This window comes from Streptomyces sp. NRRL F-6676, assembly GCF_000725625.1.
In the GTDB taxonomy this organism is placed as follows: Bacteria; Actinomycetota; Actinomycetes; order Streptomycetales; family Streptomycetaceae; genus Streptomyces.
On sequence record NZ_JOHS01000023.1, the window covers coordinates 1 to 57671 of the forward strand.

51 protein-coding genes, 1 tRNA gene and 1 riboswitch (1 of these 53 running past the window's edge) are annotated in these 57671 nt (G+C 73.5%); of the genes, 22 read left to right on the top strand and 30 right to left on the bottom strand.

Annotation, left to right across the window (positions count from 1 at the left end):
* The 5 genes from IO29_RS16380 to IO29_RS16400 all read left to right on the top strand — a co-directional run.
* A partial coding sequence (locus IO29_RS16380; protein ID WP_234316389.1) for a cysteine protease StiP domain-containing protein occupies positions 1–1988 on the top strand: 1988 nt, incomplete at its 5' end.
* 20 nt (positions 1989–2008) lie between these two features.
* Positions 2009–2818, top strand: coding sequence for an HAD family hydrolase (locus IO29_RS16385; protein WP_030379588.1), 810 nt, complete (start codon positions 2009–2011; stop codon positions 2816–2818).
* Between the two features lie 715 nt (positions 2819–3533).
* Positions 3534–5753 carry a transglycosylase domain-containing protein gene (locus tag IO29_RS16390; protein ID WP_030379589.1) on the top strand — a complete coding sequence of 740 codons (2220 nt, stop codon included), beginning with the start codon at positions 3534–3536 and terminating at the stop codon, positions 5751–5753.
* A 48-nt stretch (positions 5754–5801) separates the two neighbouring features.
* Positions 5802–7079 carry a polysaccharide deacetylase family protein gene (locus tag IO29_RS16395; RefSeq protein WP_030379590.1) on the top strand — a complete coding sequence of 426 codons (1278 nt, stop codon included), beginning with the start codon at positions 5802–5804 and terminating at the stop codon, positions 7077–7079.
* 197 nt (positions 7080–7276) lie between these two features.
* Positions 7277–8458 carry an amidase domain-containing protein gene (locus IO29_RS16400; protein ID WP_030379591.1) on the top strand — a complete coding sequence of 394 codons (1182 nt, stop codon included), beginning with the start codon at positions 7277–7279 and terminating at the stop codon, positions 8456–8458.
* A 137-nt stretch (positions 8459–8595) separates the two neighbouring features.
* Here the strand turns inward: IO29_RS16400 and IO29_RS16405 are convergent, their stop codons facing one another.
* Positions 8596–9996 carry a coiled-coil domain-containing protein gene (locus tag IO29_RS16405; RefSeq protein ID WP_030379592.1) on the bottom strand — a complete coding sequence of 467 codons (1401 nt, stop codon included), beginning with the start codon at positions 9994–9996 and terminating at the stop codon, positions 8596–8598.
* A 94-nt stretch (positions 9997–10090) separates the two neighbouring features.
* Positions 10091–10861: a DUF4097 family beta strand repeat-containing protein gene (locus IO29_RS16410; RefSeq protein ID WP_030379593.1), complete on the bottom strand. Its 771-nt coding sequence runs from the start codon at positions 10859–10861 to the stop codon at positions 10091–10093.
* Positions 10862–11043: 182 nt separating this feature from the next.
* Between IO29_RS16410 and IO29_RS16415 the strand changes: the two genes are divergently transcribed.
* Positions 11044–11118: transfer RNA gene (locus IO29_RS16415), tRNA-Val, on the top strand.
* A gap of 63 nt (positions 11119–11181) precedes the next feature.
* Here IO29_RS16415 and IO29_RS16420 read toward each other — a convergent pair.
* The gene (locus tag IO29_RS16420) at positions 11182–11673 is read right to left on the bottom strand and encodes a GNAT family N-acetyltransferase (protein WP_030379594.1); all 492 of its coding nucleotides are present in this window, start codon (positions 11671–11673) and stop codon (positions 11182–11184) included.
* A gap of 266 nt (positions 11674–11939) precedes the next feature.
* Between IO29_RS16420 and IO29_RS16425 the strand changes: the two genes are divergently transcribed.
* Positions 11940–12587, top strand: a complete 648-nt coding sequence (locus tag IO29_RS16425) for a DedA family protein (RefSeq protein WP_030379595.1) — start codon at positions 11940–11942, stop codon at positions 12585–12587.
* A gap of 1 nt (position 12588) precedes the next feature.
* Here IO29_RS16425 and IO29_RS16430 read toward each other — a convergent pair whose 3' ends face one another.
* The 4 genes from IO29_RS16430 to IO29_RS16445 form a co-directional block, all read right to left on the bottom strand.
* Entirely contained in the window at positions 12589–12819 is a 231-nt protein-coding gene (locus tag IO29_RS16430; protein WP_030379596.1) for a DUF2277 domain-containing protein, read from the bottom strand.
* Between the two features lie 67 nt (positions 12820–12886).
* On the bottom strand, positions 12887–13471 hold the full coding sequence (locus IO29_RS16435) for a hydrolase (RefSeq protein ID WP_030379597.1): 585 nt from the start codon (positions 13469–13471) through the stop codon (positions 12887–12889).
* A gap of 86 nt (positions 13472–13557) precedes the next feature.
* Positions 13558–15096, bottom strand: coding sequence for an MFS transporter (locus IO29_RS16440; RefSeq protein WP_030379598.1), 1539 nt, complete (start codon positions 15094–15096; stop codon positions 13558–13560).
* The gene (locus tag IO29_RS16445; protein ID WP_030379599.1) at positions 15093–15545 is read right to left on the bottom strand and encodes a MarR family winged helix-turn-helix transcriptional regulator; all 453 of its coding nucleotides are present in this window, start codon (positions 15543–15545) and stop codon (positions 15093–15095) included. The genes IO29_RS16440 and IO29_RS16445 overlap by 4 nt, the downstream gene beginning before the upstream one ends.
* A gap of 113 nt (positions 15546–15658) precedes the next feature.
* On the opposite strand from IO29_RS16445, the gene IO29_RS16450 reads away from it, so the two are divergent.
* The gene (locus IO29_RS16450) at positions 15659–16003 is read left to right on the top strand and encodes a hypothetical protein (protein ID WP_030379600.1); all 345 of its coding nucleotides are present in this window, start codon (positions 15659–15661) and stop codon (positions 16001–16003) included.
* A gap of 264 nt (positions 16004–16267) precedes the next feature.
* On the opposite strand, the gene IO29_RS16455 is transcribed toward IO29_RS16450, so the two are convergent.
* The 3 genes from IO29_RS16455 to IO29_RS16465 form a co-directional block, all read right to left on the bottom strand.
* Positions 16268–16729, bottom strand: a complete 462-nt coding sequence (locus IO29_RS16455; protein WP_030379601.1) for a DoxX family protein — start codon at positions 16727–16729, stop codon at positions 16268–16270.
* A 175-nt stretch (positions 16730–16904) separates the two neighbouring features.
* Positions 16905–18593: an alkaline phosphatase D family protein gene (locus IO29_RS16460; protein WP_030379602.1), complete on the bottom strand. Its 1689-nt coding sequence runs from the start codon at positions 18591–18593 to the stop codon at positions 16905–16907.
* A gap of 91 nt (positions 18594–18684) precedes the next feature.
* On the bottom strand, positions 18685–19218 hold the full coding sequence (locus tag IO29_RS16465) for a DUF4232 domain-containing protein (protein WP_030379603.1): 534 nt from the start codon (positions 19216–19218) through the stop codon (positions 18685–18687).
* 493 nt (positions 19219–19711) lie between these two features.
* Here IO29_RS16465 and IO29_RS16470 point away from each other — a divergent pair, with 493 nt between their 5' ends.
* The gene (locus IO29_RS16470; RefSeq protein ID WP_030379604.1) at positions 19712–20293 is read left to right on the top strand and encodes a TMEM165/GDT1 family protein; all 582 of its coding nucleotides are present in this window, start codon (positions 19712–19714) and stop codon (positions 20291–20293) included.
* Between the two features lie 257 nt (positions 20294–20550).
* Complete coding sequence (locus IO29_RS16475) at positions 20551–21219, top strand: HAD-IA family hydrolase (protein ID WP_030379605.1); 669 nt, start codon at positions 20551–20553, stop codon at positions 21217–21219.
* A 19-nt stretch (positions 21220–21238) separates the two neighbouring features.
* Here IO29_RS16475 and IO29_RS16480 read toward each other — a convergent pair whose 3' ends face one another.
* Positions 21239–22369, bottom strand: a complete 1131-nt coding sequence (locus IO29_RS16480) for a peptidoglycan-binding domain-containing protein (RefSeq protein ID WP_030379606.1) — start codon at positions 22367–22369, stop codon at positions 21239–21241.
* Positions 22370–22517: 148 nt separating this feature from the next.
* Between IO29_RS16480 and IO29_RS16485 the strand changes: the two genes are divergently transcribed.
* The 3 genes from IO29_RS16485 to IO29_RS16495 all read left to right on the top strand — a co-directional run bounded on the left by IO29_RS16485 (position 22518) and on the right by IO29_RS16495 (position 26188).
* Entirely contained in the window at positions 22518–24587 is a 2070-nt protein-coding gene (locus IO29_RS16485) for an MDR family MFS transporter (protein ID WP_078618259.1), read from the top strand.
* A 212-nt stretch (positions 24588–24799) separates the two neighbouring features.
* A complete protein-coding gene (locus IO29_RS16490; RefSeq protein WP_030379608.1) occupies positions 24800–25465 on the top strand; it encodes a hypothetical protein in 666 nt (221 codons plus the stop codon).
* A 6-nt stretch (positions 25466–25471) separates the two neighbouring features.
* On the top strand, positions 25472–26188 hold the full coding sequence (locus IO29_RS16495; protein ID WP_051707663.1) for a hypothetical protein: 717 nt from the start codon (positions 25472–25474) through the stop codon (positions 26186–26188).
* A 123-nt stretch (positions 26189–26311) separates the two neighbouring features.
* On the opposite strand, the gene IO29_RS16500 is transcribed toward IO29_RS16495, so the two are convergent.
* Positions 26312–26716: a DnaJ family domain-containing protein gene (locus IO29_RS16500; RefSeq protein ID WP_030379610.1), complete on the bottom strand. Its 405-nt coding sequence runs from the start codon at positions 26714–26716 to the stop codon at positions 26312–26314.
* A gap of 135 nt (positions 26717–26851) precedes the next feature.
* Here IO29_RS16500 and IO29_RS16505 point away from each other — a divergent pair, with 135 nt between their 5' ends.
* The gene (locus IO29_RS16505; protein ID WP_030379611.1) at positions 26852–27247 is read left to right on the top strand and encodes an FHA domain-containing protein; all 396 of its coding nucleotides are present in this window, start codon (positions 26852–26854) and stop codon (positions 27245–27247) included.
* A gap of 137 nt (positions 27248–27384) precedes the next feature.
* Here the strand turns inward: IO29_RS16505 and proP are convergent, their stop codons facing one another.
* A complete protein-coding gene (proP, locus tag IO29_RS16510; RefSeq protein WP_420709708.1) occupies positions 27385–28830 on the bottom strand; it encodes a glycine betaine/L-proline transporter ProP in 1446 nt (481 codons plus the stop codon).
* A gap of 285 nt (positions 28831–29115) precedes the next feature.
* On the opposite strand from proP, the gene IO29_RS16515 reads away from it, so the two are divergent.
* Together IO29_RS16515 and IO29_RS38540 are read left to right on the top strand one after the other, a co-directional pair.
* The gene (locus IO29_RS16515; RefSeq protein WP_030379613.1) at positions 29116–31197 is read left to right on the top strand and encodes a bifunctional glycosyltransferase 87/phosphatase PAP2 family protein; all 2082 of its coding nucleotides are present in this window, start codon (positions 29116–29118) and stop codon (positions 31195–31197) included.
* A 1491-nt stretch (positions 31198–32688) separates the two neighbouring features.
* Positions 32689–33195 carry a hypothetical protein gene (locus IO29_RS38540; RefSeq protein WP_051848692.1) on the top strand — a complete coding sequence of 169 codons (507 nt, stop codon included), beginning with the start codon at positions 32689–32691 and terminating at the stop codon, positions 33193–33195.
* Positions 33196–33489: 294 nt separating this feature from the next.
* Here the strand turns inward: IO29_RS38540 and IO29_RS16525 are convergent, their stop codons facing one another.
* The 6 genes from IO29_RS16525 to IO29_RS16550 form a co-directional block, all read right to left on the bottom strand.
* Positions 33490–33897, bottom strand: coding sequence for an aggregation-promoting factor C-terminal-like domain-containing protein (locus IO29_RS16525; protein WP_030379615.1), 408 nt, complete (start codon positions 33895–33897; stop codon positions 33490–33492).
* A gap of 306 nt (positions 33898–34203) precedes the next feature.
* Positions 34204–35172: an ECF transporter S component gene (locus tag IO29_RS16530; RefSeq protein WP_051707664.1), complete on the bottom strand. Its 969-nt coding sequence runs from the start codon at positions 35170–35172 to the stop codon at positions 34204–34206.
* Positions 35169–36854 carry an ABC transporter ATP-binding protein gene (locus IO29_RS16535; RefSeq protein WP_030379617.1) on the bottom strand — a complete coding sequence of 562 codons (1686 nt, stop codon included), beginning with the start codon at positions 36852–36854 and terminating at the stop codon, positions 35169–35171. Before IO29_RS16535 ends, IO29_RS16530 begins: the two co-directional genes overlap by 4 nt.
* A complete protein-coding gene (locus IO29_RS16540; RefSeq protein WP_030379618.1) occupies positions 36851–37981 on the bottom strand; it encodes a CbiQ family ECF transporter T component in 1131 nt (376 codons plus the stop codon). The genes IO29_RS16535 and IO29_RS16540 overlap by 4 nt, the downstream gene beginning before the upstream one ends.
* Positions 37974–38612: an SCO2322 family protein gene (locus tag IO29_RS16545; RefSeq protein ID WP_030379619.1), complete on the bottom strand. Its 639-nt coding sequence runs from the start codon at positions 38610–38612 to the stop codon at positions 37974–37976. Before IO29_RS16545 ends, IO29_RS16540 begins: the two co-directional genes overlap by 8 nt.
* Positions 38609–39817 (bottom strand): SCO2321 family membrane protein, encoded by a 1209-nt coding sequence (locus IO29_RS16550; RefSeq protein WP_030379620.1) that lies wholly within the window; start codon positions 39815–39817, stop codon positions 38609–38611. The genes IO29_RS16545 and IO29_RS16550 overlap by 4 nt, the downstream gene beginning before the upstream one ends.
* A 145-nt stretch (positions 39818–39962) precedes the next feature.
* A riboswitch (cobalamin riboswitch) is annotated at positions 39963–40027 on the bottom strand.
* A 219-nt stretch (positions 40028–40246) separates the two neighbouring features.
* On the opposite strand from IO29_RS16550, the gene IO29_RS16555 reads away from it, so the two are divergent.
* Genes IO29_RS16555 through IO29_RS16565 form a run of 3 tightly spaced genes read left to right on the top strand, consistent with a single transcriptional unit; the run spans position 40247 to position 43493 of the window.
* Positions 40247–41671, top strand: a complete 1425-nt coding sequence (locus IO29_RS16555) for a glycosyltransferase family 4 protein (protein WP_030379621.1) — start codon at positions 40247–40249, stop codon at positions 41669–41671.
* The gene (locus tag IO29_RS16560; RefSeq protein ID WP_030379622.1) at positions 41665–42423 is read left to right on the top strand and encodes a class I SAM-dependent methyltransferase; all 759 of its coding nucleotides are present in this window, start codon (positions 41665–41667) and stop codon (positions 42421–42423) included. The genes IO29_RS16555 and IO29_RS16560 overlap by 7 nt, the downstream gene beginning before the upstream one ends.
* Positions 42420–43493, top strand: coding sequence for a prenyltransferase/squalene oxidase repeat-containing protein (locus IO29_RS16565; RefSeq protein ID WP_030379623.1), 1074 nt, complete (start codon positions 42420–42422; stop codon positions 43491–43493). Before IO29_RS16560 ends, IO29_RS16565 begins: the two co-directional genes overlap by 4 nt.
* Before the next feature lie 21 nt (positions 43494–43514).
* Here the strand turns inward: IO29_RS16565 and IO29_RS16570 are convergent, their stop codons facing one another.
* The 5 genes from IO29_RS16570 to IO29_RS16590 form a co-directional block, all read right to left on the bottom strand.
* Complete coding sequence (locus IO29_RS16570; RefSeq protein WP_030379624.1) at positions 43515–43808, bottom strand: hypothetical protein; 294 nt, start codon at positions 43806–43808, stop codon at positions 43515–43517.
* 188 nt (positions 43809–43996) lie between these two features.
* Positions 43997–44839, bottom strand: coding sequence for a hypothetical protein (locus IO29_RS16575; protein WP_030379625.1), 843 nt, complete (start codon positions 44837–44839; stop codon positions 43997–43999).
* A 173-nt stretch (positions 44840–45012) separates the two neighbouring features.
* Positions 45013–45966 (bottom strand): N-acetylmuramoyl-L-alanine amidase, encoded by a 954-nt coding sequence (locus tag IO29_RS16580; RefSeq protein WP_030379626.1) that lies wholly within the window; start codon positions 45964–45966, stop codon positions 45013–45015.
* Between the two features lie 10 nt (positions 45967–45976).
* Positions 45977–46678, bottom strand: coding sequence for a class I SAM-dependent methyltransferase (locus IO29_RS16585; protein WP_030379627.1), 702 nt, complete (start codon positions 46676–46678; stop codon positions 45977–45979).
* A gap of 93 nt (positions 46679–46771) precedes the next feature.
* A complete protein-coding gene (locus IO29_RS16590; RefSeq protein WP_030379628.1) occupies positions 46772–48541 on the bottom strand; it encodes an MFS transporter in 1770 nt (589 codons plus the stop codon).
* 279 nt (positions 48542–48820) lie between these two features.
* Between IO29_RS16590 and IO29_RS16595 the strand changes: the two genes are divergently transcribed.
* Entirely contained in the window at positions 48821–50245 is a 1425-nt protein-coding gene (locus IO29_RS16595; RefSeq protein WP_030379629.1) for an MFS transporter, read from the top strand.
* A 39-nt stretch (positions 50246–50284) separates the two neighbouring features.
* Here IO29_RS16595 and IO29_RS16600 read toward each other — a convergent pair whose 3' ends face one another.
* The 4 genes from IO29_RS16600 to IO29_RS16615 form a co-directional block, all read right to left on the bottom strand.
* Positions 50285–50914: a response regulator transcription factor gene (locus IO29_RS16600; RefSeq protein ID WP_030379630.1), complete on the bottom strand. Its 630-nt coding sequence runs from the start codon at positions 50912–50914 to the stop codon at positions 50285–50287.
* Between the two features lie 105 nt (positions 50915–51019).
* A complete protein-coding gene (locus IO29_RS16605) occupies positions 51020–52369 on the bottom strand; it encodes a sensor histidine kinase (RefSeq protein WP_051707665.1) in 1350 nt (449 codons plus the stop codon).
* 102 nt (positions 52370–52471) lie between these two features.
* On the bottom strand, positions 52472–53191 hold the full coding sequence (locus IO29_RS16610) for an ABC transporter permease (RefSeq protein ID WP_030379632.1): 720 nt from the start codon (positions 53189–53191) through the stop codon (positions 52472–52474).
* Positions 53191–54249, bottom strand: coding sequence for an ABC transporter ATP-binding protein (locus IO29_RS16615; protein ID WP_078618261.1), 1059 nt, complete (start codon positions 54247–54249; stop codon positions 53191–53193). Before IO29_RS16615 ends, IO29_RS16610 begins: the two co-directional genes overlap by 1 nt.
* 261 nt (positions 54250–54510) lie before the next feature.
* Here IO29_RS16615 and IO29_RS16620 point away from each other — a divergent pair, with 261 nt between their 5' ends.
* Positions 54511–55377, top strand: a complete 867-nt coding sequence (locus tag IO29_RS16620; protein ID WP_030379634.1) for a MaoC/PaaZ C-terminal domain-containing protein — start codon at positions 54511–54513, stop codon at positions 55375–55377.
* A gap of 158 nt (positions 55378–55535) precedes the next feature.
* Here the strand turns inward: IO29_RS16620 and IO29_RS38950 are convergent, their stop codons facing one another.
* Positions 55536–55694, bottom strand: a complete 159-nt coding sequence (locus IO29_RS38950) for a hypothetical protein (RefSeq protein WP_199808927.1) — start codon at positions 55692–55694, stop codon at positions 55536–55538.
* Positions 55695–55742: 48 nt separating this feature from the next.
* Positions 55743–57014 (bottom strand): hypothetical protein, encoded by a 1272-nt coding sequence (locus IO29_RS16625; RefSeq protein WP_030379635.1) that lies wholly within the window; start codon positions 57012–57014, stop codon positions 55743–55745.
* A 348-nt stretch (positions 57015–57362) separates the two neighbouring features.
* Between IO29_RS16625 and IO29_RS16630 the strand changes: the two genes are divergently transcribed.
* Positions 57363–57671 carry the 5' portion of a Nif3-like dinuclear metal center hexameric protein gene (locus IO29_RS16630; protein ID WP_033225734.1) on the top strand. It continues 552 nt past the right edge of the window, so the window shows 309 of its 861 coding nt (coding positions 1–309); the start codon lies at positions 57363–57365; its stop codon lies off the right edge, out of view.

Consider the following 57671-nt stretch of genomic DNA (forward strand, 5'->3'; position numbering starts at 1 on the left):
GCGTGGGGGGTTCCGCCCCCGGTGGTGGTCTCGGGGCCGGTGCCCCGGGCCCTCGCGGGGGCTCTGCCCCCTGCGCCCCCGAAGACGTGAGGGGCTCTGCCCCCGACGGTGGTTTGGGGGCTGGCGTCCCCGGTCCCGAGGGGGCTCTGCCCTCTGGACCCCCGGAGGGGCCCGCCAGGGGCTCCACCCCCTGCGCCCCCGAAGCCACGAGGGGCTCCGCCCCCGGCGGTGGTCTCGGGGTTGTGTCGCCGGTGTCCGGTGAGGGTACCGGGGACGGGCGCGTCGGTCGGGTGGTGTTGGGGTGGCCCTCGGGGGTGCCCGACGGGGGGCGGCACGGGTTCACCGGACGGGACGGGGAGCGGCTCGACGCCGCGTTGCCCGGGATGGTCGCGCGCGTCGCCAAGGCTCTGCCCGGCGCGGCCCGGCGCGTGCTCGTGCTCGGGTTCGAGGAGTTGATGTACGCGCCGCTGCGGCTCGCGCTCGGGCTGGAGGGGGAGCTCGGTGGCGATGTCGACGTGCGGTTCTCCACCACCACGCGGTCGCCCGTGCTCGCCGTCGATGATCCGGGGTACGCGATACGCAGCCGTCTCGTCTTTCCCGCTCATGACGATCCCGCCGACGGGGCCGGTGAGCGGTACGCCTACAACGTGGCCGGGGCCGGGTTCGACGCCGTTGTCGTCGTCGTCGACTCCGTCGGGGACACCCCCGCGCTGCACGCGCCCGACGGGTTGCTCATGCGGCTCGCCGAGCACATTCCGTATGTTCTGCTCGCGGTCGTTCCCTCGTACGTGCCCCCGCTGCCCGCTCCCGCCGTCGTCGAAAGGCCTTCCATGCTGTCCGAGCCGCTGCGCGGTCCCGGCTTCTCCTCGTACGCGCCCGACGAGGTCGGCTGGCTGCTGCGGGACCTCTCCGAGGTGACGCTGGAGGCGCCCACCGAGGAGCGCGAGGAGGCCATCCAGAGCGGCGGCGCCCACTACGCCGAGTCCCTGCCGGTGGAGTACCAGCCGAGCGAGGAGTACCAGGCCCTCTTCCACGCCGCGCTGGAGACCTCCGCCGCGCGGATCGCCCGCGCCGTCGGCGTCGTCACGGAGACGGTGCTCGCCGAGCGGTCCCCCCGGCCCGTCCTCGTCTCCCTCGCCCGCGCCGGGACGCCCGTCGGAATCCTGATGCGGCGGTGGGCCCAGTACCGGCACGGTCTCGACCTGCCGCACTACGCCGTGTCCATCGTCCGCGGGCGCGGCATCGACGCCAACGCGCTGCGCTGGCTGGCCGCCCACCACGACCCCGCCGACGTCGTCTTCGTCGACGGCTGGACCGGCAAGGGCGCCATCACCCGCGAACTGGCCGACGCCGTGCGCGAGTTCGAGGCCGCGGGCGGTGCCGCCGGCTTCGACCCGGAGATCGCCGTACTGGCCGACCCCGGCTCCTGCGTACGCACCTACGGCACCCGGGACGACTTCCTCATCCCCTCCGCCTGCCTCAACTCCACCGTCTCCGGGCTGATCTCGCGCACGGTGCTGCGCGCCGACCTCGTCGGCCCGGACGACTTCCACGGCGCGAAGTTCTACCGCGACCTCGCCGGCGCCGACCTCTCCGCCGCCTTCCTCGACGCCGTCTCCGCCCGGTTCGCCGAGGTGGCCGACGACGCCGACGCCCGCGCCAAGGACCTCCTCGCCGCCGACCGCACGCCCACCTGGGAGGGCTGGGCGGCCGTGGAGCGCATCAGCGAGGAGTACGGCATCCACGACGTCAACCTCGTCAAGCCCGGCGTCGGCGAGACCACCCGGGTACTGCTGCGCCGGGTGCCGTGGAAGATCCTCGCGCGGGCCGGCGCCGGTGCCGATCTGGACCACGTACGGCTGCTGGCCGCGCAGCGCGGGGTGCCGGTGGAGGAGGTCGGCGAGCTGCCGTACTCCTGCGTCGGGTTGATCCACCCCCGCTACACCCGGGGCGCGACCGGCGCCGACGGCAGGGCGGTGGCGCGGTGACGACGCCCGCTTCCCCTGTCGTGGTCGCCAGCGACCTCGACCGCACCCTCATCTACTCCGCCGCCGCCCTCGGCCTCACCATGCCCGACGCCCGGGCGCCCCGGCTGCTGTGCGTGGAGGTCTACCAGGGCCGTCCGCTGTCGTACGTCACGGAGACGGCGGCCGGGCTGCTCGCCGAGCTGGGCGGCGCGGCGGTCTTCGTCCCGACGACGACCCGGACACGCGAGCAGTACCTGCGCGTCAGCCTGCCGGGGCCGGCGCCGCGGTACGCCGTGTGCGCCAACGGAGGGCACCTGCTGGTGGACGGCGAGCCCGACCCGGAGTGGCACGCGGCCGTACGGGCCCGGCTGGACGAGGAGTGCGTGCCGCTGGCCGAGGTGCAGGCGCACCTGGCCGCCGCGGCGGACCCGGCGTGGCTGCGCACGCACCGGACGGCCGACGATCTCTTCGCCTACCTGGTCGTCGAACGCGAACTCCTGCCCGGCGACTGGGTGAAGGAGCTCGCGGTGTGGGCGGAGGAGCGGGGCTGGACGGTGTCGTTGCAGGGCCGCAAGGTCTACGCCGTGCCGAAGCCGCTCACCAAGAGCGCGGCGGTACGGGAGGTCGCGCGGCGGACGGGGGCGGGGCGGACGCTCGCGGCGGGCGACTCGCTCCTCGACGCGGACCTGCTGCTCGCGGCGGACGTCGCGTGGCGCCCGGGCCACGGCGAACTCGCGGAGGCCGGCTGGACGGCCCGCACGGTCACCGCGCTCCCGGAGCGGGGAGTGTCCGCGGGAGAGCGGATTCTGCGGGAGTTCCTGCGCGCGGTGGGAGAAGACCCGCGCGCCTGAGAACTCGGGGGCGGGGAAAAATCCCAGGTCAACCCTGTCGCACGAACCCGCCCCCGCCGCGTACTCTCCCTACACCGCCCGTTCTTGACCATTTCTCATTCGCCGCTGACCGAAGAGTGCGCACTGGTCACTGATAATTTATGCGTGCCGCGATGAGCCGCATGTCGTGGGAGGGGGGCTCGCAGCCGCAGAACGCGGCAGCTGCATCTACCCGCGCGCGCAACACCGAGTGCGGAGGGAGACGCAGTCGTGACCCATGCCCGGCATCGAACCGATGTCCAGCAGCCCCTGGGCCGTCCCCAATCCGGAGCCGACCATGGATAGCGGGGAGGGCGACGAGCGCCCTGGCATACCCGATCCCTCCGGCGTACCCGTGCGGCCGGATCATCCCGAACGGTCGGAAGGTTCCGAACAGCCGGAAGGTCCGGAACACTTGGAACGCTCGGAAGGTGTGCAAGGTCCGGAGCGCTCCGAACACCCGGAGCGCCCGAAGCACCCGAAGCGCCTCGATCATCCGGGCCGTCCGGAACGCACCGCGCCGCGCGAGAACGCCCGGACCGGCGACCACGCCGACGGCGACCCCGGCGCCGAGAACCCGGAGTCCTCCCACGACGCCACCGACTCCCGCCGCCCCGACGAGACCATGGCCCTGCGTGTCCCGCCGCCGCCGGAGGAGACGATGGCCCTGCGCCGTCCTCCCTCCCCGGAGGAGACGATGGCGCTGCGCGTCCCGCCGCCGCCCGACGAGACGATGGCCCTGCGCGTCGTCAGCGCCGCCGAGGCCGAGGCGGCCAGACCCGGCGCCGAACCGCGGGAGCCGGCCCCGCCACGCCGCTCCCGCCGCAAGGCGAAGCCGAAGGCCGCTGCGACGGCGCCCTCCGTCGTCGCCCGCCTCTTCGCGCCCCTCGCCGCACGCCTGGGTCCCCCGCTCACCGCGGCCGGTGCCCGACTCGCCCCGTACGCCCGGCACTTCAAGCCGGTCTACCCGCGCCCCGGCCGCACCGACTGGCGCCGCTGGCTGCCGTCCTGGCGGCAGTGGCTGGGCGCCTGGCTGATAGCCGTCGGCCTGGGGACCGGCACCCTGGCCGTCGCGTACGCGGCGACGGACATACCGGAGAACCTCAACACCTATGCCACCCAGCAGGACAACGTCTACTTCTGGGCCGACGGCACCCCGATGGCCCGCACCGGCTGGGTGCAGCGGCAGGCGATGCCGCTGAAGGACATCCCCCACGACGTTCGCTGGGCGGTGCTCGCCGCGGAGAACGAGACCTTCTACTCCGACCCCGGCATCTCCTTCAAGGGCATCAGCCGTGCCGTGTGGCGCACGTTCGGCGAGGGGGACACCGAGGGCGGCTCCACCATCACCCAGCAGTACGTCAAGAACGTCTACCTGAACCAGAATCAGACGGTCAGCCGCAAGTTCACCGAGGCGATGATCTCCCTCAAGCTCGACAACCAGATGAGCAAGGACGACATCCTCGAGGGCTACCTCAACACCAGCTGGTTCGGCCGCGGCACCTACGGCATCCAGCGCGCCGCCCAGGCCTACTACGGCAAGGACGTCAGCGAACTCGACGTGAGCGAGGCCGCGTTCCTCGCCTGTCTGCTCAAGGGCGCGGGGCTGTACGACCCGACGCTGAGCCAGGCCAACCACGCGCGGGCCGTGGACCGGTGGAGCTGGACGCTCGACCGCATGGTCAAGATCGGCAAGCTGTCCGCCGCCGAACGCGCCACCTACAAGACGTTTCCCGAGCCGCTCAAGAGCAACCCGCTCTACGACACCGGCGAGCAGAGCGACTACCTCGTCGAACTGGCCGCCCAGTACGCCAAGAAGTCCGCGCACCTGACGGACAAGGAGTTCGACCTGGGCGGCTACCAGATCTACACGACCTTCGACAAGAAGCGGGAGAAGGCGCTCACCGACACCGTCACCAAGGCCCGCAAGAAGGCGCTGGACGACGACCCGAAGGCCGCCAGGACGGCTCACTACGGGGCCTCCTCGGTCGCCTCCGACGGACGGATCATCGCCGTCTACGGCGGCCCCGACCACCGTAAACAGGGCTACAACGAGTCCAACGCGACCACCGTCCCGGCCGGCAGCGCCTTCCTGCCCTTCGTCTACGCCGCCGGGCTCGAACACGGCATCACCAAGAAGCGCGACGCCCCGCGCAGCCCCGTCACCCCCGAGTCGGTCTACGACGGCGACGACGCCGTGCCCGTGACCACGCCCGAGGGGCCTTACTGGGACCGCAGCGGCAAGAAGGTCGCCGCGCACAACGACGGGAAGAAGGACTGGGGGCGGATCAGCCTGCACGACGCGCTGGCCCACTCCGTGAACACCCCGTTCATGCAGCTCGGCATGGACACCGGCCTGGACAAGGTGCGGGACACGGCCGTGGCCGCCGGGCTGCTCTCCTCCAGCATGGGCGCGCAGGTGCCCGATCTGTCCCTGGGCAGCTCCCGGCCCAGCACCATCCGGATGGCCAGCGCCTACGCCACGTTCGACGCCGGGGGCCGGCACACCGAGCCGTACTCGGTGCGCCGCGTCACGCACAACGGCTCGACGGTGCCGATGGACAAGCCGGACGTCCGCCGCGCGGTCGGCGCCGATGTGGCCACCGAGGTCACCAAGGCGCTCACCGACGCGTTCCACCTCGCACATCCCACCGCGGCCGCCGCCTCGGCCAAGGTGTCCGGCAAGGCCGGCACCTCCGCCGTCTGGGTCAAGGCGTCCGGCAAGGCCGACACCCACCAGGACGACACCGCGTCCTGGTACGTCGGAACGGACAAGGAGGTCTCGACCGCCGTGGTCGTCTACCGCATGGACCTGGCCAAGAGCCTCGAACCACTGCCGTTGAAGGGACTCGCCGGCACCGCCGACGACAGCGTCCCCTACGGCATCTGGTCGAGCGCCATGGCCCCGCTCGGCTGACGGCCGCCACGTCAACCCGCCACCCCCCTCTCCCAGATGGTGCCCCGAATGAAACAGACCTCCGGCCACCGCCGCCGCGCCCGTCCCCGCCGGGGCCCCCGCCCCGGGTTCCTGGTCATGGCGTTCCTCCTCGTCGTGGCGTCGCTGGCCGTCGCCTTCCTGACGCTCAGCCGCTCCGACGACGCCTCTCCGGCCGCCTCCACCGGCGAGGGCACCGGGGCGGCCTCCGCCAAGGCGTCCAAGGAGCCCGAGTGGGACGGGAAGACGAAGGTGCTCGGGGACGGCTCCACCTCGTACACCGGGCCGCAGCAGGACCAGTTGAAGGTTGTACCGCTGAAGAAGGGGGAGAAGCCGCCGCAGTTCGTGGTCTTCTCCTGGGACGGCGCGCTGGAGGGCAGCGACCACCTGTTCTCGCACTACCGGGAGCTGGCCAAGGAGTACGACGCCCATATGACCTTCTTCCTCACCGGCATCTACCTGCTGCCGAAGGACAAGAAGGACCTCTACGACCCGCCGATGCACGACCGGGGCTCCGCCGCGATCAGCTACCCCACCGACGAGCACATCCGCACCACCCTGGAGCAGTTGCGCGAGGCGTACGACGAGGGCAACGAGATCGGCACCCACTTCAACGGCCACTTCTGCGGCACCAAGGGCGGCGGCGACTGGAGCGTGGCGCAGTGGAAGAGCGAGATCGACCAGTTCTACGACTTCGTCGAGAAGTGGAAGACCAACACCGGTTACAAGGACATCGATCCGCTGCCCTTCGACTTCCGGAAGGAGGTCACCGGCGGCCGTGCTCCCTGCCTGGAGGGCCAGCCCAACCTGCTCAAGGCCATGAAGGACTACGGCTGGCGCTACGATGCCAGCTCCCCGGGCGACTTCCAGATATGGCCGGTGAAGAAGAACGGCATCTGGGACTTCCCGTTGCAGATGCTCCCGTACGAGAGCGGCAAGTACCAGGGCCTGTCCATGGACTTCAACTTCCTCTACAACCAGTCCGACGGGGAGACTCAGGGCGACCCCGCCAAGTTCCCGCAGTGGCAGCAGCAGACGGTCGACTCGTACCTGGCCGGCTTCAACCGCGTCTACTACGGCAGCCGGGCACCGCTGTTCATCGGCAACCACTTCGAGGACTGGAACGGCGGCATCTACATGAAGTCCATCGACCAGGTCATCAAGAGCGTGTGCACCAAGAAGGGCGTCAAGTGCGTGTCCTTCAAGGAACTCGCCGACTGGATGGACGTGCAGAAGCCGGCCACGCTGCAACGGCTGCGCAGTCTCGACCCGGGGCAGTCGCCGGACTGGTCGACCGTGGTGCAGTGACGGCCGCCCGCGGGTAGCGGATGGTGACGGGCGATCAGGTGATCACGTGATCATTCTGCCGCTTCGGACATCTCCGGAACAGATCGGTTCTGTGAAGTTTCCCGACGTCTCTTGTGCATCCCCCTTCACAGGCGATACGAGGGTCATGGCATCATTCCAGCCCCCGGCGTCCCTGTGCCGGGCAGAGGGGAAACTCAGTGAAGTCAAGGAAATTGAGCCGCAAGCGGCGACGCGCGACCATATTCACGGCGGCGGCCGCCTCGGTCGTCGCGGGCGTGGCCATGCTGCCCAACTGGAGCGCGGGCGCATCGACGGTCGAAGACCCCACCGTGGACACCCAGACCAAGGCGACGTTCCAGCGCCTGGCCGACGCGGTCTTCACCGACCGCACGGACGCGCTGGTCGCCGGCGACAAGCAGCAGTACAAGGGCCGCAAGTCCCTGTCCAAGCGCTTCCACGGCGACGTCCGGCTGTCCAAGTCCCAGACGCGCGACGAGAAGACCGCCGTCTCCCAGCTGCGCGACCGCAAGAAGCGCCTTGCCGCGCTCGGCGAGCAGTACAGCGGCGGCAAGACCAGCGTCACGCTGAACAAGACCCACGTCGACGGCCGGCACGCCACCGCCGAGGTCACCGAGACCACGACGCTGACGTACGGCGAGGCGAAGGGCAAGGAGCCGAAGACCACCGGCTTCCAGGCCCACCACAAGCTGTCGTTCACCGCCGACCGGGACGGAAACTGGCAGCTCACCGGCGTCCGTGACACCGATGACGGCGTCGCCGTCAACCAGCCCACGACGCCGACCGTCGCCGCGCCGGACACCGCCGACGACGACAACCCGCCGGAGGCCACCCGCGCTGCCATCACGCGCAACCCGGCGGCCAACCCGAAGAACCTGACGTCGGGCACGTACGACTACAAGGCCATGGCGGACTACGCCAAGAAGTACTGGAGCAACTACAACTCGGACTACCCCGACTTCAACGGGGCGGGCGCGGGCGGTGACTGCACCAACTTCGTCAGCCAGTCCCTGAAGGCCGGCGGCTGGAAGCACGTACCCGGCTACACGTACGACTTCCACAAGTGGTTCGGTAACGCCGACATCCAGTCGGACTCGTTCGTCGGCGTCAACGAGTTCTCCTGGTTCGCCCTGTCCTCGAAGCGGGTCACGAGCCTCGCCAACGTCTACCAGCTGGACGTCGGCGACGTGTTGCAGATGGACTTCAACAAGGACGGGTCCAAGGACCACACCATGATCGTCACGTCCCGTGTCAACGGCGTGCCGTATCTGACGTACCACTCGACCAACACGTACAACCGGTCGGTGGCGAGCATCATCGCGTCGTACCCGACGGCGGCGTACTACGCGTACCGCACGTGAGGTGAGCGGGTCTCCCCGCGCCCCTTTTCCTCAGGGGCGCGGGGCTGTACCGAGGTGCGGCTCCGCCGCGCGGGCGCGAGCGGCCACCCACGCACCCGCACCCGCTCCACCACCCCGCCCACCCGAGTTCCTGGGCGTCAGCTCCCCCCGGCCCGCTCGCCCCTGATGTCCGCGACGACCCCCGCCGCGGCATGCCGGACCGCATCCGTCTCCACCAGGAAGTGCCAGTAGTCCGGATGCCGCCCCTCCAACCCGGCGACCGCCCGCTCCAACCGCTCCACCGCGGCGTCCAACGGCCGTGCGTGCCGCGGCTCCGGCGTCGAACGCCCCGCCATCGCGAGCCGCTGCGCGTCCCGCACCGCGAACCGTGTCCGCTCGATCTCCGCCTGCGGATCCTTCTGCACGGCGTTGAGCCGCCGCAGCCGGTCCCCGGCCGCGGACACCGCCTCGTCCGTCGAGTTCAGCAGCGCCCGCACCGTCGCCAGCCGCGCCGTCGCGTCCGCCCAGCGCTGCTCCTGGCGGGCCGTCCGCGCCTCCGCCAGCTTCCGCTCGGCCTGCCGCACGTTCTCGGCGGCCAGCTCCGGCACCGGCTGGAGGTCCTGCCAGCACGCCGCCACGAACCGCCGCCGCAACTCGCTGAGGATCGGCTCCACCTGGCCCGCGCGCGTGGTCAGCGCCTGTGCGCGGGTGCGCAGCGACACCAGCCGGTGGTCGATCTCGGCGGCCCGCTCCGGCAGCCGTTCGGCCTCCGCCCGCACCGCCCCGGCCTCCCGGGAGACCCGCTCGGCCCGCTCCAGGGTCGCCGTGACGCCGTGCCGCCCGGCGCCCTCGTTCAGTTTCGTCAGCTCGGGGCCGAGGGCGGCCAGCCGGGCGGCGAGGTCGTCGGCGTTCAGCCCCGTGCCCCGTACGGCGTCCAGGGCCTGTCCGGCGGCGCGCAGGGCCTGCCGGGCGCGCTCGACGGCGGGGGCGAGCCGGGCGAGCTGCGTCTCGGCCTTGCCGAGCAGCGGGCCCAGACCCTGGGCGAAACGATCCAGCTCCTGCTTGACCTTCGTCAGCTCGTCCTTGGCGGCGGCGAGGTCGCGGCGGGCGCGGGCGGCGGCGGAGGCGTCCAGGTCGTCGCGGTCCAGGTCGCAGGCGTCGACGGCGGCGATGTAGCGGCCGCTGACCTCGTCTATCCGGCGCCCGAACGCCTCGAAGTCGGTGAGGGCGCGGCGGGCGGCGGGGGAGTCGTCGACGGCGGCGATGGTCTCGATGGAGATGCGCAGATCGCGCTGGGCCGTGTCCAGCTCGTAGAACGCGGCCGCGGCGGCGTCCTTGGCGGCCTGCGCCTCGGCCCGTGCGCCCTCCGAGCGCCCGCCGAACCACCGCCGGGTCCCGCCCCCGGCGAACGCGGCGGCCAGCAGGGGAGCGGCGAGCAACGGCAGCGCGAGCAGGGCGAACGCGTCACGGACGGCGGGGACCGGCGGGACAGACGCGTACGAGGACGCTCGCCGGTGGTGCTTCGACTGTGTGTACGGCTCTGGAGGTGTCGCCGTCACATCCCTCTCCCGTACTGTCGTCCGCTGCCCGGTGTTCATTCTCCCACCGGTTGAGGACGAACACACGGGTCATCCGGTTCGCCGGGAAGATCGCCTATTCCGGGGCGGGGCTCACCGTCACCGACCCGTCCTCGGTGCGGGCGCCGATCACGTGGGCGCTGGACTCGTCCCGGGGCACGGACACATGGACGGAGCCGTCCGTGGCCCTGGCCGTGACGCGGTAGGTGGCGTGCGGCAGCGTGAGGTGCAGGGAGCCGTCGTGGCTCTCGGCCGCGACCCGGTCGGGGACGGCGTTCAGGGCGAGGTGCACGGAGCCGTCCTGGGTCCCGACGCGCACGCTGCGGGAGCCGACGCCGGTGGCGCGGACCGACCCGTCGTCGGAGTGCAGGGAGAGCGGCCCGGTGACGTCGCTGACGCGCACCGACCCGTCGGCGGTGCGGATGTCGAGCCCCGAGCGGAAGCCGCGCGCGGTGACGCCGCCGTCGTCCTCCGTCACCTTGACCGAGATGCCGCGCGGCACCTCGATGCGGTGCTTGGCGGAGCAGTCCGCGACCAGGCCCGAGCAGTGCGTGCGCAGCACCAGCCGGTCGCCGTCCACCTTCCAGGACACCTCAGGGTCGCCGCCCAGTACGACCTTGCCCTTGAACCACCGGGTGACGCGGACCCGGTCGCCGTCACCGGGGACGAGGACCAGCGTGGAGTCGTCCGAGTCGACGGTCAGGGTCCGCCCGTGCAGTGCGAAGGAGCGGTGGTCGGGCGAGGCGTCGTCCCCCGCGTCGGCCCCGCACCCGGCCGCGGCGACCACGACCCCGCCCAGCACGACCGTCCACACGAGCCCCCGCCGCCGATTCGCCGTCACGCCCACCACAACCCCCCGGAATCCCGGCGCCCGCACCGCGCGGCCGCTCATCTCCGCTGTGCGACGACCGTACGAACCCCCGGCCCCCCGCGCGATCCGGCCCACCGCCCTCCCGGGGTGGGGTTAACCCCCCGCCCCGGGTGTTTGCCGCCCCGGCCCCCCGGCAGGGTAGGCTGTCCACTCACCCCGGGCGCGTAGCTCAGTGGTAGAGCGCTGCCCTTACAAGGCAGATGTCGGCGGTTCGAAACCGTCCGCGCCCACCAGTTCCCGGCGGGAAAAGGCCCAGGCAGACCGGTGTGCAACCGGGTGCCTGGGCTTCTGTGTTGTCAGGGCAGGGTGCGGTGGAACCAGCTGCCCGGTTTGCCGCCGATGGCGGCGGGGGCGGCCGGGCCGGTGAGGGTGAAGCCGGCCTTGGTGAGGACCTTGCGGGACGCGGGGTTCGCGTGGGCGGCGGCCGCCCGCAGGGTGCGCAGCCCGTACCGCGACGCCGCCAGCCGGCACAGTTCCCGGACGGTCGCCGTCGCCACGCCGTGCCCGGCGGCGTGCTCGGCGACCCGGTAGCCGAGCTCCGCGGAGCCGTCCTCGAGGTCGACCAGATTGAACCGTCCCAGCACCGAGCCGTCCGCATCGACGAGCACGTGGAAGGCGCAGACCCCGGCCTCCTGCTCCGCCAGCAGCGCGGCGAACCGCTCGTCGAACCGCTCGAAGTACTCGTCACCCCGGTCGGTGATCCAGGCGGCGAAGTAGGCGCGGTTAGCCAGTTCGAACGCCAGGACCGCGGGGGCGTGGTGAGGGCGCAGCCGTTCCAGCTCGGGCACGGCTCGACCTTACCGGGACGGGGGCGGGGGCACCGTGGGTTTTCTCCGGGGGCCGACGCGGAGCGCGATGGGGCGAGTTGGGGCTTTTGGGGGTGAGTGCGGGGGAGGGGGAGCGCGCCCGTGCGCCCCGTTTTCGCGCCGTGTGCCCCCCGTGACCCTGCTGTCACTCCCGCCGCGTACGCTGTATGGCTGTCACAGGCCGCCCTGCCGCTCCCCCGCGACGTAGCGGCTGGTCGTGTCCACGGGGGAGTAGACGGGGAGTCTCGGTGCTGGAGAGTGTGGGGCCGCTGGTCGGCAGCCCGTGGATCTATGCCGCCGTGGCCTTGTCCGTGCTGCTCGACGTGTTCGTGCCGCTGCTGCCGAGCGGGGTCCTGGTGATCACCGCCGCCACGGCCGCCGCCGCGGGGACCGCCGGCGACGCCACGGCGGCCGCGGGGGACGCCGTCGCCGATCACGTGCCCGACATCCTCGTGCTCGCCCTGTGCGCGGCCACGGCCTCGGTCGTGGGCGATCTGTTCGCGTACCGCGTCGGCCGGCGCGGCGGGGAACGGCTGGACCGGGCCATCGCCCGCTCCCGGCGGCTGACCAGCGCGCAGGAACGTCTGGGCGCGGCCCTCTCGCGGGGCGGCGGCGCGCTGGTGGTGCTGGCCCGGTTCGCGCCGGCCGGGCGCTCGGTGGTCTCGCTGGCCGCGGGTGCCGCGCAGCGCCGGGTGCGGGAGTTCCTGCCCTGGTCGGCGCTGGCGGGCGTGGCCTGGGCCGCCTACAGCGTCGCCCTCGGCTACTACGGCGGGCAGTGGCTCGGTACGACCTGGCTCGCCACCGGGGTCTCCCTCGCCGCGCTGTTCGTCGCGGGCGCGGGCGCCGCCTTCCTCGTCCGCCGCCGTCCGGCGGCCGGTGAGGAGAGCGCGGCGTAGCTCAGCCGGCCTGGGCGCGGCCGGTTCCCCGTACCTCCAGGCCGGACAGCAGGTCCGCCGTCGCGGACGCCACCGCGTCCACCGCGCGGTCGAACACCTCGCGGTTGTGCGCGGCGGGGGCGCGGAAGCCCGACACCTTGCGGACGTACTGGAGCGCGGCCGCCCGGATCTCCTCCTCGGTGGCCTGCTCGGGGAGCGCGGGCGGACGGAGCGTCTTGATGCTTCGGCACATGTGTTCAGTGTGGCATCGGGTGGGAAGGGGCGGGGGCCGGTTGACGGCCCCCGCCCCTCCGGGCCCGTTACGCGTGCGTCTTCCGCAGCAGGTCCAGGATCTCCGCCGTCGTGCCCGTCTCGCCGAGGCGGGGGAAGATCCGGTCCACGCTGCCCTGGTGGGCCTCCGCACTGCGGTCGGCCATGGCGTCGGTGGCCAGGGTGACGTGGTAGCCGTGCTCGTGCGCGGCACGGGCGGTGGACTCCACGCCGATGCTGGTCGCGATGCCGGTCAGCACGATCTGCGTGACGCCCCGGCGGCGCAGCTGGACGTCCAGTCCGGTGCCGTGGAAGGCGCCCCAGTTGCGCTTGGTGATGTGGATGTCGCCGGCGTGGCCGGAGAGCTCGTCGACGAGGACGTCCCAGCCCTCGGGGGGCGTGCCGCCGGAGCCGCCGACCTCCGTGCGGCCGGGCACGGCGTCGGCGCCGTCGGCCGCGAAGGAGACGCGGACCAGGACGACCGGCAGGTTCCGGGCGCGGAAGGCGTCGGCGAGCTCGGCCGAGCGGGAGACGACGTCGGCGGCGGCGTAGGGCTGGGTGTCCATGCCGACGATGCCGGCCTGGAGGTCGATGACGACGAGGGCGGTGGTGGGGTCGAGGGCGGTGAGCGCCATGGGGAACGGGGCCTTCCTGGTTGTTTCGTGCGGTGACGGCCCCGCGGGGCCGCCGTTTCGCCGGATCACTTCCGGCTCGTGCCGGATCACTTCCGGCTCTTGGGGGTGACCGTCCGCAGGGAACGGTCCAGCAGGGACACCGCGACGAGCGCGACCGCCCCCGCGAGCATGAACAGCGCGAGGCCGTGCAGCCCCGCCGTGTCGGCGCCGTGGGCGAAGAACGCCGCGTCGGCGGCGGAGGCGCCCAGCGCGCCGAGGTACATGAAGGTGCGCAGCAGCCCGGCGGCGGAGGCGATCCGCGCGGCGTCGGACTGCCGGTAGAGCGCGTTCTGGTTGGCCAGACCAATCAGACCCTGCGGCACGCCCATCACGGCGCCCGCGATCAGCAGCAGCCACACCGGGCTCCCGGTGCCGAGCAGCAGCAGGACGGCACAGCCGACGACCTGCACCGCCCCGCCGACGACCAACTTGGTCCGCACCGCCTCGCGCCGTCCGGTGAGGCTGGAGACGGCGAGCGCGGTCCCCGACAGGGGGAGCAGCACGAGCCCGGCGGAGGAGGCGCTCAGCCCGCGGCCCTGCTCCAGCCACTGCGTGAAGCCGTACAGGAAGGCGTACGAGGTGAGGTAGCCGAGGAACTGGCGCAGATACGTGGCGAGCAGCGGCACGTTGCCGCCGAGCACCCGCAGGTCTATGAACGGCTCGGCCACCCGCAGCTCCCGCACCGCGAAGCCGGCGGCGGCGACGGCGGCGAGCACCGGCAGGTACCACAGGGCCGCTCCCGGGCTCATCAGGAACAGCATGAAGGAGAGCAGCAGCGCGGCGAAGAGCAGCATGCCGGGCAGGTCGACGGGGCGCCGGGAGCGTTCGCCGGGCGCGGTGGCCGGCAGATACAGCGCGCCGAGCACCAGACAGGCCGCGGACAGTGGCACGTTGACGGTGAAGACGGCCCGCCAGCCGCCGAGCCCGATGAGCAGCCCGCCGAGCGCCGGGCCGACCACGGAGACGGTCTGGTTGGCGACGGCGAGCGCGGTCAGTATCCCGGCCGGGCTGTCCTTCCCGGTGCGCTCGGCCTCCCGCCGGGTGAGCTGCATGGACGCCGGGTACGCGGCGGAGGTGCCGAAGCCGAGCAGCACGCGGGCGGCGATCAGCACGCCGAGGGACGGCGAGAGCGCGCCGAGCAGTCCGGCGGCGCCGACGGTGCCGGTGCCGAGGAGGTAGAGGCGGCGGGGGCCGTACATGTCGACCAGCCGCCCGATCACCGGCTGGCCCAGCGCGGTGGCCAGGTAGAGGCCGGTGACCAGCCAGGTGGTGCGCGAGGGAGGGGCGCCGAAGGCAGCGCCGATCGGCACGAGGGCGACCGCGATCATGGAGGAGTTGATCGGGTTGCAGATCGAGCCGAGGAGCATCGGGGCGATCAGACGGCGGTCGAAGGCGGCGGGGCCGGTGCGCCGGCGTGTTCCGCCGGTGGCGCGAGCGCTTCCGTTGTCGGTGCCGTGGTCCCCTTCGGTGCCGCGGTCCCCTTCGATGCCGCGGTCCCCTTCGGCGCCGGCGTCGCCGTGGGGGGCCTTGCCGGTGCCGCCGCCCGGGCGGAGGGTGCGCAGTGCGCGGGCCAGGGTGGGGCTCACGACTGGGTGAGCCGTTCCAGGAGGGTGAGGGCGTCGAGGATCGTCTGCCGCTCCTCCTCGCTGTACTGCTCCTCCAGCGTGCGCGCCAGCCACCTGCGGCGGGCCTGCCGGTTGCCCTCGATGCGCTCCCGGCCCGCCTCCGTGAGCGTGACCAGCTGGCGGCGGCCGTCGTCGGGGTCGGGGTTGCGGTGGATCAGCCCCAGCCGGTCGAGTGCGGCGAGCGTGGTCGCCATCGACTGGGGGCGCACGCCCTCGGCCGACGCCAGGGCGCTGGCCGTGGCCGCGCCGTGCTTGCCGACGAGGGTGAGCGCGGAGACCTGCGGCGGGGTCAGGTCCTCCTCGTCCCCGGCGACCGAACGGACGCGCCGGCGCAGCCGGTTGAGGACGACGGTGAGATCGCGGGCGGCGCGGGCCGCCGAGTCGGAGACGCCGTCGGGTTTCTGCTCCATGGGGTCACGGTAGAGCTCGACAGTCGTAACTGTCCAGTTCAGACTGACGGGTTTTGGTTGCGGGGGCCCTGGAACGCTCGCCTCGCCAATTCGAACAGGCGTACCATTAGGGGGTGGCTGAGACTCCTGACTTCCCGAGTGACCTGCTGGCCGGTCAGGAGGAGCTGCATCAGATCCGGGCCGAGCTTCTGGCCCTGCTGAAGCGGCTCCCCTGGTCGGTCGAGCCGCTGGACGGTTTCCGTGACGACGACGGCTGGCGCCGGGTAGAGCGGGCGGCTTCGCCCGGGTGGACGGAGGACGAGCAGGCGGAGGTCGAGAAACTGCGGTGCCGTGAGCGGGAGTTGGCGGTGTTCGTTTCCACGCACCGGTACTGGGGGGAAGTGGCGGCGTCGGAGCGCGTCGATGCGCGGATGAGGTTGAAGAGGGTGGGTGGGGGCGGGGCCCCCGGGGGTGAGTAGGTGGGGCCCGGGGGGTGTTCCGCGGTGTTTCGCCTGTGGCGCGGTGGGGGGATTCGCGCAGTTCCCCGCGCCCCTCGGGGGTGGTGCGGGGAGTTGTTCGCCCGCAGGCCGGTGGGGGCTGGTCGCGCAGTTCCCCGCGCCCCTTCCCAAGGGCTGGTGTCGGTCGGTGGTGCTCGTGCGGCGGAGGTGCAGGTTCGATACAGTCGCGCGCCCCTGACGCGCGCCCCTTGCGGGGCGCCGTCAGGGGCGCGCCGGGTGTGGCCGTCAGGCGGCCACCGGCTCCGTCGTGCGGTCCTCCTCCGGTTCCGTGCGGGCGGCGCGGGCCGGGCGGATGAGTCGGTCCAGGGCGAAGGCGCCCGGGCCGGTGAAGACCAGGAGGAGGAACGTCCAGCAGAACAGGGCGGCCTGTTCGCCGCCGTTCTGGATGGGCCAGAGGGCGTTCGGCTGGTGAACGTGGAAGTACGCGAACGCCATCGAGCCCGACGCGAGGAACGCGGCCGGGCGGGTGGCGAGGCCGAGCAGGGCGAGGGCGCCGCAGACGAGCTGGATGACCGCGGCGTACCAGCCGGGCCATGTGCCGGCCTCGATCGTGCCGCCGTCGGTGCCCGCGGCACCGCCGAGCACACCGAACAGCGAGGCGGCGCCGTGGCAGGTGAAGAGCAGGCCGAGCACGATGCGGAAGAGCCCGACGGCATACGGCTGGGCGCTGTTGAGACGTCCTGACATGGGGGAGAACTCCTTCGGCCGATCCGAAAGTTTCGGTTCCTCAAGACACCGGTTTCGTCTCCCGGAAGCGGCCGGGCCACGTCAGATTAGGTGTGGTCGCCTTCCGCTTGCCAGATCGTCATTCAGCCATTGTTCACCTGTTGTCGGTCCGTTTTCGGGCTGATTCTCGACCGTTTCACGTGGCGGGACCGCTCAGCCGGGTCTCCATGACCGTCGTCAGCCGGCCGCCGCGCCCTCCGGAACCGCCCTGCCCGTCGCGCCCGGTGGTCTCCGAGGGGCGGGCCTGTTCGAGTCGCAGCCGGGCCGAACGGCCCCGCAGCGTCAGGGTCATCAGCTGGTTGCCGAACCAGGGCCCGCCCGTGCGGCGCCAGTCGACGGCCGGCCGGGCACAGCGGCCGTGCCGGGAGAGCAGCCGGCCGATCGCCCGCCCGGGCAGGGTCCAGCCGAACCGGAACGCCACCTTGATGGAGAGCGGCACGGAGTTGTGGACGGGGGAGCAGGTCAGCTGCACCACATGTGCGTCGGGACCGGCACCGGCCGCCCGCCAGCCCGGCTCGGCGACATAGGCGTGGTGGACGTCGCCGGACAGCACACAGATCGTCGCGGGCGCGTCGGGACCCGAGCCGGCCTTCGCGATGAGGTCCGCCAGCGCGTCGAACGACGAGGGGAACGCCGCCCAGTGCTCCAGATCGAGCGCCCGGCGCAACCACTCCCCGAACCGGCCCCAGCGCGCGCCCCGGACGCCGGTGGCCAGCGCGGCGTCCCACGACTCGACGTCGTGGATCATGTGCGGTAGCAGCCACGGCAGCGACGTGCCGATCAGCAGATGGTCGTACGATCCGGGCGTGTCCAGCGCCTGCGCGCGCAGCCACTCCCACTCGGCGGCGTCCAGCATGTCGCGCTCGCCCTCGGCCAGTACCCGCGCCGCCCTGCTGTCCGCCATCAGCAGCCGGGTCCGGCCGAAGTCGCGGCGGTAGCTCCAGCGGGCGTAGCCGAGGTCGGCGTCGGAACGGGCGCAGTGGGTGCGCAGCGCCTCCGTGCCGTCCTCGACGGCCCGTACCGCCGCGTACACCTCGTCCTTCGCGAGCTCGGCGGGCGAGAGATTGCCCAGGTGCTGATGGACCCAGTACGACATCAGCCCGCCGAGCACCCGGTCCTGCCACCACCCGGTGGCGCGCATCTCCTCGAGCCAGGAGGCGCTGGTGTTCCAGTCGTCGATGACGTCGTGGTCGTCGAAGATCATGCAGCTCGGCACGGTGGACAGCAGCCAGCGCACCTCGGGGTCGAGCCAGGACTCGTAGTAGAGGTGGGTGTACTCCTCGTAGTTGGCGACCTGCGCGCCGGGCGGTTCGTCCAGGTCACGGCGGCCGGCGAGCCAGTCGCGGGTCGCCTCGGAGGTCTCGTCGGCGTACACCTGGTCGCCGAGGAGCAGCAGCACGTCCGGGCGCTCGCCGTCCGGGTCGGCGGCGACGCGGGTGGCGAGCGCGTCCAGGGCGTCCGGGCCGACGGGGTCCTTCTGGCCGAGCGCGGGCGCGGCCCAGCGGCAGGAGCCGAAGGCCATGTCGAGCGTCTCGTCCCCGGCCGGGGGGCGGATCACGGACGGCGGGAACGGCGAGTCGGGCAGCGGCCACACGCGCGCCCCGTCGAGCAGCACCTCGTACGCCGTCGCCGTGCCCGGGGTGAGCCCGGTGACCGGCACCAGCGCGTAGTGGTGCCCGCAGATCTCGAACGTACGACTGCTTCCGCCGCCGCCGCCGTCCGCGCAGCGCACCTCGGCGGTGCACGGACGGCCCGCCTCGACCCAGACGGTCGCGGACGAGCCGTCGACGTACCTCAGCAGCGGCCCCAGCCGCAGTTCCACCATGTGATCGACCTCCTCCGTCGCCCCGTACGGTACGGAACGACGGAGGGGTCCGGGCGGGTTCCGGGCGTGGCGCCGCTGTGAAGAGTGTGCGTCAGTTGGCGAACGGGACGGCGTCGGCGGCCTTGGCGTGCCAGTTGGTGGCGATGGGCTGGTCGACGAGGACGCTGTCCTGGAGCGTGAGGCTGGTGCTGTGGGCCTCGTCACCGGCGACCGAGAGGCTGAGCTCGCCGAACTCGATGCCGTTGTTGTTGTTGGTCGTCTTGGGGTTGATGCCGGCGTAGGCGGCCTTGGCGCCGGAGAGGGTGACGCCCTCGCTGACGGCCTGCTCGGCGGGGGAGACCGCGGTGTCGGGGCTGGAGCCGAAGGACGCGGAGGGGAACACACCGTCCAGGTGGCACGTGACGCCGGGCCGCGCCTTGGTGGTGACGAGGATGTAACCGCCCGCCTGAGACTCGAAGTTGGTGGTGAAGACAAGGTCCTTGGTGACGCAGGCACGGGTGGTGTGCTTGGCGGTGGTGCTCGCGGTGCCGGCGTTGGCCGTGGCGGCCGCGGTGGTGGCGAGGCCGAGGGCGGCGACCGCGGTGAGGGCGATGCGGGCGGTGCGGGTGGCGAAGAGCGAACGCATGATGATCTCCGTATGTGTCGTGATGACGTGTGTGACGACCTGCGATGAGGTGTGCCGTCCGGCGGGCTGCCGGCCGACGACTGAAGCTTGGGCTGTGATCCGTCCCACCCGCCACGGAGGAAGGTCATCGCGGGACGCTGGAACGCTGGAACGGGCACTGACCTGCGGGAACCTCGGTGGCGTGGAACGGCGGGCCGGGACGCGAGGGGGCGGCCGGCGGGTGCGGGACGCGCACGGGGTCGCGTACGATGGGCCGCGTTGGAGGGGAGTAGCCCTTCGCCGGACCGTCGACATACTGCTCAGCCAGCCTGAGCCGGCGCCCGGAGGCAGATCCCGCGGACCCCTGGGTTCCGGATCGGCCGGCGAGACCTTCGGCAAGCAGTGCACCACCCGTGCCGCCCGGCGCGGGTGCGCGAGTGCGCTGCCGTGCCGGGGTGTCGTGAGCAGTGCACGCGGACTCTCGGTGGGCGGCGCCCCGACCGATTGAGGAACTGTGATCAGCCCGACCGTGACGGCGCTCGTCTTCGGCGTCGTCTTCCTCGCCGAACTGCCGGACAAGACGGCCCTGGCCGGCCTCGTCCTCGGCACCCGTTACCGCGCCTCGTACGTCTTCGCCGGCGTCGCCGCGGCCTTCACCCTGCACGTCGTGCTCGCGGTCGCGGCGGGCAGCGTGCTCACGCTGCTGCCGCACCAGCTGGTGCAGGCGCTCACCGGCGTCCTCTTCCTCGGCGGCGCGGCCGTGCTGCTGCTGAAGAAGGACGACGGCGAGGAGGAGATCCGCCGGCCCGAGGACCAGAGCTTCTGGAAGGTGGCCGGGGCGGGCTTCATGCTCATCCTGGTCGCCGAGTTCGGCGACCTGACCCAGATCATGACCGCCAACCTCGCCGCCCGCTACGACGACCCGCTCTCCGTCGGCCTCGGCGCGGTCCTCGCGCTGTGGGCGGTGGCCGGGCTCGGCATCGTGGGCGGCAGGGCGCTGATGCGGAAGGTGCCGTTGACGCTGATCACCCGGATCGCGGCGGTACTGATGGTGGGGCTCGGGGTGTGGAGCCTGTACGAGGCGATCGCCGGGTAGGGCGTGGGCGCGGGCGCGGGTTCGTGAGTGGAGTGGGGGTTCGCGGGGTACGGGGGTCCTGCGTGCCGCGCAGTCGGTCGTCGTGACCCCGTGTGGTGCGTCGTCGCCGTGCGTGTTGTGCCTGGTCACGGGTGGTGGCGTGGCGGTGGGGTGTTTTGTATCGTGGAGGAACAAAGTGGCTCCCGCCCGTACCCCCTGACCTGCGGGCGGGGCCGCCTTGTTTCCCCTGGGGCATCCCCCTTTTCCGCATTTGGAGCATGCCGATGACGGCCACCACCGTTCTCACCGCACGGGCCCTCCTGCTGGACATGGACGGCACCCTCGTCAACTCCGACGCCGCCGTCGAGCGCGTCTGGCGGCGCTGGGCCGACCGGCACGGGCTGGACGGCGACGAGGTGCTGAAGGTCGTGCACGGCCGCCAGGGCTACGCCTCCATGGCCCTGCTGCTGCCCGGCCGGCCGATGGAGCAGAACCTCGCCGAGAACGCGCGGATGCTGGCGGAGGAGACCGCCGACACCGAGGGCGTGGTCGAGGTGCCCGGCGCGGCGGACTTCCTCGCCTCCCTGGCCGGGGTCCCGCACGCGCTGGTGACCTCGGCGGACGTGGCGCTGTCCACCGCCCGGATGGAGGCGGCCGGGCTCGCGCTGCCCGCGGTGCGGATCACGGCGGAGTCCGTGGGCGCGAGCAAGCCGGACCCCGAGGGGTTCCTGAAGGGGGCGGCGGAACTGGGCGTCGCGCCCGAGGACTGCGTGGTCTTCGAGGACTCCGGTGCGGGGGTCGCGGCCGGGCGCGCGGCGGGGATGCGGGTCGTGGGGGTCGGGGCGCGGGCGGGGCTGCACCGGCCGGACGCGGTGGTGCGGGATCTGCGGCGGGTGCGGGTCGAGGTGCTGGCGGATGGGGCGGGCGTGCGGTTGCACGTGGGGTGAGGCGGGGCGTCGGTTCGTCCTACGGTTCGTCCGTCTCCGCTTCCAGGCGGGTCCGGGTGGCCTTGCCGTAGACGCCGCTGGGGTCGTCCGTGATGCCCCGGGTCCGCTGGTAGTTCGCGACGGCCGTCTCCAGGTCGTCGTCGTACTCGCCGTCCGCGCTGCCCAGGTAGAACAGTCGCTGGCGGAGGCGGAGCTGGAGCTCCTCGACCTCCGGGCCGTCGTCGCCGTTCCGCAGGACCGGGGGGTCCTCGTGGGCGTCGTCGCCGCCGGGGGCGGGGTCGGCGGAGCGGGTGGCGTCCGCGGTCGCCCGGGTGTCCTTCGCGGTGCGGGTGGCGGTGGGCGAGGGGGACGACGTGGCCGTGCGGCCGGCGGAGGCGGTCGCCGAGGCGGAGGCGGTGTCGCTGGGGGACGGGCTGCCCGTCCCTGTCGACGCGGACGACGTGCCCGTCGGGCCCGTCGCGGTGGGGGTGGCCGAGCCGGCCGGGACGCTGGGGCGGACCTCGTCGGGCAGGGCGTCGTTGCGTTCGGGTTTGCCGTAGCTGAAGAGGCCGGTGGCGAGGGCGGTGGCGGTCAGGACGGCGATGACGGCGCCGCCGGCGGCGAGGACGACGGTGCGGCGGGGGGTGCGGGAGGGTTTTTCGCCCCCGCCGCCCCTTCCCGTCCCGACCTCCAGGGGCTCCGCCCCTTCGACCCCGGAGGGGGTGACGAGGGGGAGCTCGTGGAAGGTGCCGAATTCCTGCGCGGGGCGGTCCTGGGGCTCCGCCCCGACTCCCGAGGGGGCTTTGCCCCCTGGGCCCCCGGGGGTGAGGAGGGTTGCGTCTCCTGGGCCCGCGGGGGTGGTGGGGGTTGCGGGGGTTGCGTCCTCCGTGCTCGTGGGTTGCTGTGCGGGGTGGTTCTGAGGCTCCGCCCGGGCAGCCCCCGAGGAATCCCCGGGGGGTGCCGGGGTTGTGTCCTTCGCCGCTTCGCTTCCGTGGCCTGCCACGTACGGGCGTATCCGCAGTGGGTCGAAGTCCTCCGCCGCTGCCGCCTCCGCCGTGCGGGTCTCGCGGAGGGCTTCGGCCGTGCGTTGGGTGCAGGTGCACGTCGGCGAGCCGTCGGGGTCGCGTGGTGCCGCGCACTTGGGGCACGCCTGTTCGTTCGTTCCGCTCACGCCTGGGTTCCCTCCCTGCGAACTCCAGGAATTATGCAGACCTCCCGCACAACTTCTCCGGCGATCCCCCCGGAATCCCGCCGTCCAGCAGGACTGAACGTGCCATAACTGGTCACACCGAACAGGAGGGAAGACGGCGGGAGGTCTCATGGCCGAGGACGTGCTCCGGAACGGCGGCGGTACGGGAGGAGTGGACGCGGGGGGTGAGGGTGCCGCCGCCCAGCCCGGCGGCAGCGTCCTCGTCTCCATCGGTGCCCTCCTCCTCGGCATGCTCCTCGCCGCCCTCGACCAGACGATCGTCTCCACCGCCCTGCCCACGATCGTCAGCGACCTCGGCGGCCTGGAGCACCTCTCCTGGGTCGTCACCGCCTATCTCCTCGCCTCCACCGCCGCCACCCCGTTGTGGGGCAAGCTGGGCGACCAGTACGGGCGCAAGAAGCTGTTCCAGACGGCCATCGCGATCTTCCTCGTCGGCTCGGCGCTCTGCGGCGCCGCGCAGGACATGGGCCAGCTCATCGCCTTCCGCGCGCTCCAGGGCCTCGGCGGAGGCGGGCTCATGGTGCTGTCCATGGCGATCGTCGGCGACCTCGTACCGCCCCGCGAACGCGGCCGCTACCAGGGCCTGTTCGGTGCCGTCTTCGGCGCCACCAGCGTGCTCGGACCGCTGCTCGGCGGGCTGTTCACCCAGCATCTGAGCTGGCGCTGGGTGTTCTACGTCAACCTGCCCGTCGGCGTCGTCGCCCTCGTCGTGATCGCCGCCGTCCTGCACATCCCGCGCCGTGCGGCCAAGCACGTCATCGACTACCTCGGCACGTTCCTGATCGCCGCCGTCGCCACCTGCCTGGTCCTCGTTGCCTCCCTCGGCGGCACCACCTGGGGCTGGGGCTCGCCGCAGATCATCGGGCTCATCGTGCTCGGGGTCGTGCTCGCCGGCGCGTTCGTGGCCGTCGAACGCCGGGCCGCCGAACCCGTCCTCCCGCTCAAGCTGTTCCGCGTCCGCACCTTCACGCTCTCCGCCGTCATCAGCTTCGTCATCGGCTTCGCCATGTTCGGCGCGATGACCTATCTGCCGACGTTCCTCCAGGTCGTGCGCGGGGTCTCGCCGACCATGTCCGGCGTGCACATGCTGCCCATGGTGTTCGGACTGCTGCTGTCCTCCACCGTCTCCGGGCAGATCGTCAGCCGTACCGGCCGCTGGAAGGTGTTCCCGGTCGCCGGCACCGCCGTCACCACCGTCGGACTGCTCCTGCTGCACCAGCTCGACGAGCACACCTCCACCGCCGGGACCAGCGCGTACTTCTTCGTCTTCGGGCTCGGCCTCGGCCTGGTCATGCAGGTCCTCGTACTGATCGTGCAGAACGCGGTGGCGTACGAGGACCTGGGCGTCGCCACGTCCGGGGCGACGTTCTTCCGCTCCATCGGCGCCTCCTTCGGCGTCGCCGTCTTCGGCACGATCTTCGCGAGCCGGCTCGGCGACAAGCTCGCCGGCGTCCTCGCCGGGCGCCCCCTGCCGGCGGGCGTGAACGCGGACAGTCTCAAGGCCGACCCGCGCGGCATCGCCGGGCTGCCGCCGACGCTGCGGCCGGCCGTGCTGCACGCCTACGCGTCCTCCATCACCGACGTCTTCCTCTACGCCGCGCCCGTCGCCGCGGTCGCGTTCGTCCTCGCCTGGTTCCTGCGCGAGGACCGGCTGCGCGGGTCGGTGACCGCGCCGGACGGCACGGAGACGTTCGCCAGCAACCCGGTGCAGCGCTCGTCCTACGACGAGGTCTGCCGCGCGCTGTCGCTGCTCGGCTCCCGCAACGGACGGCGGGAGATCTACGAGCGGATCACCGCGCGCGCCGGGTACGACCTGCTGCCGGCGGCGAGCTGGCTGCTGCTGCGGACGCGGAAGCACGGCTGGACGGAGCCCGCCGTGCTGACCGAGCGCAGCGCCGTGCCGCTGCACGTGATCATCGACGCGGCGCGGCAGGTGGAGGAGCGGGGGCTGGCCGCGCGGCGCGGTCCCGACCTGGTGCTCACACAGCGGGGCGCGGAGGTCGCGGAGCGGCTGGCCGCGGCGCGGCGGGAGTCGCTGGCGGAGCTGCTGGGGGACTGGTGGGGGCCGGAGCGGCCGACGGATCTGAACCGGCTGGTGGAGGAGCTGACGGGGGAGCTGTGCGGGTCGGACGCGGAGCGGCCGCACGCGGCGAAGCGGGGCGCCACCGCCGTGCGGTGACATGGCCTGCGCCCGGCGCGGGGGTCTTGATGCGGCCCCGCGCCCCTTGAAGGCCAACCCCGGGCCGTCGGGCGGGCGTTCACCTCGCGCCCCCGGTCGTGTCTCTGCGTGAGCGGGTGCCGTTTGGGGGACGGGTTGCGGGCAACCCGGTTGAGGTAGGGGTTCGCCGGGGCCGTTGGTTCCGGGGCCCTTGGGTCTACCGGAAGGCATTCATGTCCACAGGCGTGATCATCGCAATTGTGATCGTGGCGGCCGTGGTCGTTGCCGCGGTCGTACTGTTTCTGCTGCGAGCCCGCGGCGCGCAAGGCGGTCACGGGCTGAAGCGGCGCTTCGGCCCCGAGTACGAGCGGACCGTGGCCCGCCACAACGGGGACACCAGGGCCGCCGAGGCCGAACTCGCCGAACGCGTCGAACGCCACGGCTCGTTGAAGAGGCGTCCGCTCACGGCCGACGCCCGCGCACGCTACGAGGCGCGCTGGGCGGCGGCCCAGGAACGGTTCGTCGACTCGCCGCGGGACGCGGTCGCCGACGCGGACCAGCTGATCGCCGAACTGTCCAAGGAGCGCGGCTTCCCGGACGGCCGTCACGAGGACCGGCTCGACGCGCTCTCCGTCCACCACGCGCACCAGGTCCACGGCTACCGCCGTCTGCACCGGGCCGCGCACGCCCCGGCGGACGGTGCACCGGAGAGCCGGCCCGGTACGGAGGAACTGCGCGCATCCATGGTCGAAGCCCGCGCGCTCTTCGAGCGGTTGACGGGTGACGACGACGGCCACCGGGCGCCGCGTACGGAGACGGAGCGGTCCGGCGCGACCGGCGAAGCCCGGGGCACGCAGCCGGCCTGGGCCTTCGGCCGGCGCCATGTGAAGGGGAGTTGAGGGGTGATGGCAGAGGTGACACCGTCCAACGAGGACCGTGACGTGCGCGACGACCGACTCGTGCGGGAGGCACGCGAGGCGCGCGCCGCACACGAGGCGGCGGGCGACCCGGACGCCGGTCCGGCCGCGGCGCCCATGCACAAGACCGAGCCGCCCGTGAGTACGTCCACTCCGGGCAGGGGCACGGGCACCGGTGCGGGTACGGGTACGGGTACGGGTACGGGTACGGGTACGGGTACGGGTACGGGCAAGACGCTGGCGGATTCCGCCGCCAGTGGCAGCGAGGCCGGTGTCGGTACCGCCGGTACCGGTTCCGCGCACGGTCCCGTCTCCGGGTCCTCCCTCATCGGAGGGCGCGCCGGCAGTGCCACCGACGACGCGCTCACCGGAGGCACCGGCGTCCACCACGAGACGCGGCACGGCCACGGCGGCGAACCCCACGCCGCGCACACGCCGTTGCTCGCGCACGGCGACACCGAGAAGTTCTCGGCCCAACTGCACCACGCCGTCGGCGGTTTCGTCGACGCGCCCCGGGCCGCCGTCGAGGAGGCCGACCACGTCCTGGAGGAGGTCGCCGACCTCTTCGCCGACGCGCTGAACCGCCGCCGCCGGGATCTGCGCGCCGCCTGGCAGGCCGGTGACGGCAACGACGGCGACACGGAACGACTTCGCGTCGCCCTGCGGGACTACCGCGAGTTCGCGGAGCGCCTGCTGCACGTCTAGGGCACGTCCAGGGCCCGTTGTGGCCTGCGGCCCGGGAAGCCTTGTGCTCCCGGGCCGTTGTCGTGCGCGTGCGGCGGGCCGTGCCTTCGTCGTCGCTCCGCCCGGTGGGCCGTGCCCTCGCCGTCATCCCGCCCGGCGGGCCCGCCATTCACGGACCACCGCGTCCGTGTCGTACGGCTTCAACCCCAGCGGCGGGCCCGGCGGCGGCTTGAACATGACGTCGCGGATCTTGACGTTGACGCCGTCGATCAGCCGCCGCACCACCGCTTCCGTCGGCGCCGCGTACGCCGCCGCCAGGGTGTCCTCGGCCTCCTTGCGCAGGGCGAGCGTCGGCGGGAGCACGGAGACGCCCTCGCGGACCAGCTTCTGCTTGATCCACCACATCTCGTCGTACGCGGTGTCGGAGACCGCGCGGGAGGGCTGGCCCGCGCCCGGCAGATCGTCGAACTCGCCGCGGTCCTCGGCCTCGCGGATCTGCCGTTCGACGAAGGACTCGAAGCTCACACCGGGAGGTTTGCGCTCGGTCATAACGCCCATTGTGCAGGAGACCGCCCACCCGGGCCATGGCGCGATCTATCATGCGGCGGCGGTGCGGGGGCCCGGCCCCCGTGCCGGGTTCCGTGACAGCCGCGACATCCGTCGCCTCCAGAAGGAGCGCACCACGTGCTCGAACTCACCATGGCCCTGGTCTCCGGGGCGGACGCCGGGGCGACGGCCGGCATGCTGATGGCCGACGCGCCCAGCCGGCCGGAATCCGTACTGCGCGTGGGGCGCGACCGGACCGTGTGCCGGCTCGTCACGCCCGACGACTGGCTGTTCATCTCCCGTGTGCACCTGGAGTTCGTGTACGGGGCGGACGGTGCCTGGCGGGTGACCTGGCTGCGGGGATCGCAGCCGGATCCGTCGTCGCAGGTGTTGCTGACGCTGGCCGGGGGGCAGTCGCAGCCGGTGCCGTACGGGGGGACGGCGGTTCTGCCGCTCGGTGGCTCGGGGGAACTGGTCGTCCTGGACCGGACGGCTCCCAGGAGCGTGAACGTGGGGTTCTTCCACGAGGTCTAGGGTCCTTCTGACGGATCTCCGTGGGAGAAGGAGCGGCGTTCGGTGCGTGCTCTCGCCGTGCCGTGTGGAAGCCCTCGTAGCGGCGCTACTTGGGCTTTCGCGCGGTGCGGCGCCTGAGAGCCCCTGGAAGCCGGGGCTCACCCCAGCTCGCTCGGCTCCACCGACGGCTTCGACCCCGGCAGCGGCCTGCCCGCCGACTCGCGCATGAACCAGACCGCGGCTCCGCCCACGACCGCCGCCGCCATCATGTAGTACGCGGGCATCATGACGTTGCCCGTCGCGCCGATCAGGGCGGTGACGACCAGCGGGGTCGTGCCGCCGAAGAGGGACACCGAGACGTTGAACCCGATGGACAGCGAGCCGTAGCGCACCCGGGTGGGGAAGAGGGCGGGCAGCGCCGCCGGCATCGCCGCGGTGAAGCAGACCAGGAGCAGGCCCAGCGCGCCCATGCCGAGCGCGATGGCGAGCAGGCTGCCCTGGCGGATCAGGAGCAGCGCCGGGACGGAGAGGAGCAGGAAGCCCGCGCAGCCGGCGGCGATGACGGGGCGGCGGCCGACGCGGTCGCTCAGCGCGCCCGCGAACGGCTGGACGATCATCATGAGGGCCATCACGCCGAGCACGACGAGGAGGCCGTGGGTCTCGTCGTACTCGAGTTCGCTGGTCAGATAGCTCGGCATGTACGACAGCAGCATGTAGTCGGTGACGTTGAAGACCAGTACCAGGCCCATGCACAGCAGCAGCGTCCGCCACTGGCCGGTGATCATTTCGCGCAGCGGCACCCGCTCGCGGTTCCGCTCCGCCTTGCCGATCTCCGCCGCGAACGCCGGGGTCTCCTCCAGCCGCAGCCGCAGATAGAGGCCGACGATGCCCATCGGGCCCGCGATCAGGAACGGGATCCGCCAGCCCCAGGAGAGCAGGTCCTGGTCGGAGAGGAGCGCGGTCAGCACCGTGACCAGGCCCGCGCCGCCGATGTACCCGGCGAGCGTGCCGAACTCCAGCCAGCTGCCGAAGAAGCCGCGCCGCCGGTCGGGCGCGTATTCGGCGATGAAGGTGGAGGCGCCCGCGTACTCGCCGCCGGTGGAGAAGCCCTGCACCAGCCGGGCGGCCAGCAACAGCAGCGGGGCGCCGACACCGAGGGTGGCGTACGACGGGATCAGGCCGATGGCGAAGGTGCCCGCCGCCATCATGATCATGGTGACGGCGAGGACCTTCTGGCGGCCGACGCGGTCGCCGAGCGGGCCGAACACCATGCCGCCCAGCGGCCGCACCAGGAAGGCCGCGGCGAAGGCGCCGAACGTGGACATGAGCTGGGCGGTGGGGTTCCCGGAGGGGAAGAACACCTTGCCGAGGGTCACCGCGATGTAGCTGTAGACCCCGAAGTCGAACCACTCCATCGCATTGCCCAGGGCGGCGGCCTTGACCGCGCGCCGGACGAGCGCCGGGTCCGTGACGGTGACACCGGGATCGGACGGGTACGGGGTGCGACGGGAGCGGTGATCGCGGCCAAAACTCGGCTCGCCTGCCTTTCGACGGGGACAGGGACGGTGACCCGCGCTCCGTCGAGCAGGCCGGAAATCGACCATACGAGGTGAGGTCGTGGTGACGCGGCGTGACAAAGTAAGTGCAGACGGCACCTAAAAGTGGTCCGGCCAGGGGGTTCCGGGACGTTTCGGCCCCCTCGTCCGGTTCCCGGATGTGAGCCTTCTCGCGCCCCGGAGGGCCGAAAGGATGTTCGCGGACTATCGTCATCCGGACAAAATGCGGTCGGCTGTCAGGTGAAGAGGGGGTTGTCCGCATCTATCCAAGGAGACGGGTGCGAGTGTTGGCACAGCGGACATATGGGTGACGGAGCGGGAGGCCGACGGGGCGTGGCGAACGCGGAACACGGTGGACGAGCGGGCGACGTATTCAGTGACACGTTCGGTGACACCTTCGGCGACACGGAGGAGTCGGCCAGAGCCGGGATGAGAACGGCCCGTGTCGTCCTGTGGCTCGTCGCCGCCGTGCTGGCCGTACGGCAGGTCGCCGCCGTCCTCGGCACCCCCGAGGCCGACCGGCTCACCGCTCTGGAGACCTGGGTCGGACCCGACGGCGTCCTGCACGTCAAGGGCTCCCTCTACGACTCGACGCGGTTCACCGGCACCCCGTTCAGCGGACTCGTCCTCAAGCCCCTCACCCGCGCCGCCGAACAGGCGCTCGGCTGGGGCTGGACCTTCGGCACGCTGCTGCTCGTCGTCGCCCTCGGGGTGATCGCCGCGCGCGCCCTGCCCGGACCCGTCTCCCGCCGCACCTCGCTGCTCGCCGCCCCGGTGGCGATCAGTCTGCTGATGCTGTCGCTGCCGGTGCGCAACACCCTGCACCTCGGGCAGACCAGCATCATCCCGGTGCTGCTCGTCCTGCTCGGCTGCTTCACCGTGCGCGACCAGCGGGCCGCCGGCGCGCTGATCGGCGTCGCCGCCGCCTTCCAGCCGACGGTGCTCCTCTTCGCCCCGCTGCTGTGGTGGACCGGCCGCCGCCGTGCCACCGCCTGGACCGGCGGCGCCTTCGCCGCGTGCACGGCGCTCGCCTGGGCCGCGCTGCCGCACGACTCGAACACCTACTGGGTGCACCACATGGCCGGCGTCGGCCTGGGCGGCGCCGCCGACGGCCTCGCCAACCAGTCCCTGCACGGCGCCCTGCTCCGCCTCGGCCTGAGCGGCCCGCCCGAGATCGCCCTGTTCCTGGCGCTCGGCGCCGCCGTCGCCGTCCTCGGACTACGCCGCGCCGTGCGCTACGCCCGCGACGGACAGCTCCTGCTCGCGGTCGCCGTCACGGGGTGCGTCGCGGTCGCCGTGTCGCCCACCGCCTGGCAGCACCAGCTGCTGTGGGTGCTGCTCGCGGTCGTCGGGCGGGTCGGCCGGCGCGCCTCCGACCGGCCGATGTGGCCCGTCGCCGTCGTCCTGGTGATGTCGCTGCCCGCGAAGATGCTGCTGCCGAACATGGCGGTCCTCTTCCCGCTGCGCGACAACCTCGTCCTGCTGGCCGCGCTCGCCGCCGCCACCGTCGTTCCGTTCCAGGCGCGCTCCTCGCCGTACTACGACCACCCGGTGCCCACCGAGTCCGCCCCCGCCGTCCCGGCCCGCTTCCGGCACGTGCCGCTGGTGCCCTTCCTGCGCCGGGTCCTCACCCGGCCCAACCTGCTGCTCGAACTGCTGCTCATCCGCGTCACCTACGCCGCCTACTCCCAGGTACGGCTCGCCGCGACCGGCGGCTCCAACTCCGCGGGCCGGGCCACCGCCGAGCACCACGGCCACCAGATCCTCTCCGCCGAGCGGTTTCTGCACCTCGACATCGAGCACTGGGCCAACCACGCGGTCGTGAAGGTCGACTGGCTGCGGAACTTCTTCGACTTCTACTACGAGTCGTTCCACTTCGTGGTCCCGCTCGCCGTCCTCGGCGTCCTGTACTGGCGCCGCCCGGTCGACTACCGCTGGGCCCGCACCTCCCTCGGCTTCGCCACGCTGCTCGCGCTCGTCGGCTTCTGGCTCTACCCGCTGGCCCCGCCGCGGCTGATGCCGGGGCTCGGCATGATCGACACCGTGCACGGCGTGCAGGACTTCGCCAAGCCCGACTACGGCACGCTCACCCACCTCACCAACCAGTACGCGGCCATGCCCTCCCTGCACTTCGGCTGGGCCCTGTGGTGCGGTGTGGTGATCGCGGTCCTCGCGCCCCGGTGGTGGATGAAGGCGCTCGGCCTGCTGCACCCGCTGTTCACCGTCTCCGCGATCATCGCCACCGGCAACCACTGGGTGCTCGACGCGGTCGGCGGCGCGGCCGCCGTCGGGGCGGGCCTCGGCCTCTCCTACGTCCTCCAGGGGCCGCGCGCCCGGACGGTGCGGGCGGCGGCGCCGGCCGGACCGCCCTCGCCACCGCCGCCGGCGCCGGAACCCGAGGTCGCGCGCGGTTGACGCGGGGCGCGGGCGGTCCCGGCCGCCCGCACCGCGTCCGACCTGCGGTTTCCCCGCCCTCCTCGCCCCGGGCGCGGGGCCGATCCGCCGGGTGGCGGTCAAGCCCGCGGGCGGATCTGCCGTTCTCCTGAGCAGCGGCAGCGGCAGCGGCAGCCGCAGCGGCCGTGCGCCCCGAGGCAGCTCAGGAGGAGACCATCAGCACGTCCCCCGGCATTTCGCGCGCTTCCGGTGTTCCGGGGGCTTCCGTCTCCGTCCTCACGGTCGCCGAGGGGACGCGCGCCCCGGCGCCCGCGCGGGCGCTCGCACCGGTTCGGGTGCGGGCGGTCCGGCGGGGCGCGGCCGTCGTACCGGCTCTGCTCGCCACGGCGGCCGGACTGTGGGGGATCGACCGGGGGCACAGCATGTGGCGCGACGAGGCGGTCACCTACGAGGTGGCCCACCGCCCGCTCGGCGAACTCGGCGAACTGCTCGGTCGTATCGACGCCGTGCACGGCCTGTACTACCTCCTCATGCACGCCGTCTTCGCCCTCTGGGACGGCGGGCTCACCGCGCTCCGGCTGCCGTCGGTGGCCGGGGCCGCGCTGGCCGCCGCCGGGATCGGCGCGACGGGCGCGCGGCTAGGGCCTGTCTCTCAATTCCCGTCGTCCGCCCGGAGGGCGGGCCGGGCGGCGTCGGGTGCGTGCTCTCGGCGTGCCGGCCCCTGGCCCTCGTACTGGATGTACGTGGGGCAGGGGCCGGTGCGGCGAGAGTGCGTGCATGGCGTCGCCCGGCAGACGGGAATTGAGAGACAGGCCCTGGCCGGATGGCGCGCGGGCGTGTGCGCCGGTGCGGTGTTCGCCGTGCTGCCCGCCGTCCAGCAGTACGCGCAGGAGGGCCGCTCCTACGCCCTGGTCTGCGCGGCCGTCACCTGGGGCGGGTACTTCCTGCTGCGTGCGCTGGCGCGGCCCGCCGCGGTGGGGTGGTGGTGCGCTTACGCCGCCGCGCTCGCCCTCGCCTGCTGGCTGCACGAGTTCGCCGTTCTGGCGCTGCTCGCCCATGGCGTCACTCTGCGCCGGCTGCGGGTGCCGGCGTGGGTGGGGGTGCGGTGGGGGCTCGCGGCGGGGGCGGTGGTGGTGGCCGTTTCTCCTTTGGTGCTGGTCAGTCTCGGGCAGTCGGAGGAGCAACTGGGGTGGCTGGGGCGGCCGGGGCCCGAGGTGTGGGCGGGGTTCCTGCTGGTGGCGGGGGCGGGCGTGCTGCTCGCGCGGTGGGCCGGCCGCCGCCCGGGCGGGGGCGCGGGCTCGGGGGCGGTGTTGGCGGCCTGGGCGGTGCCGTTGCTCGTGCTGCCGGCGGGGGTGCTGCTGCTCGTCTCGCTGGTGCGGCCGTACTACGTGGACCGCTACGCGCTGTACGGGCTGGCGGGGTTGGCGTTGCCGGCGGGGGTGGCGCTGGGGCGGGGGGGGGCGGGGGCGCGGCGGGGGGGGGGGGGGGGGGTGTGGCCGGCGGGGGGGTGCGGTGGCGGCGGCTCTGGCCGTGCTGGTGCCCTGGTCGGTGCATGTGCGGGCGCCGGAGAGCCGGAAGGACGACGTGGTGGCCGTCGCGGGGGCGGTCGCGCGGGTCGCGCGGCCGGGGGACGCGGTGGTGTTCCTGCCGGGGCGGCGGCGGGAGTGGTTGCTGTGGGCGCCGGCGGTCTACGGGCGGCTGGACGATCTGGCGCTCGGCGAGAGTCCGCGTGCCTCTCGGTCGCTTCAGGGCACCGAACTGTCCGCGGACGCGGTGCGTCGGCGACTGCTCGGCGTCGACCGGGTCGTCGCCCTGAGCGATCCGCCCGACGAGCCGCTCGATCCCGATCGGCGAGAGGCGGTCAAGCGGGAGGTGCTGGGGCGGTGGTTCGTGGTGTGCGGGCGTACGGGGGTGTGGGGGGCTCGCGTCACGGTGTACGCGCGGCCGGGGCACTGCGGGGATGTTCCTCGCCCCCGCCGCCCCTACCCTTCCCGTCCTCAAGGGGCGCTGCCCCTTTGACCCCGGACGTGCGGATGGGTGGGTGGTCGCTCGCGCAGTTCCCCGCGCCCCTACAAGCGCGGGGGCGCGGTCACTTCTCGCGCCCCCGCGGCGGAGCCGCGCAGACAATACAGTCCCGCGCCCCTGGAGGGGCGCGGGGAACTGCGCGACCAGCCACGACGCACCCGCAGGCGCCGTACAACACACCCCCCCGAGCCATGAGGGGCCGCATGGCGAAGGCGGCGGTCCCGGGGATCGGGGGACCGCCGCCTTCGGCTGAGGTGGTTCTGCCGTCTTCCGCGGAGCGGAAAAGGCTTAGTACCAGTGGTGGGTCTGCCAGAAGTTCCACGCGCCGACGGGGCTGCCGTAGCGGGAGTTCATGTAGTCCAGGCCCCACTTGATCTGCGTGGCCGGGTTGGTCTTCCAGTCGGGGCCCGCGGAGGCCATCTTCGAGCCGGGCAGCGCCTGGACCAGGCCGTACGCGCCGGAGGAGGCGTTCGTCGCGGAGACGTTCCAGCCGCTCTCGTGCGAGACGATGTTGCTGAACGCGGCGTACTGCGCGGCGTCCGGGATCATCTGGTGGGCGATCGACTGCGCGCTGGAGGACGTCGCGGCGTGCGCCGGAGCGGCGGTCATCGCCATGCCGGCCGTGGCGGCGGCCAGGGCGACACCGGTGAGGGCCTTCTTCGGGGAAGCGATGCGGCGGAGCAGGGAGACGGACACGTGAAACCTTTTCTTCGGGGACGGGGGGCCGTCGGCGGCACACGGTGACCACGCGGTGCGTGGGGCGGATGTGTGCCGGGCGCCGGGGCCGGTGGGCCCGGCAGCGCCTGACGACTGCTCCAGAGAAACAGGCCCGACGGATCGTCCGCAAACACCCCTTTTACTAGTTGTCGTCGCATCCGACGGGCCGACCCCTGCTGTGACCTGGCTCTCAAACCCCAGGTCGGCGCCTGTAATGAGGTGTCCGCGTCACGCCCGATCCGCTACGAGGCCGGGTCGTAGGTGACGTGGGTCATGTGGGGTGCTTCACCGCTCAACCGTCTCGGTGTGACGGTTCGCGCGCGCCGTCTCACCCTCCGGGGTCGTTCCGGGGCCCTCGAACGTGACCGGCGTCTCGAAGGCGGCCCGGCGCGTGGCCCGGCGCAGTGCGCGCAGCACCGCCGGGCCGAGGGTGAGGGTGAGGACGGCCGTGACGACGGCCCGGCCCAGGTCCCAGCCGAGCGACGTGGCCACGCAGTACGCGACGAAACGGGCCAGGTTGGCCGGGACCGCCGCGTGCGGGTCGAAGGCGACGCCCGAGGCGAGGCCGCCCATGAAGGGCCAGCCGGCCAGGTTCATGACCGTGCCGTAGGCGAAGGCGGCGAGGAAGCCGTAGAGGGAGAGCAGGAGCGATTCCCCCCGGCCGCGCAGACTCCCCCAAGCTCTCGACTTCTCCCCCAAGCTCTCAACTTCGTTCGAGCAGGGGGGACCCCCACGAGCAGGGGGGACGCCCATCGGGGCCGGCAGCAGGCCCGCGCCCATCGTGAACCAGCCCATCGCCAGCATCTGGAACGGCATCCAGGGGCCCACCCCGCCGGTGAGCAGGGCGGAGGCGAGCATCGTGACCGAGCCGAGGACGAAGCCGAAGCCGGGGCCGAGGACCCGGCCGCTCAGCACCATGAGGAAGAACATCGGCTCGATCCCGGCCGTGCCCGCGCCCACCGGCCGCAGCGCCGCGCCGGTCGCCGCCAGCACGCCGAGCATCGCGACCGCCTTCGGGCCGAGCCCCGACTCCGAGATCGTCGCCGCCACCACTCCGACCAGCAGCACCAGCAGCCCCGCGAACAGCCAGGGCGCGTCCTGTGCGTGGGCGCTGAGCTGCGACTCGGGCGGCGCGAGGAAGGGCCACCCGAAGGCGGCCACGCCCACCGCGCCGGCCAGCACCAGCGCGGCCACGGAACGGGGGCCGAGGCGGACGGCGCGGGGGCGGCGGGTACGGCGGTCCGGCGCGGTCATCGCAGGGCCTCCCGGACCTGGGCCACCGTGAGCCACGGCCGCGGGGCGAGGATCTTGGTGACCTGGGGCGCGAAGGAGGGGGAGGAGACGACGACGTCGGCCGTCGGACCGTCGGCGATCACCTCGCCCTCGGCCAGCAGCACCACCCGGTGGGCCAGCTCGGCGGCGAGCTCCACGTCGTGCGTGGCCAGCACGCTCGCGTGCCCCTCGGCGGCCAGCCCCCGCAACACCGTGACCAGGCGGGCCTTGGCCGCGTAGTCCAGGCCCCGGGTCGGCTCGTCGAGCAGGAGCAGCGGCGGGCGGGCGGTCAGCACGACGGCCAGCGCGAGCGCGAGCCGCTGCCCCTCGGAGAGGTCGCGGGGGTGGGTGTCGTCGGTGACCCCGGGCAGCAGGTCGGAGACCAGGGCCCGGCAGGTGCCGGAGGCGGCCCCGGCGTCCTGGTCGGCGGCGGCGCACTCGGCGGCGACCGTGTCGGCGTACAGCAGGTCGCGCGGCTCCTGCGGGACCAGGCCGACCCGGCGCACCAGCTCGCGGGGCGCGGTGCGGTGCGGGACCGCGCCGCCTACGCGCACCGCACCGGCGGACGGTTCCACCAGTCCGACCAGGGTGTTGAGGAGCGTGGACTTCCCGGCACCGTTGCGGCCCATCAGGGCCACGGTCTCGCCGGGCGCGACGGTGAGGTCGACGCGGTGCAGCGCCCGCACCCCGCCTCGGCGTACGGCGAGAGAGCGCACCTCGGCGGCGGGGGCGCCGGCGGACGGCACCTCGGGGGCGCGCCGGCGCAGGAACCGGCGCCCGGGGGAGTACGGACGGGGAGCGGGGGGCTTCGCGTGGGCGTGCGGAGGGCCGCCGGGCGCGGGCTCCCGGTCGGCCAGTCGTTCGCGCAGTGCGCCGGCCCGGCGCCGGGCGTCCCGGACGGTGAGCGGCAGCGGGGACCAGCCCGCCAGCCGGCCCAGGTCCACCACCGGCGGGAACACCGGGGACACCGCCATCACCTCCGCCGGGCTGCCGAGCACCGGCGCGGCGCCCGGCGACGGCAGCAGCACGACCTGGTCGGCGTACTGCACCACCCGCTCGAGCCGGTGCTCGGCCAGCAGCACCGTCGTGCCGAGGTCGTGCACCAGCCGCTGGAGGACGGCCAGCACCTCCTCGGCGGCGGCCGGGTCCAGCGCGGAGGTCGGCTCGTCGAGGACCAGCACCTTCGGGTGCGGGGTGAGGACGGAGCCGATCGCCACCCGCTGCCGCTGGCCGCCGGAGAGCGTCGCGATCGGACGGTCCCGCAGCCCGGCGAGGCCCAGCAGATCGAGGGTCTCCTCGACGCGCCGCCGCATCACGTCCGGGGCCAGGCCCAACGACTCCATGCCGTAGGCGAGTTCGTCCTCGACGGTGTCGGTGACGAAGTGCGAGAGCGGGTCCTGGCCCACCGTGCCGACCACGTCGGCCAGTTCGCGCGGCTTGTGGGTACGCGTGTCGCGGCCCGCGACCGTCACCCGGCCGCGCAGGGTGCCGCCGGTGAAGTGCGGGACGAGCCCGCTCACCGCGCCGAGCACGGTCGACTTGCCGACGCCGGACGGGCCGACGAGAAGGACGAGTTCCCCCTCCGGCACCTCGAAGTCCACGCCCCGCACGGTGGGTCCGGCGGCGCCGTCGTATGTCACGGAGACGTTCTCGAAGCGGATCACGACGGCTGCTCCTCGGCGGTTTCCGGCGGCGGTGAGGTGGGCCGGGCGGGTGCGACGAGGGCCGGGAGGAGGCCCAGGAGCACGGCCGCCGCCGGCCACAACGGGAGCGTGGGCGCGACGAGCGGCACCACGCCGGGGTGCAGGGCGGCCGGATCGGCGGACGCGGCGCACGTGAGCGCCACGGCGACGGCGGCACCGGAACCGGCGACCAGCAGGGCACGCGGCGTCCAGGTGTCCGGACGGTAGCGGGTGCGCGGGGAGCGCCGGCCGCCCAGCCACAGCCCCCCGAGCGCGGCGGCCGCCCCGGCGAGCAGCACCGGCAGCCCGTACGTGCCGCCCGCCGCGGTGAGCAGCCCGTACGTGCCCGCGCACACGCCGAGCAGACCGCCGAGGGTGAGCGCGGCGGTCGTACGGCGCACCGGGGCGGGTACGTCGGCGGTGCGGCCGTAGCCGCGCGCGTCCATCGCGGCGGCCAGCGCGACCGACCGCTCCAGGGCGCCCTCCAGCACCGGCAGCGCGACCTGGAGCAGACCGCGCAGCCCCCGGTCCGGGCGGCCCCGCAGCCGGCGGGCCGCGCGCAACCGCCGGGCGTCCGCGATGAGGTGCGGCGCGAAGGTGAGCGCGACGACGACGGCGACGCCCACCTCGTACAGCGCGCCCGGCAGGGACTTGAGGAGGCGGGCGGGGTTGGCGAGGGCGTTGGCGGCGCCGACGCACACCAGCAGCGTGGCCAGCTTCAGCCCGTCGTACAGCGCGAACAGCACGCCCTCGGCGGTGACTCGGCCGCCCAGCCGGATGCCCTGCGCCCAGTGCGGGAGCGGGACCTCGGGGAGGGTGAGCAGGGTGTGCGTCCCGGGGATCGGCGAGCCGAGCACGACGGCGAACGCCAGCCGCAGCAGCAGTACGGCCAGGCCGAGCCGCAGGAAGACGGCGTAGGAGCGGGACCAGGGGGCGGCGGTGCGGTGCGTGGCGACGACGTACCCGGCGACGGTGAGGAGGAGGGCGAGGAGAAGGGGGTTGGTGGTGCGGGTCGCGGCGGTGCCGAGGGAAAGGGCCCAGATCCACCATGCGGCGGGGTGCAGGGTGCCATGACCGAGGGCAGCGGCTCCCTCACCACCCTCACCCACGACGCCTGGCCTGCCAGACCCCCGCAGCCGCCAGCAGGATGATCACGGCGCCCCCGGCGAGGAGCCCCACGGAGGGGCCGCCGCCGCTGTCGCCGTCGGACTCGCCGGCGCCCGAGGCGGCACCCGCCGCCGCGACCTGCTCCCCGCACCCCTTCTGCGGATAACCCGAGATCGCGCACAGCAGCGCGTTCGTGTCGTACCGCAAGGGCTTCGCCACCGACGCCAGCGCCTCGGCCGTCGTCGCGTCCGGCGCCACCCGCGCGCACGCCACCCGCCGCGCCGGGGGTGTCTCGCCGGAGGGCGCGTCGGCCGCCGTACCGAAGTCGAGGACGAGGGCGACCCGTTTCGCGCCCGCTCGCGCGGGCGTCCTCGCGCAGATGTCCGCGAAGGCGGCGTCCCCGCGCGGCCGGGTCGCGTCGGCGGAGTCCTCGCTCACCGCGAACCGGAACCCCTGCACGTCCCCGTCGGAGGGGCGGGCGAGGGAGGGGCCCTGCGTGGCGTACGTCCAGTGGTCGCCGTCGCGCTCCCAGAAGGACCAGTAGCGGTACCCGGCGGCCCGCGCCTGCCCGGCGCCCGCGAGCAGCAGGAACGCCGACAGCAGCAGGACGGCGGCGCGACGGCGGCGGCTCACGACCCCTGCCCGGCCTTGCGGCGGCCGCTGAGCAGGAAGCCCATGCCGATGCCGGCGACGAGGCAGACGCCGACGAACCAGTAGACGCCGTAGCTGTCACCGTCGTCGCCCTGCTGGGCCGAGTCCTTCGCCCCCGCTCCCCGCGCCTGCTTCTGCGGGGCCGGGCCCGTGGCGTCGAGGAGCGAGACGAGGTTCTCGCCGCCGAAGTCGTGCGGGTCGGTGCCGGTGGCGTGAGCGGCGAAGATCAGCTGGGCGTAGGCGCCGGGACCGTTCTGCTTCGCCCAGGCCGCGGAGTTCTTCTCCAGCCAGGCGAGCGGCTTCGCGGCCCGCGCCGCGCCGCCCTGTGCGGCGAGCGCGACGACGGCGTCGGCGGTGTTGCCGACGTCGGGCTGGTCGGTGGAGCCGGGCAGCGCGGAGATCAGATGGCCGTCCTTCGCCATCGCCCCGGCGAGGTAGGAGGCCCCGTTGGCGGCGGCCTTGGCGGGCGTGAGGTCGCCCGCGTCGGAGCAGGAGGCGTCCGCCTTCTTGCCCGCCGGGGCGGCGAGGCCCTTGCCGAGCGCGCCGAGGACACCGGCGGCGGTCGCGTCCGCGTTGGCGGCGAGCCTGCCCTTCTTGTCCGGCTGGAAGGCGAAGGCGCCCTCGCCCTCGCCGTCGCAGGGCAGGGAGAAGGTGAGCAGGGCGTCGTAGGAGGCGTCGAGGTCCTTCTCCCCGGCGGCGGTCAGCGCGCCGAGCACGACGGCGGTGGAGTTGGCGTCACTCGCCCCGCCCGGGGAGTAACCCCAGCCGCCGTCCTTGTTCTTGTTCGCCGTCAGCCAGTCCACGGCCCTGCCGACCTCGGTGCCGTGCCCGCCGAGGGCGACGAGGGCCTGCACGGCGGCGGCCGTGCTGTTGGTGTCGACCATGGTTCTGGCGTCGCAGGCCTTCGACGGCTCCGCGCGGAACGCGGCGAACGCGCCGTTCGCGCACTGCTGCCCGGTCAGCCAGTCCACGGCCTTGGCGGCCGGCTTCACACCCACCGTGTCCTGTGCGAGCAGGGCGAGGGACTGCCGCCAGACGCCGTCGTAGGTGGGGTCGGAGGTGCCGTACAGCCCGGAGGGCAGCGCCACCGAGGGCGACGGGGAGGGGGAGGCGGCGACGGCGGGCGCGGCCCCGGCACCGATCACGGCGACGGCGGCCAGAGCCGTGGCGCAGCGGCGGACAAACATGATCGGCGGGTGCCTCTCCCTGCGGGGAGCCGGGCAGCACGGGACGGACGGACCTCCCGGGCGGCTCGACTCCGCAGACCTCGACGGTGTCGTACGCCGGCGGACGGCCGACGCACCTGAGCCGGTCACGGCGGGTGCGGGGCAATCCGGCTCACCGGCCCCTGTGGGGGACGGCATACGGCTGCGGGTCAGCGCCGGATTCGCACCGGCTTTCCCCCGTACGGGCGTGATGACGACGCGGCCACTGTACCGGCCCGCCCCCGGGGCCTCGGCCTGGGTCCGCCGTGGTGCGAATCACCCGGGCCACCGCTCACAGCGAGGCTACCTGCCGGTAGATTCGGAGGCTCTTGAACGATCAAGTCTGAACTTGTTCCGGATTATCGTCCCGGCGTAAGGTCGCGGGACCGCGCAGGCAGGAAGGGGCCCGGAGTGACCGCTGAGGCCAGTCAGGCGGGTTCCCCTCCCGGACCTGCCGCCGACGCCGGGCGACCGCTCAGCATCGCGCTCCTCACCTACAAGGGGAACCCGTTCTGCGGAGGCCAGGGCGTCTACGTCCGCCACCTCTCCCGCGAACTGGCCCGCCTCGGCCACCGGGTGGAGGTCATCGGGGCGCAGCCCTACCCGGTCCTCGACGTGCTCGACGAGGGGGCCGACGGGCCGACCCTCACCGAACTGCCCAGCCTCGACCTCTACCGCCAGCCCGACCCCTTCCGCACCCCCGGGCGGGACGAGTACCGGGACTGGATCGACGCGCTCGAGGTCGGCACGATGTGGACCGGCGGCTTCCCCGAACCGCTCACCTTCTCCCTGCGCGCCCGCCGCCATCTGCGCGCCCGGCGCGGCGAGTTCGACGTCGTGCACGACAACCAGACGCTCGGCTACGGCCTGTTGGGCGACGTCGGCGCGCCCCTGGTCACCACCATCCACCACCCCATCACCGTCGACCGGCAGTTGGAGCTGGACGCCGCCGAGGGATGGCAGCGCCGCGCCTCGGTGCGCCGCTGGTACGGCTTCACGCGGATGCAGAAGCGGGTCGCGCGGCGGCTGCCGTCCGTGCTGACCGTCTCCGGCTCCTCCCAGCAGGAGATCGTCGACCATCTCGGCGTACGGCGGGAGAGGGTGCACGTCGTGCACATCGGCGCCGACACCGACCTGTTCGCGCCGGACGCCTCCGTCGCCAAGGTGCCCGGCCGGATCGTCACCACCTCCAGCGCGGACGTGCCGCTCAAGGGCCTGGTGTTCCTCGTCGAGGCGCTGGCCAAGGTGCGCGCCGAGCACCCCGGCGCCCACCTCGTCGTCGTCGGCAAGCGGCCCGGGGAGGGGCCGGTGGCGCAGGCGATGGAACGGTACGGCGTCGAGGGCGCCGTCGAGTTCGTCAAGGGCATCTCGGACGCGGAACTCGTCGACCTGGTGCGGTCGGCCGAGGTGGCGTGCGTGCCCTCGCTGTACGAGGGGTTCTCGCTGCCGGCGGCGGAGGCCATGGCCACGGGGACGCCGCTGGTGGCCACCACCGGCGGGGCCATCCCGGAGGTCGCCGGACCCGACGGCGAGACCTGCCTGGCCGTGCCGCCCGGCGACCCGGGCGCCCTCGCCACCGCGCTGGCCCGCCTGCTGGGCGACCCGGAGCTGCGGGCCCGGCTCGGCGCGGCCGGCCGCGACCGCGTGCTGCGGCACTTCACCTGGGCGCGCGCGGCACAGGGCACGGTGGCCCACTACCGCGAGGCGATGGCCCGAGCCGCGCACGGCGGTCGTTCCGCGGCGCGGGCGGCCGCCGCTCGCCACGCTCCCGCTCCTCTCACCGTCCCCCTCCCCGCCCCCGACGACCCCGACCGCGAAAGCAGGGCCACGTGCTGACCGTCGACTTCTCCCGGTTCCCGCTCGCCCCGGGCGACCGGGTGCTGGACCTGGGCTGCGGTGCCGGCCGGCACGCGTTCGAGTGCTACCGGCGCGGCGCCCGGGTCGTCGCGCTGGACCGCAACGCCGAGGAGATCCGCGAGGTCGCCAAGTGGTTCGCCGCGATGGAACAGGAGGGCGAGGCCCCGGCCGGCGCGACCGCCACCGCCATGGAGGGCGACGCCCTCGCGCTGCCCTTCCCGGACGAGTCCTTCGACGTCGTCATCATCTCCGAGGTGATGGAGCACATCCCCGACGACAAGGGCGTCCTCGCCGAGATGGTCCGCGTGCTCAAGCCCGGCGGCCGCATCGCCGTCACCGTGCCGCGCTACGGCCCGGAGAAGGTGTGCTGGGCGCTGTCCGACGCGTACCACGAGGTCGAGGGCGGCCACATCCGCATCTACCGCGCGGAGGAACTCCTGGCGAAGATGCGGGAGGCAGGGCTGCGCCCCTACGGCAGCCACCACGCGCACGCGCTGCACTCCCCGTACTGGTGGCTGAAGTGCGCGTTCGGCGTCGACAACGACAAGGCGCTGCCGGTGCGGGCGTACCACAAGCTGCTGGTCTGGGACATCATGAAGAAGCCGCTGGCCACGCGGGTCGCCGAGAACGCGCTGAACCCGCTCATCGGCAAGAGCTTCGTGGCCTACGCGACCAAGCCGCACCTGCCGGCCGAAGCCGCCAAGGGCACCGAACCGGTGGGCGCTTCGTGACCACTCCCCGGACAGAACACCTCGTCCTGCCCGGGGTCCTCACCGCCGAGCAGGCCGCCGAGACCGTCGCCGGCATCCTCGCCGTCCAGCGGGAGGACGGGGCGATCCCGTGGTTCCGCGGACACCACCTCGACCCCTGGGACCACACCGAGGCCGCGATGGCCCTGGACGCGGCGGGCGAGCACGAGGCCGCCGCACGGGCGTACGAGTGGCTCGCGCGCCACCAGAACCCGGACGGCTCCTGGTACGCCGCCTACGCCGACGGCGACTTCTCACGCGTCACCGACCGCGGCCGGGAGACCAACTTCGTCGCCTACCCGGCCGTCGGCGTGTGGCACCACTACCTGTCCACGGGCGACGACACGTTCCTGGACCGCATGTGGCCCATGGTGTACGCGGCCGTCGAGTACGTGCTCGCGCTCCAGCAGCCCGGCGGCCAGATCGGCTGGAAGGGCGAGGACGACGGCGGCGCCACCGCCGAGGCCCTGCTCACCGGCTCCTCCTCCGTCCACCACGCACTGCGCTGCGCGCTCGCCCTCGCCGAACAGCGCGAGGAGCCGCAGCCGGACTGGGAGCTGGCGGTGGGCGCGCTGCGCCACGCGATCCGCCGGCACCCGGAGCGGTTCCTGGACAAGGCCCGCTACTCGATGGACTGGTACTACCCGGTGCTGGGCGGCGCGTTGACCGGTGCCGAGGCCACGGCGCGCATCCAGGAGGGCTGGGACCGCTTCGTGGTGCCCGGGCTCGGGGTGCGGTGCGTCGTCCCCAACCCGTGGGTGACGGGCGGGGAGTCCGCCGAACTCGCCCTCACCCTGTGGGCGACGGGCGAGTCCGACCGTGCGCTGGACATCCTCAAGTCCATCCAGCACCTGCGGGACGCGGAGTCCGGGCTCTACTGGACGGGCTACGTCTTCGAGGACGCGACGGTGTGGCCGCGCGAGCTGACGACATGGACCGCCGGCTCCCTGCTCCTCGCGGTCGCGGCCCTGGGCGGCGACGAGGCGACGTGCACGGTGTTCGGCGGCGCGCACCTGCCGAGGGGCCTCGACCCGGACTGCTGCGGGGCGTGAACCCCGCAGCGGTCGAGGGGCCTAGTGGCGCTGCATCCGGTGGGCGATGGCGTGTCCGATGAACAGGTAGACGACCGCCGCCAGGCCGTAGCCCGCCACGACGCGTGCCCACGCCTCGTCGAACGTGAACAGGTCACGTGACCAGCCGGCCAGCCAGCGGGCCACGTCGTGGACGAACTGCACCAGGTCGTTGCCCGGGTTGGCGTCCAACAGGTACATCAGGATCCAGAGACCCAGTATCAGGGCCATGACATCGGCGACGATCGCGATGACCGTCCCGGCCCCGTTCGCACTGCTGTGATATCGAGGGGACATACCTTGCGGATTGCCGCCGTCCGCCGTATGAAACCCAACCGCTCCCGCGCGGGCGGCAGTTGCGGGTGAGGACGGCGACGGCCCCCCGCCCGGGAGGGCGAGGGGCCGTTCGGTGGTACGGGGCGGTCGTGCCGCCCGGTGGTCCGGGGCGGACGTGCCGCCCGGTGGTCCGGGGCGGACGTGCCGCCTCAGCCGCGCTGGATGCCGCTGGTGTCCTGGAGGACGCCGCGCCGGCCGTCCTGCGTCTGCGCCACCAGCGCGGCACCGCGCTGCTCGACCGCCAGGTACCAGGTGCCCGGCGCGAGTTCGGCGATCTGGCCGCCGGAGTTGTCCTCCGCGAACAGCGGCCGCGTCACCGGCACCGCGAACCAGAACGGCGAGAAGTCCCCGCCCGGCTGCGGCGCCGCCTGCGCCTGCTGCGGCTGCGGCTGGGGAGCCGCGGGGCCCGGCTGCGGCTGCCCGTACGGCTGCCCCGGCTGCGGCTGCCCGCCGAACGGCTGCTGCTGCGCGCCCGGGTAGCCGTAACCGGCGGGCGGCTGGGCACCGTAGGGCTGCGGGGCGGCCGGGCGCGGGGCGCCGACGAGCGCCCCCTTCAGCGCCGGCACCAGCGGCGTGGCGACCGCGGCGGCGGCCATCACGAGGGTGGCGATGAGGCCGAGGATGAGACCGACACCGGGGTCGAAGTTGCTGTCCGCGCCCTCGAAGTTGTCGAGACCGCCCACCGGGTCGAAGATGTTGCCGATCGCGCTCCACGCGGCGAAGACCGTGAGCGCGATGCCGAACTGGCCGAGGTCCAGGCCGACGACCTTCGGCACCTGCGGCAGCCCCCGGGCGAGCACGATGAGGACGGCGCCGATGACGCCGGCGAGGAACACGCTCAGCAGGAGCGGTCCGTTGCCCCAGGCGCTGGGGATGTCGACACTGTCCGGGGCGCCGTCGATCGAGTAGTTGTCGAGGAACGACGCGATCAACAGCAACACCGCTGCTCCGATCACCACGCCGTCGCCTCTAGTGAGGGAGCGGATATTCACTTCAGGTCCTTCGTCAGTCGTCTCGTCACCGGCATCGTGGGAGGCGTCGCTGTGCACCGTGTAGCCAGGGCCTGTCGGCCGCGGGGTGAAGCGCGGGGGGTGGCCCCCTCATCGTAGGGAGGACACTATCGTCCGTCTGACGTGCGTGTCCGCCCGGTGCCGTGCGACCGCCACTACCCCCGCAGGAAACTCACGATTCCCTCAGAGATTCCCTCCGCCGCCTTCTGCCGCCAGGCCCCGCTGGTCAGCAGCGCCGCGTCCTTGCTATCGCGCATGTTGCCGCATTCGATGAACACCTTGGGAACCGTTGACAGATTGAGACCCCCGAGATCCTCCCGTACGTCCAGGCCGGTACCGCCGCCTATGTAGTTGGAGGGAGCGGTGCCGGTGGCGCGCGCGAAGCCGTCCTTGATCCCGACGCCCAGGTCGCGCGAGGGACCGGCGATCGCGCGGGTGTCCGCGGCGCCGGAGTGCACCGCGCCCGGCAGGATGACGTGGAAGCCGCGGTTGCCGGCCGCCGAACCGTCCGCGTGGATGGAGATCGCCGCGTCCGCGTGCGCCTTGTTGCCGATCTCGGCGCGCTCGGTCACGCACGGCCCCCACGGCCGGTCGCCGTCCTGCGTCAGCTTCACGGTGGCGCCCCGCTCCTCCAGGAGCGTGCGCAGCCGGCGGGAGACGTCGAGGGTGAAGTCGGCCTCGGGGTAACCGGCGTTGGTGGCGGTGCCGGTGGTGTCGCACTCCTTGGCGTTGGTGCCGATGTTCACCTGGCGGTTGATCTCCGCGGAGTGCTTGAAGTTGCCCGGGTTGTGACCGGGGTCGATCACGACGACCTTGCCCTTGAGGGAACGTCCGCCGGAGCCACCCGTTCCGGCGGACGCGGACGGGGAGCCCGTGCCGTCCCGGCCGCCCTTCGCGTCCGGTGACGACGGGCCGGCGGAGTGCCCCGAGACGCCCGCCGCCTGCGCGGACGGGCCGGAACCGCCGGATCCGCCGGAGTCGCCCACCACCTCGTAGACCAGCCAGCCCGCCAGCGCGGCCGGCACCAGCGCGGCGAGCGCCACGGTGAACGGACCACGCCGGGAACGGCGTTGCGGAACGGGCTCGAACTCTGGACCGACGTACGACACGACAGCGAGCCTATCGGCGCGCGGCGGCGGCGTCGTGCGAACCGGACGGGGCGGGCGCCGGTGCGGGTACGGACGCGGTCCGACGCAGCACGCGCAGCGAACCCGTCACCGACACCTCCGTGAACCCGCCCGACTCCAGCGCGCGCAGATACACCCGGTACGGGGCCTGCCCGGTGAACTCGTCCTCCGCCACCGGGAACACGTCGTGCAGGACGAGGAGGCCGCCCTCGGCGACATGGGGCGCCCAGCCCGCGTAGTCCGCGCCCGCGTGCTCGTCGGTGTGGCCGCCGTCGACGAAGACCAGGCCGAGCGGCGAGTTCCACACCGCGGCGACCTGCGGGGAGCGGCCGACGAGGGCGACGACGTGGTCCTCCAGGCCGGCCCGGTGCAGGGTGCGGCGGAAGGTGGGCAGGGTGTCCATCAGGCCGACCTCGGGGTCGACCGTCTCCGGGTCGTGGTAGTCCCAGCCGGGCTGCTGCTCCTCGCTGCCCCGGTGGTGGTCGACGGTGAGCGCGATGACGCCGGCGTCCCGGGCGGCGTCGGCGAGGAGGATCGTCGAGCGGCCGCAGTACGTGCCGACCTCCAGCAGCGGCAGCCCGAGCCGCCCCGCGTCGACGGCCGCCGCGTACAGCGCGAGCCCCTCGTCGGTGGGCATGAACCCCTTCGCCGCCTCGAACGCGGTCAGGATCTCGGGCTTCGGTGCCGGCGGCATGGGGCCTCCCTCGGTGGTGCACGGGGGCCCCATGCTGCCGCACCCCCCGCCGGGGGACCGACGGGGGGTGCGGGGCGCGTGCGGGGGACGGGATCAGGCGGTGACCGTCTCCTCCGGCAGGGTGCGGCCCTCGCCGGGCAGCGGCAGCGCCAGGTCCAGGTCGACCGGGCGGTCGTCGCCCGCGTGCGTGGCGCGGGAGGCGTGCGGGCCGTGCCCGGCGGCCTTCGCGGCCAGCACGTACGGGCCCTCGGCCGGGACGGCGAGCGTGTAGCTGCCGTCGGCGCCGGTGAGCGTCGCGCCCGCCTGCCGGCCCCGGCGGTCGATCAGGGTGACCCGGGCGCGCGGGACCGGGGCGCCGGCGGCGTCCAGGACCCGGCCGCGGAAGCCGCCGAGCAGCTCCTGCGCCCGCTTCAGGGCCGCGTCCTCCTCGCTGTCCGCCACCAGGACCGGCGCGGTCGCGGGCCGGCGGCCGGGCAGGAAGAGGGCCAGCACCACGCCGACCACGACCGCGCCGGTCGCGATCAGGAACGAGACCCGGAAGCCGTGCATCGTCGGCAGCACCGCGCCGCCCGCGTGGGTGGCGCTGTTGGCGAGGACCATGCCGATGACCGCGCTGGAGGTCGAGGTGCCGATGGAGCGCGCCAGGGTGTTGAGGCCGTTGGCGGCGCCCGTCTCGGAGGCCGGGACCGCGCCCACGATCAGCGCGGGCAGCGAGGAGTAGGCCAGACCGATGCCGGCGCCCAGGACGACGGAGATGATGATCGTCTGCCAGGGCGCGCTCATCAGGCCCAGCCCGGCGCCGTAGCCGACCGCGATGACGATCATGCCGAGGATCAGGGTGAACTTGGGGCCGAACCGGGCGGACAGCCGGGCGTAGACCGGGGCGGTCAGCATCATCGTCAGACCCAGCGGCGCCACGCACAGACCGGCGACGACCATGGACTGGCCGAGGCCGTACCCGGTCGACTTCGGCAGCTGGAGCAGCTGCGGCAGGACCAGGGAGACGGCGTAGAAGGCGACACCGACCATGACCGAGGTGAGGTTGGTGAGCAGCACCTCGCGGCGGGCGGTGGTGCGCAGATCGACCAGCGGTGCCTTCAGCCGCAGCTCCATGAGGCCCCACAGCAGCAGGACGACGAGGGCGGCGGCGAACAGGCCGAGCGTCCGGGTCGAGGCCCAGCCCCAGTCGCTGCCCTTGGTGATCGGCAGCAGGAGCAGCACGAGGCCGACGGACAGACCGAGCGCGCCCGCCACGTCGAAGGTGCCCTTGGCGCGCATCGGGGACTCCGGCACGGCGACGAGCGTGAGCACGATGCACAGGACGCCGAGGGCGGCGGAGCCGAAGTACAGGGCGTGCCAGTCGGCGTGCTGGGCGACCAGGGCGGCGGCGGGCAGCGCGAGTCCGCCGCCGACGCCGATCGAGGAGCTCATCAGGGCCATCGCCGAGCCGAGCCGCTCACGGGGCAGCATGTCGCGCATCAGGCCGATGCCGAGCGGTATCGCGCCCATGGCGAAGCCCTGGAGCGTACGGCCGACGATCATCGGCAGCAGCGCGCTGGTGAAACCGCTGATCAGCGCGCCGACGACCATCACGGCGAGGCTGAACAGCAGCATCTTGCGCTTGCCGTAGAGGTCGCCGAGCCGGCCCATGATCGGCGTGGCGACGGCGCCGGAGAGGAGGGTGGAGGTCAGGACCCAGGTCGCGTTGCCCGCGGAGGTGTCCAGCAGGACGGGCAGATCCTTGATGACCGGGACGAGCAGCGTCTGCATCACCGCGACGACGATGCCCGCGAAGGCGAGCACCGGGACGACCGCGCCTCCGGTCGCTGCCCGGGAAGGCCGGTCGGTCGACGTGTGCGTCATGAAAGGGGGCCTCCAGGCCGGTAAAGGGGTGGTGGTGCGCGTGGGTCGGGTGCGCGTGGATCTGGTGCGCGCCGGTCGCGTACGCGTCGGTCGCGTACGCGGGGTGCGTGCAGGATGAACCTTGTATGCATGGGCAACTATTCCGATGCTTCGGGTCACTAACGAAATCTTGACCGACTTTAACCTTTCATGGTGATCTGACGATCTGTCAGGTCGCGAGGTGGGGCCGTGGGGCGAAATGTCGATGCGACTGTCAGTGGTCACTGCGAGCATGGCCGCATGCTTCGAGCAGTGTCGGACACCCGTACGCCGTCCCTGACCGCGCCGCCCGCCTGGGTGGTGGTCGCGCTCGCCTGCGCCGGCCAGTTCCTCGTCGTCCTGGACGTCTCCGTGGTCAACGTGGCGCTGCCCTCGATGCGCACCGACCTCGGGTTGAGCGCGCCCGGGCTCCAGTGGGTGGTCAACGCCTACGCCATCGCCTTCGCCGGGTTCATGCTCCTCGGCGGCCGGGCCGGGGATCTGTACGGGCGCAAGCGTATGTTCGTGGTCGGGCTCGGTCTGTTCACGCTGGCCTCGCTCGCCGGGGGCCTGGCGCAGGAGGGCTGGCAACTGCTGCTGGCCCGGGCGGTGCAGGGCCTGGGCGCGGCCGTCCTCGCGCCCTCCACGCTCACCCTGGTCACCGCGGCGGTGCCGGAGGGCGCCGCCCGGGCGCGGGCGATCGCCACCTGGACGGCGGTCGGCGCGGGCGGCGGCGCCGCGGGCGGGCTCGTCGGCGGGGTCCTCGTGGACGCGCTGTCCTGGCGCTGGGTGCTGCTGATCAACGTGCCCGTCGGCGCGGTCGTCCTGGCGGGCGCGGCCCGCGGACTGCGGGAGAGCCGCGCGGGGAACGGCCGGCGGCTGGACGTGGCGGGCGCCCTGCTGGTCACGGCCGGCCTGGCGACACTGGCCTTCGGGATCGTACGGAGCGAGTCCGACGGCTGGACGGCGCCCGGAACCCTGGCTCCGCTGGGCGCCGGCCTCGCCCTGGTCGCGCTGTTCCTGGCGGTGGAGGCGCGCACGGCGGCGCCGCTGATGCCGCTGACGCTGCTGCGGCTGCGGTCGGTGGCCTCGGCGAACGTGGCGATGTTCGTGTGCGGCTCGGCGATGTTCTGCATGTGGTTCTTCATGACCCTCTACGCGCAGAACGTGCTCGGCTACAGCCCGCTGGAGGCCGGGGTCGCCCTCATACCCAGCTCGCTCGCGGTCCTGCTGGGCTCCAAGGGGGCGCCCTGGCTGATGCCGTCCCTGGGCGCGCGCAACGTGGCGGTGCTCGGCACGCTGGTCGCGGCGGCCGGCTTCGGCCGGCAGTCGATGATGACGGCCGACGGCGGATACGTCACCTCCATCATGCTGCCGGGGGTGCTGATGATGCTGGGCGCCGGCCTGGCGGCCACCCCGCTGGCGTCCCTCGCGACCTCGGGCGCGGCGGCGGACGACGCCGGCCTCGTCTCCGGACTGGTCAACACCTCGCGCACGATGGGCGGTTCGCTCGGCCTCGCGGTCATGTCGACGGTCGCCGCGACCCGCACGGGGGACCGGACCACGGGCGCCGCCCTCACCGAGGGCTACGCGCTGTCCTTCCGGGTCAGCGCCGTCGTGCTGCTGGCGGGGGCGGCGGTCATGGCGGTGTGGCTGCCGAGGAGGCGTGCGACGGCGCATGCGTGAACGTGCGGCGGCGGCCGGCCGCGGCGGGCCGGGGCCGGGTCACAGCCAGCCCTGGTGGCGGGCCTCCCGGAGGGCCTCCGTACGGTTGCGGGTGTTCGTCTTGCCGATGACCGACGACAGGTAGTTGCGCACCGTCGACTCCGACAGATGGAGCCGGGCCGCGATATCGGCGACCGTCGCCCCGTCCGCCGAACTGCGCAGCACGTCGCACTCGCGCGGTGTCAGCGGACTGGGCCCCGCGCTCAGGGCCGCCGTGGCGAGCGCCGGGTCCACGACGCTCTCGCCCGCCAGCACCCGGCGGATCGCCGCGGCCAGTTCCTCCACCGGACCGTCCTTGACCAGGAACCCCGCCGCGCCCGCCTCCATGGCCCGGCGCAGATACCCAGGACGCCCGAACGTCGTCAGTATCAGCACCCGGCACCCAGGCACCCGCACCCGCAGCTCCACCGCCGCGTCCAGACCGCTCATGCCCGGCAGTTCGATGTCGAGCAGCGCCACGTCCGGCCGGTGCTCCAGCGCGGCGGCCACGATCGCGTCGCCCGTCGAGACCTGGGCGACCACCTCCAGGTCGTCCTCCATACCGAGCAGCAGGGCGAGTGCGCCGCGCATCATCCCCTGGTCCTCGGCGAGCAGCACACGGACGGGCTCGGTACGGGGTGTCTCGTTCACGGCCCAAGAGTAGTGAACGGGCGAGAGCAGGTAACGGGGCGAGAGCAGGTAACGGGCGAGAGCTGGGAACGGGCGTTTGACCGAGCGAGCGGCACGGCCGGCTGGTCACACGGCCCCGGGCGCCGCGGCCGCGGTCGCACCCCCCGTTCCGCTCCATGACGGCTCCGCCAACCCCTCCGGGTCCCGGGGGAGTTCGGCGGTGACCGTGAAGCCGCCGCGCGGTGAGGGGCCGGCCCGCAGCGAGCCGCCCGCCGTCGCGAGGCGCTCGGTCAGCCCCTTCAGACCGGTACCGCCGCCCGGAGCCGCGCCCGCGCCCCCGCCGGCCGCCTCCCCGCCCTCGTCACCGCCCCCGCCGGCCGCCTCCCCGCCCTCGTCCCCGCCCCCGTCGTCGGTGACCGTCAGCCGGATCCGCTCGGCCGACGACGACCCGTCGACGGCTATCTCGCACCGCCGCGCCCCGCTGTGCCGCACGGCATTGGTGACCGCCTCGCGCACCACCCAGCCCAGCAGCGCCTCCGTTGCCGGTGCCAGCGGCGGCCCCGACCGCCGGACGACGGGCTCGATGCCGGCCGCGGTGAGCGCCGAGGACGCCCGGTCAAGCTCGGTGGCGAGACTGCCCTCGCGGTACCCGGTCACCGCCTCCCGGATCTCGGTCAGCGCCTGTCTGCCGACCGACTCGATGTCGGTGACCTGCGCCAGCGCCGCCTCCAGGTCCCGCGGGGCCAGCCGGCGCGCGGCCTCCGACTTGACGACGATCACCGACAACGTGTGCCCGAGCAGATCGTGCAGATCGCGGGAGAACCGCAGCCGCTCCTCCTCCACCGCCCGCCGCGCCAGCTCCTCGCGCGCCGCCCGCAACTGCCGCACCGCCTCCGACAGGGAGAGGATCGCGGCCGTCACCATCGTCGACAGGAACGTGCCGTAGGCGATGCCGATGGCGTCCCAGCCCTCGCGCAGCCCGGCGACGACGGTCGCCAGCGCGGTCAGCCCGAGGGCGTATCTGCCGAGCCACGGCCCCCGCACCACCGCCCCCGTCGCCAGCCCGAGCAGCGGGAAGAACAGCAGCCAGTTGCCGCCGTACCCGATGGCCAGGCCGCAGGTCACCAGCCCCATCAGCACCAGCGCAAGGCGGGTGGAGCGGGCCTCGCGCGTCGCCGCGTGGAAGGCGCGGAACACCACGTAGATGTAGAGCGAGTTGAAGGCCAGCAGGCCCAGGGCCCCGATCCAGGCGTTGGGTGTCTCGCCCTGGAACAGATTGGAGAACGCGCCCATCCCCATCAGCAGCCAGGGGAGGAGGGTGAAGCCGGTGGGCGGGGGACCCGGGGTCTCGGGCGACCGCCCGGACTTCCGGGCGGCCCGGTACTCGGTCCGCGTCCGCTTCCAGTCCTCCCGCCAGGCCGCGCGTGCCGCCCGCCACGCCCGCCATTGGCAGGAGACGCTCCGCATCCAGCTCATGTTCCGTGCTCCCAGGCAGGTCGGGTCGGTGGGTCGGTCGGGTAGGTCGGGTCGGTCGGGTAGGTCGGGTCGGTCGGGTAGGGACGGGCAGGGAGGGGCAGGTCAGACGGTCCGTCCGGTCCGGCGGTAGGCCAGTACGGCGTATCCGCCGAACACCAGCAGCCAGGCCGTCAGGACGAGCACGGCCCCGGCCGCCGGCGCGTGTCCGTCGGCCACCGCCGTACCGAGCTGGGCGAAGCGGTTGGTCGGCGTGTACGCGGATATCGAGCGCAACCAGTGCGGGAACAGCTCCACGGGGAACCACAGCCCGCCCACCACCGCGAGCCCCAGATTGCACACCATGTTCGCCACGCCCGTGGTCTGCGCGGTGAGCCGGTAGCCGTTGCCCAGTCCGAGGAGCGTGAACGGCACCGACCCCAGCCACAGCAGCAGCGCGATCACCGCCCACTGCCACACCCCGAGCCGTACGCCGTTGACGAGACCGCCCGCGAGCAGTACCGCGACGATCGCCGGCAGCACCGTCACCCCGCCGGTCAGCGCCCTGCCCAGCACCACCTGGCGCGGTGTCATCGGCGTCACCCGGAGCTGGCGCAGCCAGCCGATCGCCCGGTCCTCGGCGACCCCGCCACCGGTGTTGAGCGCGGAGCCGACCGCGCCGTACGCCGCCATGCCGACCATCGCGGCGGCCTTCCAGTCGCCGTCGGCGGCACCGCCGATATTGGTGAAGAGCAGGTACATCATCACCGGCATCACGACCCCGCCGATGACGAAGCCGACGTCACGCAGCGTCCGGCGCACCTCGAGCCGCAGGTAGTCCCACATCAGTCCGTCTCCGTCCCCCGTCGCGGCCCGCCCTCGCGAGCCACGTCAGCCTTGTGAACCGCCTGAACCGCCTGAACCGGTTCGTCCCCCGTCCCGGCCGCCGCTCCGTCCGGCGTCTCGCCGGTCGTTCCGTCCGCCGTCAGGGCCAGGAATGCCTCGTCCAGGGAGGCCGGGACGACCTCCAGGCGGCGTATCGCGTTCCGCCGCGCCAGTGCCACCACCGTCGCGTCCGAGTCGTCGGTGCGCAGCCGCGCCCGCTCCCCGCGCACCTCCACCGACCGCACGCCCGGCAGCGACTCCAGCCCCCGGACGTCGTCCCCCGCCAGGTCGAAGGCGACGAGGGTGCCGCCCGCCGCGCGCTTGAGCTGCTCGGCGGTGCCGTCGGCGACGATCCGGCCGTGGTCGACGACCACTGTCCGGTCGGCGTGCGCGTCGGCCTCCTCCAGGTAGTGGGTGGAGAACAGCACCGTCCGGCCGTGCCGGGCGCGGGCCCGCATCGACGCCCAGAACGCGTGCCGTGCCTCCACGTCGAGCGCGGCCGTGGGCTCGTCGAGGACCAGCAGCTCGGGATTGCCCGCCAACGCCACGGCGAACCGCACCCGCTGGGTCTGTCCGCCGGACAGCCGGTCCACCCGCCGCCCGGCGAGCTCCCCGATCCCGGCCAGCTCCAGCGCCTCGGCGACGGGGAGCGGAGCCGGGTACCGGCCGGCCACGAAGGAGACCAGCTCCCGCACCGTGACCCGGGGCACCGCCCGCGCCTCCTGGAGCATCGCCCCGACCCGACCGGCCCGCACCGCGGCCTCCGGGGAGCCGCCGAACAGCTCGACCGCGCCGCCGTCCGGCGTGTTCAGCCCCAGCAGCAGGGAAATCGCGGTGGACTTGCCGGCGCCGTTGCGGCCCAGCAGCGCGACGGTCTCGCCCCGCCGTATCTCCAGGTCGATCCCGTCGACGGCACGGACCGCCCCGAAGGTCTTGACGGCTCCGGTGAAGGAGACGGCGGCGGGCCCCGCCGGGATGCCCGTCCGCGCGGCGGCGTCGTGCACCCGCGCGGCGGACATGGGTGCGGCTGCGGGTGCACCGGCCGCTGTCGTCGTCGTGCCCTCGGTCGTGCCCTCGGTCGTGGTCATGATTCGAAGGTAGGGGCGCCGAGCGGCCGGCGGCAGTGTCGGTCGTACGCTCTTCGCCGGGACAAATGTCATGGGTCCCCGGGAGAAATTCCCGAAGCGCCCCCAGCTTCCGAGGCTTCCCGGCCCGAAGGCTTCCCCACCCCCGGAGTCCTCTCACCCCAGGAGTCCCCCTCACCCCAGGAGTCCCCTCCCATGCCCCTCGACGCCGCCCGGGCCCTCGCCGCCGCGCCCCGCACCCGCGAGCTCGCCTGGACCGCCAAGGACGTGCAGCTCTACCACCTCGCCCTCGGCGCGGGCGCCCCGGCGACCGACCCCCGCGAGCTGCGCTACACCCTGGAGACCCGGCTGCACGTCCTGCCGGGCTTCGCCACCGTCGCGGGCGGCGGTGAGCCCGGCGTGATCGCCGCCCTCTCTGTCCCCGGCGTCGACGTCGACCTCGCCCACGTCCTGCACGCCGGCCAGCACCTCACCGTCCACCGTCCGCTCCCCGTCGCGGGCCGTGCCGTCGCCACCTCGCGGATCACCGCGGCGTACGACAAGGGCCGTGCGGCCCTGTTGGTCCTGCGCACCGACGTGGCCGACGCCGAGGGGCCGCTGTGGACCGACGAGGCGCGGGTCCACGTACGCGGGGAGGGCGGCTGGGGCGGCGAGCGCGGCCCCTCCGCCCGCCCCGCACCGCCGTCCGGCACCCCGGACCTGACCGTCGACCGCCCGGTGCGCGAGGACCAGGCGCTGCTCTACCGCCTGACCGGCGACCTCAACCCGCTCCACGCCGACCCGGAGTTCGCCGCCCGCGCCGGATTCGAACGGCCCGTGCTGCACGGGCTGTGCACATACGGCATGACGCTCAAGGCGGTCGTCGACACGCTGCTCGACGGCGACGTCACCCGGGTCCACGCGTACACGACACGGTTCGCCGGGGTGGCGTACCCGGGCGAGACCCTGCGCGTCCGCATGTGGCGGGCGCCGGGCGCGGAGGGGTCGGTACGCGTGACGGTGAGCGCGGTGGACCGGGCGGAGGCCCCCGTCCTCGCGGACACGACCGTCACCCACTCCTGAGATCCTCCCGACGAGCCGACGAGCCGACGAGCCGACGAGCCGACGAGCCGACGAGCCGACGAGCCGACGAGCCGACGAGCCGACGAGCCGACGACATGCGACGGCCCCGCCCGTGACGAACGTACGAGCGGGGCCGAGCGGTGTCGGGCGGGGCGGCGTCAGGCCGCGTGGGACGACTCCTCGCCCTCCCGGCGGTGCCGGCCACGCGGCTGCGTCTCCGCCTCCTGCGCGGAGACCGGACCCCGGTGCCGGCCGTGCCCCGTCGCCTCGTCACCCTCGGTGCCGGGCGGCTGCGTGCTGGTGCTGATGTCGTTCATGGGAAGTCTTCACCCCGTAGAAAAGATCCTTCGTACAGCCGGGTGATCCTATCCGGCGTCACTGACGACCGCAGCGACGACCACATGGCGGGCAGGCTTCGGCGAGCCCCCTCCGGACGGCCCCGACTCTCCTTCCGCCGGGGCCCGTCGGGGCGACTCGGGGGGCCGCGCCGCACCCAGCGGGGCCTGCTGCAACGGCACCGGACGGGTGGTCGGACCGGTTGCCTCCGGGGGCGCTTGGGAGCCCTCGGGCGCGCGGGGTTCCGGGCCGTGCGCCGCCTCCTCGCCGCCCTCGGACGGGGACGAACAGTTACGGCGCTGTGACGCTTCCGCGACGGGACCGGACGGCGCGGGCGGCGCCACCGGCGCCGTCAGCCGGGCCACCGAGCAGGGGGCGGCGGCCGTCGTGCAGGGCAGGTGCAGCTCGCCCTCACGGGTCCACCGCCCGGTGCCCGGCAGCCAGCCCTCGGGCGCCGGAACGTGCTGGAGCCGCCGCTCGGCCGGCCGCCACAGGCCGAGCCAGGAGCCGCCCGCACCGTCGACCCGCAGCGCCACCGCACAGGCCTCCGGCGTCAGGATCTGCCCCGGCTGGATCGCGAACGGCGTCACCGCGCACCCCTCGACCCGCAGCGACTCCGGGAACCTGACCGGCAGCGTGCTGCCCAGCACGCCCCAGCCGAGCCGCTCCCGGCCGGGGGAGGGCGCGTCGGAGCGGATCAGCAGCAGTCCGCTGTCGGCGTCGGCGAGCAGCAGCCGGTCGTCGCTGTCGTCCGCGATCTGCAACAGCGGCGACATCTCGCCGCCCCGCTCCAGGTCCACCACCACCGTCTTCGTACGGCCGTCCCGGGTGCGGTCCAGGGCCAGCATCCGGCCGGTGGTGTCCAGCCACACCCCGCCCGAACAGTGGCCCGGTACCTCGGCGAGGTGCTCGGGTCCGAAGTCGCCGTCCGCGATCAGCCACACCGCCGTGGACTCCGGACCGGCGGCGAGGGCGTAGGCCCGGGTGCCGGCCGGGGAGGGCGGCAGCAGCCGCAGGACGGTGCCGGGGCCCGGGCACTCGACCGAGCCGAGCGCGAGCTCTCCGGTGCCGGGGCCGGTCGGGTACAGCAGGGAGAACGTGTGCCGGGTGCCGTCCGCGACCCGGTGCACCAGCACCCGCCCGTCGGTCAGCGGCAGCACCTCGGCGCCGGGCTCCTCCGGCTGCTCGGTCGGGAGCGGCACGGCGTACGGCTCCGGGCCGTCCAGCGTCCAGCGCTCGGCGTACCGGGACGCGGGGTGCCCGGCCAGCCGGGCGGCGTAGGACCCGTCGGCGGCGAGCACGCAGGAACTCGGGGACCCGGTAGGGGGCGGTGGGGGAGACGGTGCCTTCGGGCTGGGCGAAACGGAACCCCCGGACCCGCGTACGGCGACCCCGGGGGAGGCACTGGCCGTCATCATTCGGTCACCTCCGGCAAGGACGCTAGTTTTCCCACCCGCCCCCATGTCCCGCCGACCCCCCGCTTTCACACATACGGGTACCGAAGAACGGTTTCTCCAGAGAACGGCTCCCTCGTGTGCTGGGGGTCGCCTACAAGGGGCGCGGGTCCGTACAGGGGCGCGGGCCCGCCCCACCGCCGGGCGAGCCCCTCCCCGCCACCCCCGGCGCCGGCGGCTGGGTACGCTTTGCCCGTGCCCCGTCTCTCAGAAGTCATCGCCGCGCTGGAAAACCTCTGGCCCGCCACCCGCGCGGAGTCCTGGGACGCGGTCGGCACGGTCGTGGGCGACCCGGACCGCGAGGTCACCCGCGTCCTGTTCGCCGTCGACCCGGTCCAGGAAGTCGCCGACGAGGCGGTCCGCCTCCGCGCCGACCTCCTCGTCACCCACCACCCCCTCTATCTGCGCGGTACGACGACCGTCGCGGCGTCCACCTTCAAGGGCCGCGTCGTGCACACCCTGATCAAGAACGACGTCGCCCTGCACGTCGCCCACACCAACGCC

Coding starts and splice junctions, on each gene's coding strand:
- IO29_RS16570 (WP_030379624.1), bottom strand. CDS start 43,808: ATGTCCCCTCGATATCACAGCAGTGCGAACGGGGCCGGGACGGTCATC.
- IO29_RS16475 (WP_030379605.1), top strand. CDS start 20,551: ATGCCGATGACGGCCACCACCGTTCTCACCGCACGGGCCCTCCTGCTG.
- IO29_RS16445 (WP_030379599.1), bottom strand. CDS start 15,545: ATGGAGCAGAAACCCGACGGCGTCTCCGACTCGGCGGCCCGCGCCGCC.
- IO29_RS16435 (WP_030379597.1), bottom strand. CDS start 13,471: ATGGCGCTCACCGCCCTCGACCCCACCACCGCCCTCGTCGTCATCGAC.
- IO29_RS16530 (WP_051707664.1), bottom strand. CDS start 35,172: ATGACCGCGCCGGACCGCCGTACCCGCCGCCCCCGCGCCGTCCGCCTC.
- IO29_RS16460 (WP_030379602.1), bottom strand. CDS start 18,593: ATGGTGGAACTGCGGCTGGGGCCGCTGCTGAGGTACGTCGACGGCTCG.
- IO29_RS16550 (WP_030379620.1), bottom strand. CDS start 39,817: ATGTTTGTCCGCCGCTGCGCCACGGCTCTGGCCGCCGTCGCCGTGATC.
- IO29_RS16430 (WP_030379596.1), bottom strand. CDS start 12,819: ATGTGCCGAAGCATCAAGACGCTCCGTCCGCCCGCGCTCCCCGAGCAG.
- IO29_RS16495 (WP_051707663.1), top strand. CDS start 25,472: ATGGCAGAGGTGACACCGTCCAACGAGGACCGTGACGTGCGCGACGAC.
- IO29_RS16455 (WP_030379601.1), bottom strand. CDS start 16,729: ATGTCAGGACGTCTCAACAGCGCCCAGCCGTATGCCGTCGGGCTCTTC.
- IO29_RS16615 (WP_078618261.1), bottom strand. CDS start 54,249: ATGTCCGCCGCGCGGGTGCACGACGCCGCCGCGCGGACGGGCATCCCG.
- IO29_RS16585 (WP_030379627.1), bottom strand. CDS start 46,678: ATGCCGCCGGCACCGAAGCCCGAGATCCTGACCGCGTTCGAGGCGGCG.
- IO29_RS16395 (WP_030379590.1), top strand. CDS start 5,802: ATGAAACAGACCTCCGGCCACCGCCGCCGCGCCCGTCCCCGCCGGGGC.
- IO29_RS16500 (WP_030379610.1), bottom strand. CDS start 26,716: ATGACCGAGCGCAAACCTCCCGGTGTGAGCTTCGAGTCCTTCGTCGAA.
- IO29_RS16620 (WP_030379634.1), top strand. CDS start 54,511: ATGCCCCTCGACGCCGCCCGGGCCCTCGCCGCCGCGCCCCGCACCCGC.
- IO29_RS16595 (WP_030379629.1), top strand. CDS start 48,821: ATGCTTCGAGCAGTGTCGGACACCCGTACGCCGTCCCTGACCGCGCCG.
- IO29_RS16390 (WP_030379589.1), top strand. CDS start 3,534: ATGGCGCTGCGCGTCCCGCCGCCGCCCGACGAGACGATGGCCCTGCGC.
- IO29_RS16610 (WP_030379632.1), bottom strand. CDS start 53,191: ATGTGGGACTACCTGCGGCTCGAGGTGCGCCGGACGCTGCGTGACGTC.
- IO29_RS16590 (WP_030379628.1), bottom strand. CDS start 48,541: ATGACGCACACGTCGACCGACCGGCCTTCCCGGGCAGCGACCGGAGGC.
- IO29_RS16605 (WP_051707665.1), bottom strand. CDS start 52,369: ATGAGCTGGATGCGGAGCGTCTCCTGCCAATGGCGGGCGTGGCGGGCG.
- IO29_RS16490 (WP_030379608.1), top strand. CDS start 24,800: ATGTCCACAGGCGTGATCATCGCAATTGTGATCGTGGCGGCCGTGGTC.
- proP (WP_420709708.1), bottom strand. CDS start 28,830: ATGGTCGATTTCCGGCCTGCTCGACGGAGCGCGGGTCACCGTCCCTGT.
- IO29_RS16485 (WP_078618259.1), top strand. CDS start 22,518: ATGGCCGAGGACGTGCTCCGGAACGGCGGCGGTACGGGAGGAGTGGAC.
- IO29_RS38950 (WP_199808927.1), bottom strand. CDS start 55,694: ATGAACGACATCAGCACCAGCACGCAGCCGCCCGGCACCGAGGGTGAC.
- IO29_RS16465 (WP_030379603.1), bottom strand. CDS start 19,218: ATGCGTTCGCTCTTCGCCACCCGCACCGCCCGCATCGCCCTCACCGCG.